The 57,671-nt window shown below is 60.0% G+C and carries 39 protein-coding genes and 2 pseudogenes (1 of these 41 running past the window's edge); 25 read left to right on the top strand and 16 right to left on the bottom strand.

Going from position 1 to position 57,671, the window contains the following annotated elements:
* On the top strand, nucleotides 1-426 hold the final stretch of the coding sequence (locus NKH22_RS21730) for an HNH endonuclease (RefSeq protein WP_352910883.1). It extends 4,380 nt beyond the left edge of the window; only the last 426 of its 4,806 coding nucleotides appear in the window; its start codon lies off the left edge, out of view; its stop codon occupies nucleotides 424-426.
* Between the two features lie 444 nt (nucleotides 427-870).
* Here the strand turns inward: NKH22_RS21730 and NKH22_RS31540 are convergent.
* The 6 genes and pseudogenes from NKH22_RS31540 to NKH22_RS21700 form a co-directional block, all read right to left on the bottom strand.
* A pseudogene (locus NKH22_RS31540) lies at nucleotides 871-1,059 on the bottom strand (ATP-binding protein); the annotation flags it as partial.
* 314 nt (nucleotides 1,060-1,373) lie between these two features.
* Nucleotides 1,374-2,003 carry a hypothetical protein gene (locus NKH22_RS21720; RefSeq protein WP_352910880.1) on the bottom strand — a complete coding sequence of 210 codons (630 nt, stop codon included), beginning with the start codon at nucleotides 2,001-2,003 and terminating at the stop codon, nucleotides 1,374-1,376.
* A 100-nt stretch (nucleotides 2,004-2,103) separates the two neighbouring features.
* Nucleotides 2,104-3,135 (bottom strand): exonuclease/endonuclease/phosphatase family protein, encoded by a 1,032-nt coding sequence (locus NKH22_RS21715; RefSeq protein WP_156936421.1) that lies wholly within the window; start codon nucleotides 3,133-3,135, stop codon nucleotides 2,104-2,106.
* Between the two features lie 181 nt (nucleotides 3,136-3,316).
* Nucleotides 3,317-4,666: a hypothetical protein gene (locus tag NKH22_RS21710; RefSeq protein ID WP_352544511.1), complete on the bottom strand. Its 1,350-nt coding sequence runs from the start codon at nucleotides 4,664-4,666 to the stop codon at nucleotides 3,317-3,319.
* Nucleotides 4,667-4,907: 241 nt separating this feature from the next.
* Nucleotides 4,908-6,230: a DegT/DnrJ/EryC1/StrS family aminotransferase gene (locus NKH22_RS21705; protein ID WP_023827285.1), complete on the bottom strand. Its 1,323-nt coding sequence runs from the start codon at nucleotides 6,228-6,230 to the stop codon at nucleotides 4,908-4,910.
* A gap of 230 nt (nucleotides 6,231-6,460) precedes the next feature.
* Nucleotides 6,461-8,089 carry an AfsR/SARP family transcriptional regulator gene (locus NKH22_RS21700; RefSeq protein ID WP_352910876.1) on the bottom strand — a complete coding sequence of 543 codons (1,629 nt, stop codon included), beginning with the start codon at nucleotides 8,087-8,089 and terminating at the stop codon, nucleotides 6,461-6,463.
* A gap of 360 nt (nucleotides 8,090-8,449) precedes the next feature.
* Between NKH22_RS21700 and NKH22_RS21695 the strand changes: the two genes are divergently transcribed.
* The 9 genes from NKH22_RS21695 to NKH22_RS21655 all read left to right on the top strand — a co-directional run bounded on the left by NKH22_RS21695 (nucleotide 8,450) and on the right by NKH22_RS21655 (nucleotide 24,903).
* Nucleotides 8,450-10,522, top strand: a complete 2,073-nt coding sequence (locus tag NKH22_RS21695) for an N-acetylmuramoyl-L-alanine amidase (protein WP_050588523.1) — start codon at nucleotides 8,450-8,452, stop codon at nucleotides 10,520-10,522.
* A gap of 36 nt (nucleotides 10,523-10,558) precedes the next feature.
* Nucleotides 10,559-11,476 carry a DUF3616 domain-containing protein gene (locus NKH22_RS21690; RefSeq protein ID WP_023669242.1) on the top strand — a complete coding sequence of 306 codons (918 nt, stop codon included), beginning with the start codon at nucleotides 10,559-10,561 and terminating at the stop codon, nucleotides 11,474-11,476.
* Nucleotides 11,477-11,655: 179 nt separating this feature from the next.
* On the top strand, nucleotides 11,656-12,591 hold the full coding sequence (locus NKH22_RS21685; protein WP_023807855.1) for a hypothetical protein: 936 nt from the start codon (nucleotides 11,656-11,658) through the stop codon (nucleotides 12,589-12,591).
* A 268-nt stretch (nucleotides 12,592-12,859) separates the two neighbouring features.
* Nucleotides 12,860-13,702 (top strand): matrixin family metalloprotease, encoded by an 843-nt coding sequence (locus NKH22_RS21680; RefSeq protein WP_031214812.1) that lies wholly within the window; start codon nucleotides 12,860-12,862, stop codon nucleotides 13,700-13,702.
* Between the two features lie 118 nt (nucleotides 13,703-13,820).
* Complete coding sequence (locus NKH22_RS21675; protein ID WP_352498588.1) at nucleotides 13,821-17,663, top strand: DNA/RNA non-specific endonuclease; 3,843 nt, start codon at nucleotides 13,821-13,823, stop codon at nucleotides 17,661-17,663.
* Nucleotides 17,660-18,838 carry a trypsin-like serine peptidase gene (locus NKH22_RS21670; protein WP_023672411.1) on the top strand — a complete coding sequence of 393 codons (1,179 nt, stop codon included), beginning with the start codon at nucleotides 17,660-17,662 and terminating at the stop codon, nucleotides 18,836-18,838. The genes NKH22_RS21675 and NKH22_RS21670 overlap by 4 nt, the downstream gene beginning before the upstream one ends.
* 31 nt (nucleotides 18,839-18,869) lie before the next feature.
* The gene (locus tag NKH22_RS21665) at nucleotides 18,870-21,029 is read left to right on the top strand and encodes a trypsin-like serine peptidase (protein ID WP_023672410.1); all 2,160 of its coding nucleotides are present in this window, start codon (nucleotides 18,870-18,872) and stop codon (nucleotides 21,027-21,029) included.
* Nucleotides 21,026-24,400: a P-loop domain-containing protein gene (locus NKH22_RS21660; protein ID WP_023672409.1), complete on the top strand. Its 3,375-nt coding sequence runs from the start codon at nucleotides 21,026-21,028 to the stop codon at nucleotides 24,398-24,400. Before NKH22_RS21665 ends, NKH22_RS21660 begins: the two co-directional genes overlap by 4 nt.
* A 311-nt stretch (nucleotides 24,401-24,711) precedes the next feature.
* Nucleotides 24,712-24,903, top strand: coding sequence for a hypothetical protein (locus NKH22_RS21655; RefSeq protein WP_023672407.1), 192 nt, complete (start codon nucleotides 24,712-24,714; stop codon nucleotides 24,901-24,903).
* Nucleotides 24,904-25,326: 423 nt separating this feature from the next.
* Here NKH22_RS21655 and NKH22_RS21650 read toward each other — a convergent pair.
* Nucleotides 25,327-25,897 (bottom strand): annotated as a pseudogene (locus tag NKH22_RS21650) (DUF6088 family protein).
* Between the two features lie 244 nt (nucleotides 25,898-26,141).
* Between NKH22_RS21650 and NKH22_RS21645 the strand changes: the two are divergent.
* The 4 genes from NKH22_RS21645 (at nucleotide 26,142) to NKH22_RS21630 (ending at nucleotide 29,093) form a co-directional block, all read left to right on the top strand.
* The gene (locus NKH22_RS21645; RefSeq protein WP_023672403.1) at nucleotides 26,142-26,438 is read left to right on the top strand and encodes a DUF2604 domain-containing protein; all 297 of its coding nucleotides are present in this window, start codon (nucleotides 26,142-26,144) and stop codon (nucleotides 26,436-26,438) included.
* Nucleotides 26,431-27,048 (top strand): putative metal-binding protein, encoded by a 618-nt coding sequence (locus NKH22_RS21640; protein WP_023746214.1) that lies wholly within the window; start codon nucleotides 26,431-26,433, stop codon nucleotides 27,046-27,048. Before NKH22_RS21645 ends, NKH22_RS21640 begins: the two co-directional genes overlap by 8 nt.
* Nucleotides 27,049-27,146: 98 nt before the next feature.
* On the top strand, nucleotides 27,147-27,533 hold the full coding sequence (locus NKH22_RS21635; RefSeq protein WP_245261414.1) for a hypothetical protein: 387 nt from the start codon (nucleotides 27,147-27,149) through the stop codon (nucleotides 27,531-27,533).
* Between the two features lie 3 nt (nucleotides 27,534-27,536).
* Complete coding sequence (locus tag NKH22_RS21630) at nucleotides 27,537-29,093, top strand: E2 ligase fold family C protein (protein ID WP_023672400.1); 1,557 nt, start codon at nucleotides 27,537-27,539, stop codon at nucleotides 29,091-29,093.
* Between the two features lie 198 nt (nucleotides 29,094-29,291).
* Here the strand turns inward: NKH22_RS21630 and NKH22_RS21625 are convergent, their stop codons facing one another.
* Together NKH22_RS21625 and NKH22_RS21620 are read right to left on the bottom strand one after the other, a co-directional pair.
* Nucleotides 29,292-30,707 carry a mannose-1-phosphate guanylyltransferase/mannose-6-phosphate isomerase gene (locus NKH22_RS21625; RefSeq protein WP_023746212.1) on the bottom strand — a complete coding sequence of 472 codons (1,416 nt, stop codon included), beginning with the start codon at nucleotides 30,705-30,707 and terminating at the stop codon, nucleotides 29,292-29,294.
* Between the two features lie 241 nt (nucleotides 30,708-30,948).
* Nucleotides 30,949-31,935 (bottom strand): nodulation protein NodZ, encoded by a 987-nt coding sequence (locus NKH22_RS21620; protein WP_023708037.1) that lies wholly within the window; start codon nucleotides 31,933-31,935, stop codon nucleotides 30,949-30,951.
* A 995-nt stretch (nucleotides 31,936-32,930) separates the two neighbouring features.
* Between NKH22_RS21620 and gmd the strand changes: the two genes are divergently transcribed.
* The 3 genes from gmd (at nucleotide 32,931) to NKH22_RS21605 (ending at nucleotide 36,705) form a co-directional block, all read left to right on the top strand.
* A complete protein-coding gene (gene gmd / locus NKH22_RS21615) occupies nucleotides 32,931-34,001 on the top strand; it encodes a GDP-mannose 4,6-dehydratase (RefSeq protein WP_023672397.1) in 1,071 nt (356 codons plus the stop codon).
* Nucleotides 34,001-34,945: a GDP-L-fucose synthase gene (fcl, locus tag NKH22_RS21610; protein WP_023672396.1), complete on the top strand. Its 945-nt coding sequence runs from the start codon at nucleotides 34,001-34,003 to the stop codon at nucleotides 34,943-34,945. The genes gmd and fcl overlap by 1 nt, the downstream gene beginning before the upstream one ends.
* Before the next feature lie 338 nt (nucleotides 34,946-35,283).
* On the top strand, nucleotides 35,284-36,705 hold the full coding sequence (locus NKH22_RS21605; RefSeq protein ID WP_023746211.1) for a phosphomannomutase: 1,422 nt from the start codon (nucleotides 35,284-35,286) through the stop codon (nucleotides 36,703-36,705).
* A gap of 187 nt (nucleotides 36,706-36,892) precedes the next feature.
* Here the strand turns inward: NKH22_RS21605 and NKH22_RS21600 are convergent, their stop codons facing one another.
* The 4 genes from NKH22_RS21600 to pdxR form a co-directional block, all read right to left on the bottom strand.
* Nucleotides 36,893-39,289, bottom strand: a complete 2,397-nt coding sequence (locus NKH22_RS21600; protein ID WP_023672394.1) for a transketolase — start codon at nucleotides 39,287-39,289, stop codon at nucleotides 36,893-36,895.
* A 51-nt stretch (nucleotides 39,290-39,340) separates the two neighbouring features.
* A complete protein-coding gene (locus NKH22_RS21595) occupies nucleotides 39,341-40,291 on the bottom strand; it encodes a PDR/VanB family oxidoreductase (RefSeq protein WP_352910869.1) in 951 nt (316 codons plus the stop codon).
* Between the two features lie 6 nt (nucleotides 40,292-40,297).
* Nucleotides 40,298-40,789, bottom strand: coding sequence for an MOSC domain-containing protein (locus NKH22_RS21590; protein WP_023711837.1), 492 nt, complete (start codon nucleotides 40,787-40,789; stop codon nucleotides 40,298-40,300).
* A 157-nt stretch (nucleotides 40,790-40,946) separates the two neighbouring features.
* Nucleotides 40,947-42,452 (bottom strand): MocR-like pyridoxine biosynthesis transcription factor PdxR, encoded by a 1,506-nt coding sequence (gene pdxR, locus NKH22_RS21585; protein WP_031215355.1) that lies wholly within the window; start codon nucleotides 42,450-42,452, stop codon nucleotides 40,947-40,949.
* 74 nt (nucleotides 42,453-42,526) lie between these two features.
* On the opposite strand from pdxR, the gene NKH22_RS21580 reads away from it, so the two are divergent.
* Nucleotides 42,527-43,759 carry a trans-sulfuration enzyme family protein gene (locus NKH22_RS21580; protein WP_023672390.1) on the top strand — a complete coding sequence of 411 codons (1,233 nt, stop codon included), beginning with the start codon at nucleotides 42,527-42,529 and terminating at the stop codon, nucleotides 43,757-43,759.
* 52 nt (nucleotides 43,760-43,811) lie between these two features.
* Nucleotides 43,812-44,711 (top strand): dihydrodipicolinate synthase family protein, encoded by a 900-nt coding sequence (locus NKH22_RS21575; protein ID WP_023672389.1) that lies wholly within the window; start codon nucleotides 43,812-43,814, stop codon nucleotides 44,709-44,711.
* 538 nt (nucleotides 44,712-45,249) lie between these two features.
* On the opposite strand, the gene NKH22_RS21570 is transcribed toward NKH22_RS21575, so the two are convergent.
* The gene (locus NKH22_RS21570; protein ID WP_023672388.1) at nucleotides 45,250-45,492 is read right to left on the bottom strand and encodes an ATP-dependent DNA ligase; all 243 of its coding nucleotides are present in this window, start codon (nucleotides 45,490-45,492) and stop codon (nucleotides 45,250-45,252) included.
* A 390-nt stretch (nucleotides 45,493-45,882) separates the two neighbouring features.
* Between NKH22_RS21570 and NKH22_RS21565 the strand changes: the two genes are divergently transcribed.
* From NKH22_RS21565 to NKH22_RS21550, 4 genes are all read left to right on the top strand, one after another.
* Nucleotides 45,883-46,341: a (2Fe-2S)-binding protein gene (locus NKH22_RS21565; RefSeq protein ID WP_023708041.1), complete on the top strand. Its 459-nt coding sequence runs from the start codon at nucleotides 45,883-45,885 to the stop codon at nucleotides 46,339-46,341.
* Between the two features lie 3 nt (nucleotides 46,342-46,344).
* Nucleotides 46,345-48,555, top strand: coding sequence for a xanthine dehydrogenase family protein molybdopterin-binding subunit (locus NKH22_RS21560; RefSeq protein WP_023672385.1), 2,211 nt, complete (start codon nucleotides 46,345-46,347; stop codon nucleotides 48,553-48,555).
* Between the two features lie 570 nt (nucleotides 48,556-49,125).
* A complete protein-coding gene (locus NKH22_RS21555) occupies nucleotides 49,126-49,557 on the top strand; it encodes a hypothetical protein (RefSeq protein WP_352910865.1) in 432 nt (143 codons plus the stop codon).
* Nucleotides 49,558-49,686: 129 nt separating this feature from the next.
* Nucleotides 49,687-51,750: a carbamoyltransferase family protein gene (locus tag NKH22_RS21550; RefSeq protein ID WP_023708043.1), complete on the top strand. Its 2,064-nt coding sequence runs from the start codon at nucleotides 49,687-49,689 to the stop codon at nucleotides 51,748-51,750.
* 643 nt (nucleotides 51,751-52,393) lie between these two features.
* Here the strand turns inward: NKH22_RS21550 and NKH22_RS21545 are convergent.
* A complete protein-coding gene (locus tag NKH22_RS21545; protein WP_023672382.1) occupies nucleotides 52,394-53,032 on the bottom strand; it encodes an FMN-binding negative transcriptional regulator in 639 nt (212 codons plus the stop codon).
* Between the two features lie 49 nt (nucleotides 53,033-53,081).
* The gene (locus NKH22_RS21540) at nucleotides 53,082-53,867 is read right to left on the bottom strand and encodes a helix-turn-helix domain-containing protein (RefSeq protein WP_245260669.1); all 786 of its coding nucleotides are present in this window, start codon (nucleotides 53,865-53,867) and stop codon (nucleotides 53,082-53,084) included.
* Nucleotides 53,868-53,880: 13 nt separating this feature from the next.
* Here NKH22_RS21540 and NKH22_RS21535 point away from each other — a divergent pair, with 13 nt between their 5' ends.
* Nucleotides 53,881-54,960, top strand: a complete 1,080-nt coding sequence (locus NKH22_RS21535; RefSeq protein WP_352910863.1) for a trans-sulfuration enzyme family protein — start codon at nucleotides 53,881-53,883, stop codon at nucleotides 54,958-54,960.
* 548 nt (nucleotides 54,961-55,508) lie between these two features.
* Nucleotides 55,509-57,155 (top strand): MFS transporter, encoded by a 1,647-nt coding sequence (locus NKH22_RS21530; protein ID WP_023704122.1) that lies wholly within the window; start codon nucleotides 55,509-55,511, stop codon nucleotides 57,153-57,155.
* Nucleotides 57,156-57,671 lie beyond the last annotated feature (516 nt).

Here is a 57,671-nt window from a genome sequence, read left to right as displayed (position 1 = left end):
CCGAGCTGGGTCGCGTTGCTCACTGCCATTGAGGCCAACCTTGAAGGCGCTCCGAAAATCAACGCGACGTTCGTCGTGGATCGCCTCCAGACACTTCTCCCCCATTGCGCTCTCCTCGTGGCGAAGATCGCCAGGAGACTGATCGAGACCTGGCGTGACGAACTCGGGGACATCCAGACAGGGATAGCGGGCTCCGCTTCCGAGCTGGTTGACCTTGCGATTACGCTTCACCGCATTGGCGACGATACCCGCGAGGTAGGGCTGGAGCTTTTCGAGCAGCTGGTCGAAATCCAGGCTTACACGGTCAAGGAAACGCTTGAGCAGATCGACAACAGGTTCAGAAACCAGGCTCCGCAACGCCAGCGGCTGCCTCGCCGCAACCGGGCCGCCCGCCGACGCGCGGCGCGACGGGCGACCTCGTCTTAGGCGGCAGTGCCGACAGCTGCGTCCCATCCCTTAGCGCGAAGATACCGCGCGGGCACCTACAGGGAGGTCCGCTCACGAAGCACGGAAGCGATTGGATGGACGCCCGATTTGATCCTCAACGAAGTCTCCGATGTCTTCATGAACGAAGTCGGCTTTCAGGAGACGACGCTACAGACCTGAACGGCCGAAATTGGGCGCAAAGCTGCCATTCACGTCGTGGAGAACGTATGAGAAGGCGACCTTGACTGCTGAGTGTACTGCATCAAAATCTCTAGTCCTTCCACTTATCAGATTTTGCTTTGGTGATAATTGCCTTGGCGCGTTCGACAAGCTGCCCCAGTCTTTCGATGGTCGGGGGCGCTTCGGTGCCTGCCTCCGTATGACTATGGTGTTGATTTTCACTGAGAACTGACCCGGCGTTTCCACCGAGATTTGACCCGCCTTTCATGTATGTTTCGGTTCGGGATTGAGGGTCAAGGTTCTGGCTTTCTCCTTCGCTTTTTTAGGCTCGTGGGCAGAGCTGTTTTTGAATCGGAAGCTGTCGTTTCCGGTTTCGCGGATGTGGCAATGATGGGTCAGCCCGTCGAGTAGCGCGGTTGTCATCTTGGCATCGCCGAAGACACTGGCCCACTCGCTGGGCTATTGGCGATCTGGCCCGATCGTCCCTGTGCCTTCTGCTGTTCCAGCGCATTGACCAGCTCGACCGTCGAGAAGAAGCGAACCCGCTTGTGATGATGCTTGGCATATCTTAGCGCTGATCCTTCTCGACGTCTCAGAGCAAACCCGACACTCCAGACCGTGCGCTCTTGCGCGTCGAGGCACTGACACTTAGGTGAGAAATGAGCCGCCTGCAGAACGACGGGCAGCAGCTGAATATCTCGGCAACACCGGGACGTCCTTCCTCGTCAGCATATTCTTGCGCAACGTCTGCGAAATCAGCACTGACATTATACCGGCACCTTCACTTGCAAGCGTTGAATGCGTGGCTCTGCGCCCGGTTTTGTGACATCGGATATGTCGACGATTTGTAAATCGCAGAGCTGATAGGTGATTTTGACATTCTGCTGGGAGCCTTCCGGGAGAGGAAGCCCGCCCTGGGAGTCAAAGCGGATGATCTTCGTGGATTGGCCGTCGACGGTCGTATTGTCTGCGGTCGTAATAAATATCTCTGGATATGATTGACCCGAGCTGTCCACTACCTGCTTGTCATCTTCGGTATAGGAATAACACGGGTACCGCTTGAAAACGATCGCCGACCTGAGCCCGTAGTTCACGAACAAGATTTCAACATACCCGGCCTCCCCCGGGCTGGACCCTCCGCCCACAAAGCTGGCAGCCACAATGGCACGATTTTCCGTCACTTGTTTGGTTAGTGCCGGAAGTCCGACGACCAGAAATGTGGCGATTGACGCCAAACCGGTGATTATAGCCAAGACCGTTGACGCGTTCCCAAGATTGCCCCACCAGCTCTTCTTTTGAGATGTGCCACAGTGAGGACACTTTTCGGCGCCGTGTTCGATTTTGAGCCGGCATGCCATGCAGCGGTCTTCTGAGAAATCTGCAGCTTGAAGTGTCACGGTTCCCTCTCCTTTAAGTTAGCAGGTGCAACACGCTGCGTTTTGGCGGGTGGCTGCGCGCCTTTTCGATGAGTGATTGCTCAGGATCCGCCAAAACCGTTTATGGGTCGTAGGTGGTCACGACTGCGAAGTGATCGGACCCGTGCAACTGACAAGCTTTCGCCGCCCAATCGGTCTGCGCCAGGTCGACGCCGGCGTTGCAACCAAGCGTCGGCGCTTTGAAATCGGCTTGATCGCCAGCCGGCACAGCCATGTGATCGATTGCAGCGTCGGCAAAAGCGGTGTCCTTGTAAGTGCGACCCAGCCCCTGTGTAAGCAACGCAAACGCGCTTGCACCGATGAGGGGTGTCGTCAGGATTGCGAAAGTATCGTCGAACCCGTCGCCGGCGACGCAGGCTGCGGCGGGAAAGGGCGCTTTCTTGCATTCAAACGGCTGGAGATTGCAGTCCGCGAAAGCGGACCCTGCTTTGCCCTGTTCAAGACTCGTATTGAAGTCGCCGGCGATGATCGTTGTGCGGCCTTCTGCGGTCGCTTTGTCGGCGACGACCTTCACCGCGGCGATCACGCGTTCTCGCTCGGCCGCGTTGCGTTTATCGGCATCTACTTGACGGGCAAAGCCTTGTGCTATCGCTGTGATGAGCTTGGCTGGAACATCGATGGCCATATTTTCCAATGCCCGGTTTGCGTCCGTCGCGTCGGAGCATGCATTGTTGATATTGCTCTTCAGATGCACAGGAAAGATCGTAAGGCCGTTCGCCAGATCCACGCGCAGGGTACCGCGGTCGTTGCCTCCTGTTGGCTGGACCTGCGAAAGACCGCTCGAAGTTAGAAGTTCTTCCGCCACTTGCAGTCCGCCGAAGCTTCCAAAGACCTCATGCGTCCGCCCGTCGAGTTTCACATCGTACTCTGTGACGCGGATCATCGGAATCTTGGAGATAACCGCGACCTCCAGGCCCTCGTGGGCTGCTGTATTTGGAACCGATAGGTCGGATACCGCCACGTGATAGTTTGACCACCCTAAGTGATTGGCAACGATTTCGGCGCCAGTTCGCCCGATCACCTCGACCATTACGACCACATCGGGTGACAATTCAGCATCCAGGCCCGCGAAGTCAGCTTGCCGGCCAAGCATGGACTCCTCCAACCCACGACCTATGTTCCAGGATACAATTGTGGTCGACTGTGCAAAGACAACAGCCCGTCCACGCACAAAGCCAAGCGAAAGTCACAATTGCACGCATCAACGTCGTTCCTCCACTAGGTGCTCACCCTGCGGTGGGAGACCTCACACCGGCAAGTTGGGTAAGCGTTCTTCATGGTTCGTCGCGGGAAAACGGCGAAGGACCCACGTGGGACCTGTCTTGTGTCGGCGGCAGTATCCTGGACAGTGCTGCTTCGGCGTTGCCGCTCTTTTCTGCTTCAAAAATGTAAGGGGCAACATCGCGCGTTTCCGCGGCCTGGGATGAAAACTTTAGATCCACCCAACGGCGAAAATTGAAAATGCCACCCGCAAGCTGGAGTGAATAGTCGAGCGACTGGGTCTCGGCGACGAATGGTTCTGTGGGTGCGCGATTCTTGAAATAATGTCTCAGCGCCTGTTCATCGTAAGGATTGATGGTGAACGGCAAAAGGCCATTCATTTCATCAAAAACAGGGCCTTCAGGCGGAATTCCCCGACCCCAATCGAGGGCACGCGCATGGCAGGCAAGGCATGCAGACTTGAAGTTGTCGACGGGTCCATTGAGGCGCCCAAACAGTCCAAGATGGTGCCGAGGCAGCGAGAAAAACCGGGCAGCTACCGTGGGATTGACCCAGCTCTCCTGCACGGTGCCTCCATCTTCCTGATACTTCTTGGCAGTCAGTTCAGGGTCGTTTCCCCACATCAGTCCCACGGGAACGAGCTTTGACCAGACATCGTCACCAGGTGCATAGGCGTCGTACATGAACGTGCCAAAAACCCAACCTGTCAGGGCGCCAGCCGCTGGATCCTTCACCGCAACATCCACCTGCAAAAGGCGCATTTCCTGCACGGAGCCGCCTTCGCCAATGGCGGCGTTCCATATTTTCGACCCGGTTAGATATGGCACCCGCGAAACCGGCGCGGTGGTGAAGAGCAGCTTGATTGCAAATGTGTTGGGCGGGAACACCATGGCCTTGGTCTTCGGTCGCGCGGGGTCCCCCCAAACCTGACCGAGCCCATAGCATCCAACCCCGTTGTAGAACCCAATTGCCCAGTTTTCGGCGCGAGAGCGTTGATGCTCCGAGAGTTCGAAGAGGCGCGATCCTCGCTCGCGGGTCATACCGTGAATGCGCTCGCGAATATCCTGAAACCACGGCGCGTGGCACCAACTTTGCGATCCTTTCTCGATCCTCCAGTCAATAGAGACATTATCCTTCAGCCCATAGGCAAGAAGAGTGCGAAGGTAACGCTCAGGCTGTACTCGAAAGTCGATCCCACGCCATGGAGTCTCCACGGCTGGGAGGGTCTTCGGAAAGGAAAAATTGGCAACGAACTCCTTCTCCCCGGCAGGCAGACCAGAAAGAGCCATAGTGCTTGAGCACTTGAAGAGGATACTCGCCGCCGTATCGAGCGAGGCGTTCTCCGCAACGTCGCAGGCGGCGTGAGCCGGCCGAGGCGCAATAGCAAAGATGCCGAGCAACATCCAAATCAGCGTTATAGCATTTGCACAGACACGCATCCGCGTCCCCCATTGGTGTAGTCACCGGTCTGCCAGATTATGTTATACCTGCAGTGATCGTTATTTTAATACCGCAAGGTCCCTCAGTGTCGTCAGGCATAAGGTCTGGCAACCCGTTGCTTCGGGCGACGGTGTTCTACCTCAGGGGATCGCTCTCGCCTTCGACGATACCCCGTCCCACTGTCCATTTTCTGGGCGATCCGTGTTAGATAGACAGTACGGTCTCAATTGCATCAGCAACGATGTCGGCGTGATGTGGTTCATGGCCGTCGTGGAACACTATCTGCAACGAGCTTTCGATCCACCTTTCAGCTTCCGGGCAGTGTGTCTGCTTATAGTCAAAGACAGTCTCGGGGATATCCGGAAAGATTTGTCGGGCAACCAGCTCGGCCGGCCAGATTGGAGTTTCGTTGTTGGGTTGTCCGAAAGTGTCGAAAAAGTTTCGGTTCCTGAACACCCCAGTCCGATAAAGGGTCTCATCGCCGTAGGATTTACCGACGCCCATGCCGACCGAAGTCGCAGCGGCGCGCATTGCCTTCAGCACATCTTCCCGGCGCGCTACAAGATCCGGCTCCAAGCGAAACATTTGAAAGAAATAGCTGGAGATCGCTTTGCCGTGGTGTTGCTGCGGCCGCACACCGGGGATCTTTGACAGCCTCTCATCAAGCCGTTGGCCAACGGCTGTAAAGCGAGCCGCTACTTTAGCCAATTTGGGAAGCTGCGCCAGGAGCATGGCGAACTCCAGGTCGCTCATCCGGTAATTCACACCTGACCCGTTGTATATGTAGTGCTCGCTATTGGGATCCGTGACGCCGGTCCGGTTGCGGTGCTTGTCGGAGAAGTTGAGGCACCGCAGGAAATCATCCTCGCTCCTTACGAGGACAAAGCCGCCCTCGCCACACGTGATGTGTTTTTGGGAGTTGAGGCTGAAGCAGCCAGCATCGCCTCGCGTTCCCGCGGGACGTCCTTTATAGCTGGCCCCCTGAGCCTGCGCAGCATCTTCGATCACTTTGATATTGTGTTGCCGACAGAAATCAAGAATCGGATCCATATCTGCAGGCGAGCCCCCCAGGTGCACGACAATGACCGCCGAAGTGCGACTGGTAGCGACGCGCGCGATCGTTTCGGCCGTCAGCAATCCGGTATTCGGATCAAGATCGGCGAACACGGGAATCGCGTTCTGAAAGATCACCGGCATGACAGTTCCCATGTCGGTGATTGGTGGAACGATAACCTCCGTTCCGGCGGGAATTTGGAGGCCGCCAAGCGCGACGTGGATGGCGGCGGTGCCAGATCCCGCCGGGACGGCGCGGAGACGCTCGCCGCTCGTGTCGCTATAGTAGTTTTCCAAAGCCTCACGGGCCTCGTTCCAGAAATTCCGCTTTGGATCGCCGCTGCTGGTATAGGGCCATAGTTCCTGCCCTGCCAACGCGGCGTCAAGCAGTTGCCGCTCGGCACTGTCAAATCTGCGTCGCTCAGGTGCGGTCACAGGCTGTCCTTTCTGGTCGCGGGTTGTCGTGCGCGACATGCGTCGATTTCTTCACGCCCGAGGCGATCGCGACGTTCGGGCAGTTTGTTTGTCCACCCAGGCAACAAGGCCTCCTAGCTGAACGCGATTGAAGCTTTCTTCGAGTAAATGCGCTTCAGGAAAAAAAGGATAGTGGGCGCTGGGGCTCTTCAGGCCGTCGGGGACGAATTCACGACGATTTCACGCAACGGCGGTAGGACGCCAGACCGCGTCGCTAGCGGATGGGCCAGCTACGCTTCCAGCCAGTCATCGGCCCGGCCCGCAGCCTTCTTTTCTATTGCTGCCATGATCGGCAGCCGCCGCAGCGTGTTGACCGGATAGGCCGGATCAAGCAGCGCCGCTGGAGCAAAGTCGGGCTCCTGCTCTCGCAGAGCCTTAACAGCTTGGCGAAGCTGGGGCACTTCAACGCGGCGCAGCTGCAAGGCCACCTCATAACGCCGTGTCGAGACAAAATCCGGGCGGAAGCGAAGCGCCGTTCTGGCGTGCAGCAGCGCCTGATCGTAGTCAGCCAGAGCGGTTGCGGCCATGCAAGCGAAATGCTCGAAATAGAACTGATAGGGACTGTGCTTTGTAAGTTCCAGAGCACGCCGGGCTGTCTGGAATCCTTCTTCCAACTTGCCGTTTGTGCTCAGGGCGTTGGAGAGCAGCGCCCATCCCAACGGGTCCGTCGGATCGCGCTCGACGCCGCGCTGCGCCATCACGAGCGGGGTCCGCAGATTGCCTTGGTGAATATATTCAATCTGCGAACTGATTGTCTGGACAACGGCATCGTCGGGCGAGTGGCGGAGCGCCTCCGCAGCGAGCTCGGTGACCGGCGCAACGTTGTCCAGGAATGACATCGTTCGATGTTGAAAGAATGCGGCATTGCGCAAGAAGCCCCGCCACACCAGGTACCGGCCGCGCGGCTCTATCTCAAAGGCGCGCTTGAACAGGCTGTCAGCAGCAACGAGGCTTTTCTTGTCAAGACGAAAAAACAGGTTCCGCGCCTGGTGCGCCAGGACAGATGCGCAAGCATCCGCTCCATCAATCGATGCCGATTCGGCAAAAGCTTCGCAAACCCGTTCGACTGTGTTGAGCGCAAGCCTGTCCAAGTCGACCGACTCGTGCATCGCGCCGATGGCGCCAGGTACGCTTGCATTGTCGGACCACAGCCGTCTTCCATTCTGAATTTCGCAGGACAGGAAAACGTCACCACCAACCGCAACGGAAAGCACCCGGATCAAGAGCATCGCCTGCGGTTGGCCTGCGGGTGCATCGAGATCATCCGCGCCGCCGTCCCCGTCCGCACTCATGATCTCCAAATCGTCCATCTGCCGCAATGCGCTCAGAATCCGATTCTGCAACAATCGTGCGCCGACATCGGCCGCTGGCGCTCCTCGTGCATCGCTACGCACCAGCACGATGCGTCTTCGGCGCGGCGCTGCCCTACGCTGCTGCATCCATCTCTCGAGGACATGGCTGCGCACGTCGCGGATAACATGTTCGAATTCATGGTCGTGCACGTCGACGTCTTCAAAGGCCTCGACCGTGCCTGCCCGCCTCATGTCGGCAGACGCTTCATACACGACCTTGAAGCTCGCTGGGTCTAGAGTCACGGCATGGCGCGAGGCCACCAGCAGTTGGCCGTGCGGCCCCAACGCGCGGCGTATCTCACTAAGGGCCGCCCGCAAACTGCCTGCCGCTTGTTCCGCGGCCCGGTCGCTCCACAGGCGCTGCTGCAGCCATGCCCGCGTGCGGGTGTGACCAGGCGCGACGGCCAAAAGAGCAATCGCGCCGCGCGCCTTGCTACCTTGTGGCGCGAAATCACGCCCCCCCTCATCGGTGAGGGTAAGCCTGCCGAGAGCATTTAGCTTTAGCATGTCCGCCCTGCAGAAGTATTCTGTGCCCATATTTACTTACTGCAATTTTCTGCGTCCCGCTATCCTTTAGAAGAAGCAAATGTTCATGCGTCCTTGCTGATCCTCGTGGGGAAAAGCAAAATCCTGCTGCTGAAGGGAGCGAAGTCCGTTCGGCAAGAGTTGCTGGGTAAGCGTGAGCTGACACACGCACAATAGCGGCTCCATTCACCCCTTAAGCTCGCATCGATGTATTTCACGGTGTTTTCACGCCCGCGATTTTTTTCCTGATCTAGGATTGCGAGCATCTCGAACGAACAATTTTGCAAAGCCGATTTGGTGAGATCGTTCGAACGATTGAATTGCCCATCGAAGGAGGATGCGTTGGATACCCAGGCACCGAAAACAAAGGTCAGATCGAATACCGGCTCGCACCGGGCAACCAGCGCGGCATCCGCCGATCCGCTGGGCATCATTGTCGACCTCTTGCCACCGGGTTTCCCGACGCGGCCTGGCACACGGATACGGCCGACCACTATTACCATTCACAACACCGACAACCCCGGTCCGGGCGCCGATGCCGACGCGCACAATCGATACATTCGCGGCAGCGACGCAGTCGCGCGCAAGGTATCGTGGCACTTCACGGTGGACGACAACGAGATCTACCAGCATCTCCCGGTCAACGAGATGGGCTGGCACGCCCATGCTGCCGCCAATGCATCCAGCATTGGCATCGAGATCTGCATGCATCGCGGCATGAATGAAGCAGCCGCATACGACCGGGCGGCACGGCTTTGCGTGTTTCTGGGCATGCAGCTCGGCATCACCGTGCCCGAGGGCCTGCGCCAGCATCATGACTGGACCGGCAAAAACTGCCCCAGCGTCCTGCGCGGGCGGCCAGATGGCTGGCAAACGTTCCTCGACCGCGTCGCCTTCTACAGCAGGGGATCGCGCAGGCGCGCAATGCCCGACGTCACCTTTGTCGCAGCGGCAAAGGCGGGAGCCGCGAGCAAGCTAGCTCCAGAGGCCATGGACGACGCGCTCAGGTCCATCGATCATCACTTTGCAGCGCATGCCGACGCCGGCACCGCTGCCGAGCAGGCCCTGCCGATCCCGACTGGGGACCCGATTGCGTTCGCCGCGTCCACAGCAAGCACAGTCTATTGGCCTGTTGTGACGCGCCATCCGCGCGCCTTGGAAGTCAACACGCGACTGGTCGGCGGAGGCGCTTCGGGTGCCAACGCCTCACGTCGCTTCCTTGCCGATCGAAGCGGCGGCGCCCGCTATCACTGCGCGATCGATCTCTATTGTTCCGAAGGAGACGCGATCGTCGCCGTTGAAGACGGCAGAATCGCAAATTTCTACCCCTTCTATGAAAACACCAACGCGCTCCTGGTGCAGCACGATGGATATGTGGTCAACTACGGCGAAGTCTCGCCCAACTCGCTCGCATCGCTCGGCCTGAGCGTCGGCGACCGGGTGAACGCCGGGCAGCGGATCGGCACTGTCGGCCGATTGAACATGCTGCATTTTGAAACTTATTCGAGCGGCACGACCAAAAACTATTCCTGGCCGAAGGCCAACCCCCGCCCGAGCCGGCTGCGCAATCCAAGCCAGCTTCTTCTTGACCTCGCTGTATCTGCCGTGCGGCTCGATGCCGATCACGCCACGACTGCCCTCAATGTTGCAAGATCGGACCGCATGCAGACTGTCAGCGCGCCCTCGATTGCTTTCGCGCCGACGGCCGTCCCGCCAATGGATGAGAAGGATTGGCATCCTTTCGGCAACGGAACAAGGGAATGGCGGTACGACGCGCGTGGCCTTGCCACCCGCGAGAACGGCACCGTCGAGCAACAGCGTTCGGAGCAAAGTCTCGATACGATAAGGAAGATCATGCAATACATGGGCTCGGAGCTGCTTGCCGCGAGCGCCAAACACGGCATACCGCCGGCGCTGCTCTTGATGACGGTGGCGACCGAGACGCACATCTACAAAGCCGACAAGTTCACAGGCCCGAAGACATTTCGCTGGGAGGCGCATGTCGAGAACGATGACGTCAATCCGCCGACGCTTGGGGACTATTCGGCGGGCCCCGTGCAATCGCTCGGCACGACGGCGCGCTGGGTCATCCGCTCGAAAGGCACGGCGTTCGGCCTCAACTACGATCCTTTTGCGGTCGCACCGGTGTATCCGGCCAAACCCCACCCCAAACCGGACAGTCATCCGCTGTATGACTTTGCGACCAATCTTGATCTTGGCGCTGCAGAAATACGGATCCGGCTCGACAAGAGCGGCATTGATCCGATCTTCGTGGCAGCCGCGTTCAACGCCGGCGGACTTTACAGCAGCGCGCATAGTCCGTGGGGTCTGCGCACTTATGGCGATCATCTCGACCGGGCGGCAAAATGGTACGGCGATGCCTGCGCGCTTTTGATTGAAATCGGGATTGTCTAGCCGGCGGGTTCGACAGACGGCAGCAAGGAGGCAGCTATGAACAGGAGCGTCGGCATCGCTATCGTTTTCTTTTGCGGAGCCGCAGCGGCCGGATCGACGGCCGACCTGCAGCGATACAGTGGGATTTGCGAGCCCTCCGGCGGAGCGTTTATCGGCCCATCAAGGTTCGCCGTCGCAAGCGACGAGTCGAATGTGATCCGGATTTATGAGCGCGGATCACCCACCATCTCTGCTTCCGTGGATCTTACGACATTCACCGGGTACGAGAAGTCTGATCTCGAGGGCGCCACTGCGAGAGGCGACACGGTCTATTGGACTGCCTCCCAGTCCAATAGCTCGGGCGGTAGCGACAAAAAGAGAAAGGTGATCTTCGCGACCCGGATTGTGCAGGGCAACGGCGGCACGACGCTCGAACCGACGGGGGTCTTGCGCGAGGATCTGAAGCCGCAGCTGGTGAAGCTTTCAGGATCATCCGACGGTCGCATCAACATCGAGGGTCTCGCCGCCGCACCCGATGGAGGCTTGCTGTTCGGGTTTCGTAATCTCGTCGACGGCAAGGCGGCGGTTGTGAAGCTGAAGAACGCCGACCTGGTGCTCGCCGCGAAAGACAGTCTGGCTGAATTCGGCGATACGGCGATGCTCGACCTGGATGGGCGCGGCATTCGCAGCCTGGAACGGGTTGGGGATCGCTATTTGATCGTTGCTGGCAAGGCCAGTGACGCGGCAGCCGTCGATTACGCGCTCTACTGGTGGGATGGGGAGCCCGAGCACAAAGCGGTGGCTTGGGAGACACAACCGAATCTCTCCGGTCTTGATCCGGAAGTTGCCATGGTGCTCCAGGACGGACGCGCGCTCCAGATTATCAGTGACGATGGAGACCGTTGTGCGGAAGTCGAGGAGGAGGATCCCCCTTCAGATCAGCGCGGCTTCTCCAGCATTGACGTTCCCCTCTGAGCGGCAGCGAGAACTACGAACTCGGATCGAGGCGATCAACTAGATGCGGCTGCGGGGCCTAGCCGCCGAGTACCGTGAGCTGACAGCAAATGAAAAGCGGCAGGTGTGTCGTCAGCGTCTCACCGCCAATCGCAGAAACACTTACGATGTAACCTGGAGCTAAGGGTATGAACTCTCCGATGACTGCATTCTTCGGCAGTGTTATCGCAGTACTTCTTCTATGCCTGTTTTCGTTTTCGACGTTTTATGTGATTTCGTTGGTCGTCGAAAATTGTCGGTCCATGCCGGTATGCGAGCCGGCATCTCCATTATTTGGAGACGGCTTCAAGTATGTCGTCACCACCGTAGGCGGCTTGGTCTCTGCATTGGTCATTGCCCACCTGACGGTTACCGAACCAGGAAATGCGCCCACCGTTGGTTCCTTCGCGCCGGAATCCAAAGCCGCCGTCTACGCGACCAATACCGTTGTTGTGCTCTACCTTCTGGCATGGATCGCAACTGGCTTGGCCGCACTCGTTGTCGGCGTCATGCTCTACCCAAAGGCCAGTTCGACCCTTTCCGATATCGGCTCCACCTGGCTTGGCCTGGCAGTATCAGCGGCGTACGCATATTTCGGCATCAGGCCTTCATCCGATAGACGGGTAGGCGGCGGTCCTGCGACATTTACCACTGGCGACCTATCGCAGGGTCAAAAGGTCCCCAACGCATCGGAAGTGGTGACCTGCGGTCCGATCACTAAAAAAATTACACGCACCGATCCCGAATTCGCCGGTCTTGTCACGAATACAAACGCCAAGATCGTATTCAAGGACGAGGAAAACACCGGCGCGGATCGCATGATGACGCCCCGCCTCAAGAGCAAACTGGATTCCCTTGCCAATGTGGTTGCGTCGGAATGGCCCGGCGCCAAGCTGCGGGTTACGGAGGCTTGGGATGAGGACAATGAACATGCCGACGCCTCGCTCCATTACGAAGGCAGGGCCGCCGACCTCACGACCAATCCGGTCGACGGTGCAAAGCTCGGCAGGCTAGCTCGCCTGGCGGTGGATGCGGGTTGCGACTGGGTTTTCTTTGAGGACTCGTCCCACATACACGTCTCGGTGAAAGCTGGATAGGCAAACAAGAAGGTCGCCTGCAGCGGCAGGTGTTTCTCGTCACCGCGACACACGTAAGTTATTTCTGGCAGCACAGATCAGCTTGATCGAACTGCCAAAGGTCTTGTGTTGAGTCGCATAGATACTGTTTTTATCATAATATACTGTTGTATCATACAAACAAGTATGACATATATTATAATTTCTAACTGCCGTAATGTGTAAGATGCGTAAAACTGACGTCAGCGCAAACAATGCGCATGCACCGAACGTATTGGAGGATAGGTCGATGGCACGTTCACACGCGAAGACTACGGCGTCCAAACAAGCTGGTAACGCCAATCCGTTCAAACTGACGAGAACGAAAAAGGCGCAAGTCAAAGACGCCCACATTATTAGAGAGGGTGTGCGTTGCGACACGGAAAAGAGGGGGCACACAACGCCACACGGACGCACGCCGCTAGAAATTGTGGTCGATGCGTCCGAGGGCTTTATTCCGCTGTGGGCCAAGGGCACCACACTGCGCTGGCGTTTCCGTGACAATTCCTTCGCAGTGTTTGAAAATCAGGCCGCGGCGAAAGCGGCTGTAGAAGAACTGCTCGGCCAAGCCATCTTAAAGTGGGGCGACTCGGCTCCCGTCAAATTTGCCAAGCGCGACGATTCCTGGGACTTCGAAGTCGTCATGAGATCGACGGACGATTGCGATGACAATGGGTGCGTCCTGGCCAGTGCGTTTTTCCCAGACGCAGGGCGTCACAAGCTAACGCTTTATCCGCGTATGTTCGAACAGCCTTCGGAAGAACAGGTCGAAACGCTTATCCATGAGATCGGCCACATATTTGGCTTGAGACATTTTTTTGCATTGATCAGCGAAACCGACTGGCCTGCCGAGATTTTCGGGGAGCATAAGAAATTCAGCATAATGAATTACGGCAACGACAGTAAGCTAACCTCCCAGGACACATTCGATCTCAAGCGCCTTTATCAGATGGTGTGGAACGGCCTGTTGACGGAGATCAATGGGACACCGATCAGAATTGTAAAGCCATTTCATGCGAGCGGCGCGGCCACCGAAAGCGCGCTCGCGCTTGCGGCAACGCGGACCGTTGTCGCGCCATTGCCCGGGGCTTGAGATTCGCGACAGCGGAGCGGGTTTCGCCAGTGCAGACCCAAACCGTCGGCAAACCACCCATATTCTGAACTCAGATAGTTCTGCACTGGAAATTGACGCAAGAGGCATCGAATCGGTCATGACTTCCTTTGCATCGCAAAATCAGCTGCGCGAATTCCTCACGAAGACGACGGCGTCCAAAACGATCGAAGAAATGATGCCCGGTGCTTCTGGGCCGGAAAGCGCGGGGGCGGCTGAAACTCTGACCCGCACCACACTTCAGAAGCTGGACCGTGGCGAAATGCTCGATCCCCGTGAACGCTACCATCTTGAAGCGGTCATCTTGCCGGCGAAGCGACCCGCCATTGACATTGTGGGCGGCGACTTCAGCACACGACACCCCGATTGGCTGCATCTGAACAAGCCGGAACTCCGCGACCGACTGAAGGCGAAGTTCCCCGGCATCGGCCGGATTGAACTGCCAAATCACCCCACGCTGCCTTATGGCGGCACCGGCTTCGTGGTCGGACCCCGACTGCTCATGACCAACCGGCATGTCGCGGAGACATTCGCGGAGGGCCTCGGGACGTCGGGTCTGAATTTCATTCAGGGGCTCGAAGCAGGCATCGATTTCCTGAAGGAGCGCGGTCTCCCAGCGACGGCCTATCTGCAGGTGTTGCGGGTTGCTATGATCCACCCCCATTGGGACATGGCCCTCCTTGAGGTCGAAGGTCTACCCGCGATCCGCCAGCATCTGCGTCTCTCAACCCTCGATCCCGGCGCGATGACGGGCAAGGAAGTCGCCGTGATCGGCTATCCGACCTTCGACATTCGCAACCCCGCCGACATCCAGAACGATGTGTTCGCGGGGGTCTACGGCATCAAGCGCCTTCAACCCGGAAAGATACGCGAGATCGCAGCCGTCGACACCTACTACAACCGCGTCGTCGACGCTGCCCTCCATGACAGTTCCACGCTCGGCGGCAATTCGGGGTCGTGCGTGCTCGATCTTGAGACCGGCGATGTGCTCGGTCTCCACTTCGGTGGGCGTTACGCCGTCGCAAACTATTGCGTTCCCGCGGGCGCGCTGGCCGCCGACGGGCGCGTCATCGACACGGGCGTGACCTTCGCAGGCCCGGTCACGCGCAGGGCGACCGCATGGGACGACGCCTGGCGCCAAGTGTCCACCGGCTCGGCTCGGCCCGAGCCCGTCGACATCACGACTGGGCCTATCGCCGCGGACGCATCCCCATCATCTGGCTCAGGAGGACGTGCAATGGCCGCGAATGGCGAAGAAACGCGCATCACCATACCGCTCGAAATCACGGTCCGCCTCGGCCAGGCGCAACTCGGTGCCGCGTCCGTGACCACGCAACAATCCAACGCTACCGCGACGGTTATCGTCGAGCGCGCCGTCGAGCCGGTGCACGAGACCGACTATTCGACACGCAAAGGCTATAATCCGACATTCCTTGGGGTCTCCGTCCCCATGCCGAAGCCGCGACGCCCGAACGAACTGGTCCGCATGGCGGATGGCAGCCACGAAATCTCCTACCATCACTTCTCAGTGGTTATGCACAAGGCGCGACGGCTGGCCCTTTTCGCGGCGGCAAATGTCAGCGCCGATCCCGCCAGGAAGAGGCCGGGCAATCGGCCACAAGCGGACTATGGCCGCAAGGGCCTCGGCGGCATGGGCAAGGACGATAGCGAGAAATGGTTCGGCGATGGGCGAATCCTCGACACCGAGCAATTGCCGGACAAGTTCTACAACAAGGACCGCAAGGCCTTCGACAAGGGTCATATCGTGCGGCGGGAGGACGTCGCCTGGGGCGACACCTACGCCGAGATGCAGAACGCCAATGGCGACACGTTTCATGTCACCAACTGCTCCCCGCAGACAGCCCGTTTCAATCGGCCCGACGAGGAGGCCGACAATTGGGGCGCGCTTGAGAACCTGGTGCTGAAGAGCGCGCGAACCGAGAACCTGGCGGTCTTCGGCGGACCTGTTCTCGCCGGGGACGATCCGATCTTTCGCGGCGTCGACACGGAGGGCGAGATCGCGATCAAGATCCCTCGAAAGTTCTGGAAGCTGATTGTCGCCAGCACCGAGGGCCGGCTGCAGAGCTACGGCTTCACACTGGAACAGGACCTGTCGGGCGTCGACACCGAGTTGGTGGTGCCCGACAAGTGGGTCAAGTACATGCGCCCGATCGCCGAAATCGAGCAACTCGCAGGGGTCGATTTCGCCCGCAAGATCCGTGATGCGGACCAGTTCACCACCGCCGAGGGCGCCGGCATCATGGCGTCGGCCGGGGTCGCCGCCGGGCTGGCGGCCGGCGAAGGTCCGGCCGCGCCGCCTCCGCCGGCCGGCGCCGACATCGCCGATATTGTGGCCTTCTGGGGCGACGTGCAGAAAAGCCAAAAGCCCTCCGCCGACGATATTCGGCTCGTCGTCACCCTGTCGACCCCGATGACCGACAGCACTATTCGCGCTGAGGTCAGCCGAGCGCTCAACCTCGATGTCGAGGTCGGGCCGCTGTTCGATGCCGATCCTCAGCTCGACCGTTTCCGTCTCATCACCATCCCAGGCGTGGTCGCCACTGATCGCTCGGACCTGTTCGACGTCGCTCGCCACCTCAACCATCTGCTCGGCAGCGAAACGGTGGAGCCGGACCTGTCGACTAACTATTTCGCCGTCGGCGCGGCGCCGCCGGCGGACGGCACCGCCGAGAGCGCGAATTTTGCCTTCTGGTGTTGGGTGGACGAGAAGGACGACGCTCCGCTGGACCCGGACTGGGCAATCAACAAGACCAATGTTCGCCAGGCCTGGGCATTCTCGCAGGCGCAGGGGCGCCCGCGCGGCGGCAAGGGCATCCTCGTGTTCCAGCCGGACACCGGTGTGGTGCCAACCCACACGGAAATGCCCACGAAAGTCGACAAGGACAAGCGCTCGGCCAATTTCATCGAGCCCGGCAAACCGCCCGTCGATCCGATGAAGGGCTCTGGCAACATTGGCCACGGCACCTCGACTGGCAGCGTGGTTGCCAGTCCCGAGGCTGGCGCGATGAGCGGCAGCGCGCCGGAGGCCACCCTGATACCGATCCGCGCCATCACCTCCGTCGTCGTTATCGACCAGAGCCGCGTGGCCCAGGCGATCAACCATGCCAGGCTGCAGGGCGCGCATGTGATCACCATGAGCCTGGGCGGGCTTTTTGGTTCGGCATTGCAAGCCGCGGTGCGTAAGGCGGTGGACGCCAACATCATCGTCCTCGCAGCAGCCGGCAACTGCGTCGGGACGGTCGTCTGGCCGGCGCGCTATGACGAGGTCGTGGCGGTTGGCGGCATCAATGAGAAGATGCTGCCCTGGAAAGGCTCGAGCCACGGCCAGGCCGTGGATATCTCCGGCCCAGCAGAACTTGTGCTGCGCGCTGACGCGCGCGATCCGACCAATGCCGGCAAGGTGGGCGGCGGCGAGGGAACATCGTACGCGGTCGCTCACCTGGCTGGCGTCGCCGCGTGCTGGCTTGCCCACCATGGGCGCAACCAGCTTGTTCAGAACCTCAGGCCCGGAACGAAGTTGCAGTCTGTGTTCAAGGCGACAGTGCAACGAAGCGCCCACGTACCACCCGGCTTCGACACGGACGAGTATGGGGCAGGGATCGTCAACGCCGAAGCGCTGCTGCGCCGCGCGCCCGACTTCGCGGGGGCACCCGAAGCGGCCGGTGCTCGCTCGACGACGGATCAGGTGCGGGATCTGCTGGCGGAGACCGGAGCCTTCAGCCAGCTCGAGGCGGTGGCCCCGCTGTTTAGCGACAATCAGGGCTTGCTGGAGCTTGCCTGCATGGGGCTCGACCGTGCCCGCATGGCGCGTGCCCGCGAGGGCAGTCTGGAAGCCATGCCACCGGCGCGGATCTCCAGGGGCTTGCGGACACAATTGGGGCCGTCTCTGACACGCACCACCGCCACGGGAGGGCGGCCATGAGCGATATCGACACGCTGCGGCTTGAGCATACAGCGAGCCGCGTACACAAGATCCTTGGGCGCGCCCCGGGCCAGCTTGAGGCAGGCGGTGTGGCGAAACCGATGGGTAGTCTCGAAAGCACTGGCGCGGAGTCGGGTGGCGCGTCCAGCGGCGGTCCCGCTGACCGCGACGTCCTAGCCATCGCCAGGCGACTGATGGCCTCGCGTGTCCAGGAAGGCCGACCTATCGGCCCCGCGGAGGCGGAAGGGATCGCCCGTACCATCGTCGCCAGCGCCAACCGGGCGCTTCTGAAACTCGACGTAGCGTCCAACGGAGCACTCAACCAAGCCGAGGCGATCGCTCTGGAGGCGGTGGTCCATGTGCGCGGCCGCCCTGCGGTCAGGGTGCTGTCGGAGGGGTTGGAGGACATTGGCGTCTACCCGGAGGCCGGTCTGTGGAAACTGCTCGCCGATGAGCACTTCAAGAACCTTTGGACGGTCACGTCGGCAACCGCTGCAGTGCGGGTCACCGACCGGCTCATTGCCAACCGGCCTCCCTGGGTCCAGGGAACGGCATTCCTGATCGGCCCTGATCTGGCACTGACCAACCGCCACGTCCTGTTCCCGCCTGACGGTGGCGTACGCATCGCGCGGCGTTTCCCTGGCACGAACAAGGCCCGCATGAAGGGTGACTACGAGGTGCTGCTCGACTTCGCCTTCGACAACGGTGCGGCAAGGCAGATCCTCTACCGGATAATGGACGTGCCGTTTGTGGCCTCCGATTCCGATCCTGTCGACGCCGCGCTGCTGCGCGTCGAATGTGTGCATGGCGCCGGCCCGTCTCCCCTTGCCGTATCACGCGCCGATGTGTTCGACATCGACCGACTATATATCGTCGGCCACCCCGGCTATCTGGAGAGCGTGCCCGACGACATCATGGCGGTATTCGGCCGCCCGGACGAGCGTAAGCGCGTGAGTTTCGGCGAGTTGATGGACCCGGTAGCCCCGGAACAGACGCACATCGTCCACGACGCCTCCACGGTCGGCGGCTATTCGGGGGCCGCCGTCGTCGGCTTTGCCGCGCCGGACGTCCGCGCGCTGCACTACTGGGGAGACTCCAAGTCCGGCAACCGCGCCATCCCGGCGGATGACATCGTGAACCACCCCGAACTGGGCAATCTGCTGCCGCGGCCATGAAAAGCCAGCGTCTTGCCCCGAGACTGCGAACATGAAGCTGACGCCAGCAGAACTGGACGTCTTTGCCACTGCGTGCGCGCGTGACGTCGCGCCGAGCCGTCTTGAACGGGAAGTGCGCGCCTTCGAGATTGTTCCCGACTACGAGGCGTTCGTGAAGGAGAAGTCCGCCGGGCAGGCTGACCCCGTGCTTGCCCTGTTTCGGGCGCTCCTTCATGAATTCAACGAAAGGGGACTTGCGTGCGATCTCGCCGAGAGGCTCTTCTTCGAAATCTCATGGTCGGGGGATCACCAGGAAAGGATAGCGGCATTGGCGCGATCGGTTCGAATGCCGGCCGCGCCGCCAAACGCCCTCCAGGCGCTGCTGAAAAAGCGCAGCCATTTCATCACCGACCGAGGACTTTCAGAGCTGTTTACCAAGGTCCGCCCACGGGTGGCCATTGTGGTGGGAACATTCCTCAACGCCCAAGGTCAAGCTGTCTCGACAAGCGGGACCGCCTTTCTCGTGGGTCCCGACCTGATCTTGACGGCTCTACACACCTTCGACCCACTGCTTTCATCAGGTCGGTCCGCCCAGGTGCCTCAATCGTTTAAGGTCGTTTTCGACTATTGGGCGGGTGATCCGATTCAGGGCACGGCCGACCTCGCCAATCTCCATGGCGTGCGCGTGGTTGGATTGCACCCAACCAACTGGTTGGTTGCACAAAGCTCGCCCGTTCCATGGGCGGGCACCGTGGCGGCGCTGAACGACGAAGAGCTCGCGCAGCTGGCAACCGATCTTGATTTCGGGCTTATCAGGCTGGACGAAGCTGTTGGAAACCTTCCCGTCAGCGGCGGCTTCAGGGCGCGACGTGGCTGGTTCGCCGTGGACATGCCTGCGCCGCCGGCCTACGCAGTCGAGAGCCAGGTCGTCATGCCGCAGCATCCGCAAGGCATGTCAATGCAGCACGCATTCGGCAGGATACTCGGCAACTGGGATCCCAACACCCGTGTGATCTACGAGTTGGAAACTGACGAGGGCTCTTCTGGCGCCCCCTGTCTCAACAGCCGGATGGAACTGATCGGCATCCACAGCGCTGCATACAGGCCTGCAGGGGTACTCAAGGGAAATCTGGCCGTCCGCATCGATGCAATCCATCCGAAAGTCCTCACACATCTTCCGATCAACTCCGTGCAGCGAGCGGCAAAATCGATCTGGCGCGTGACACGGCCCGGAAGTGCCTTGGTCCCGGTGCTGGGCAGGGATAAGCTTCAGACGTGGCTCGACAACGCGACAAGTCCATCGCCCCAGACAAGGAGCCGCAGCAACAGGGTTTATGTCGCCGATGCGCCACAGAAGGGTGCCGGAAAGTCGTTCACGGCGGACATCGTGAGGACCTTTCTGGCGGCCGATGGAACGCAGAATATTATCGTGTTGGGCGGCGACACCGAGCTCATTCCCGAAACTCTGGAGGACTTCGTGCTCGCGCTCGCAGCCGGATTCGGGATGTCGAAGGAAGACCTTGGCGCCTTCCCACCAAGGCCCAGCGTTGACTTGCCAAAAGACGCCAAGGACGGGGACAAGGTCGATCGCTGGGAATCCCAGGAGATGCCGGAGTGGTTTTCCAAGCGGCTCGCCGCGCACCGCACGACCACGGTCAACACGACCGAAGTCTTGAAACGAATTGTTCAGGACAACATCGCGCTCGGGCGTCCCAACACACAAGAGGATCTCGCCATCGCAAACGCGAATCCGCCGGTGATGGTGTCGTCCGTGAAATGGGCGAAAACTTGGATACTGTTGGACGACCTCGACCAGCGTCCGCTGTCATCTCAGGTCCGCAAGTTCACAGCCGGCCTTATCGGCGCCGACATTGATGAGGGTGCGGTGACGGACGTGCGCGCCGAGCTGCAGTGGTTATTCCTAGGAGCCGTTCCAGAGTTCCTGACCTCGCAAGACATGTCCGTCGAGACGTTTTCTCCGGCCGACGTGCAAGTCCAGCATATCTCGGCCACATTTCAGGCAGCTTTTGACGAGGCCGGCATCCTGCAGGATCCGCTCGCCCTTGCATCGGGCGTACTGCTGCTGGTGCCCGGCGTTCTGCAGGGCGAACACGCAAAGGGCAATCTTGACCACACGCCGTTGAGCGTTTGTCAGCAGATTCTGGCAAATCTCATTGCCGGCGCCTACCAGAGCAGCGGGCACAAGCTATGAAAAGCCTCTCCGCCGACTATCTGACCAATCTCCTCGCAAGGTCGGACATTCGCGACCAGTTGGAGAAAGCGGTCGGAAAGACTGCTCTGGAGACGATCGTTCGGTTCGACGCGGCGTGGACGGGCCCCAACCTACCATCGTTCGAGCCGGCACGACCAGGCTCGGACGTGTCGGAGTTCGGAGCGCAGAAAGGCGGTCCCGACTTGCCGGCGCTTGAGGCAGCGGGCCTGTCCACGCCTGCCGATGCCGCGACACCCCCGCTTGATATTTCTGGGGCGTTGCTGCGCGCGGCCATCAGCTACAATTACCACCTCGACGCACTAAACCCTGACGTCAGGACGCGAGCATGGCTGCTTCGCCAGTCGGTTCTTGTTTGTGCTTCGGGCGCCAAACACCTGCGTCTTTTGAATGCCGAGCGACAGCGATTGCTGAATTCGGTCGACGCGACACTCGCGCTGCCTAGCTTGCTTGGTGAGTACGAGGCCGACGACCGCGCCATGCTGTCGACCCCGAACGCCGAGCTCGAGAAACTCGCCGACACGTATCTGCGCGAATTCCTCCGCGGACGCAGCGTCTCGGATGCGCTCTTGGCCAATCACCGCCGTGCGATCACGGCCGCCCGCGAAGAACTCGAGGGCGTCATGAACATCTCGCCCTCCGTCCCCTCGCTGGCGGAATGCCGGCGACGTGCCGGCCTGGCGGAAATCCTGATCCCGCTCGGCATTCTGATCGGAGTAGATCCGGCCAAGGCGCCAAAGAGCGTGGGAGACCGGTTCGTCGGGCGGGCCGAGGAACTGCTCATTTTGCGCAGCGTTGTCGATGAGCTGGCTTCGCACTCCGTCCTGGAATCGGCCAGCCGCGGCTTTCATCGCGTAATCCGCAGCAAGCCGAGGCTGCTTTCTCTTGTCGCGCGCGGCGGCCTAGGCAAGACGGCGCTGGTGGCGAAGTTCCTCTACGATCATGCGACGCTTTCCCGGCAGCAATTTCCGTTCGCGTATCTCGACTTCGACCGCTCGGATGTCCAGCCTCGCGGCCCCGGCTTGATGCTGCTGGAAATCTGCCGTCAACTGTCCTTCCAGTATCCGAACGCTGAGCAGGCTCTCCATCAATTGAGCGAACAAATGCGGCAGTCGCTCATGGGCCGGGCGACCGGCGACCTCAGGCAATGGTGCAAGACGTTTCGCAGCATCATCAGAACTGCGCTCAGGTTGAATGGCGCCGCGACGTTCCTGCTGGTGCTCGACACGCTGGAGATAGTGGAGTCCGACCTGGCAGCGACGGAGGGCGTCGTCATCTTGCTGCGTACCCTGGGCGCCGATTCCGAGGATCCATTTCTCGAATTCTGCGTTGTTGCCGCGGGAAGGTCTGGTGTCGACCAGCTTTCGGTCGGCGATGCGTTTGAGGTCACCCCGCTGAAGCTACAACCGCTCTCAGTAGACGACGCGCGGGGCATGGTCGAGCAGTTGGGCAAAGACCTGCTCCCCAATGAATGGGTTGAAAGCTGGTCGCGGCGGATTGCGGGGCGCAAGAAGGACCCCGACAGCCGTCGGGAGCCGCTCAGCCTGCGAGTAGCGGTCGAGATGGTGCGCGACACGAAGCCCGACATGCGAGCGACCGTCGTCGACGACATCGTCCGGCTGGGCGAAAGCGCCGACGACAAGTTCGTCGCCGCACTCTATGAGCGGCGCATCCTGGACCATGTCCGCGACGAACGCGCCCGCAAGCTTGCATGGCCCGGGCTGGTTGCGCGCAACGTCACGCGCCACATGGCGCGGGAGGTGCTGGCGCCGGTCTGCGGACTTGATGCGTCGGAAGCTGAGGTGGCTTTTGATCTCTTGTCCCGGGAGACATGGCTCGTCGAAGGACAGCCCGGCGGTGACAGCATTCGTCACCGCAGGGAACTCAGGGCGCGCACGCTCCCGCTGATGCGCCGCCGCGATCCGGAGAGGTTCAACCGGGTAGTCGAGGCGCTGATTGTTTACTACGCCGACCGGGACCCCGTCGAGCACGTATACTATGTCCTGCTGCGGGGCGACAAAGAGGAAATCTACTCGGATCGGAGCCTTCACGGTTACCTCCCCGAGTTCGTGGTCGACATCCAGGATTTCGAAACCGGTTCTCCAGCCTGGAATCTGATTCAAGCGAAGTTTGGCAAACGATCACTCGAATTCGACCATATGAGTCAGCTCCCGGATGATCTCTTGTGGGAGCATCTCGGTCGCACCGGCAGCGGTCTGCGCGGCATAAACGACCGCAGGATCGAGCCGCGTGTACAGCTTCTGGCCGAGCGCGACAGGCCGGCCTCGTCCGACGATGTTGGACAGCAGAGTGCTTGGCAGGCAATCCAGATCAAATGCGGATTCTGGTCGCGCCTCGACCCGGCCGCTCTGGTGATCCCCTCGGCCCAGTTCGATCTCACCCAATTCGCATTCTACGTAGCCCAGCTCTCGCTTGCCGGCGAACGCCCGCCAGCGTATTGGACCCAACGCTATCCTGCGTTGATCGATTCGCTGTACAGCAGCCGCGGCAACGACAACTGGCATGCGCTGACGCAGTCGTTGATCACCGCAGGACTCTACGACCCCACGCTTTTCGCCCACATCGAATGGCGCCTCGGCGATTCGCTCGCCGGCGCTTCCGGCCAGGGCCGTATGCGGGAATGCTCGCTACGATTCCTGCTGCAGGTCGGTTTCGAAACCCAAGGCACTGCACTGACGATCTGGGCAAAGGCGGAAAAGGATCGCATACTGGGCGGAATCTCATTTGCCGAATATGCCATTCTCGTCCACTGGGCGGGCGGCAGCGGTTCGCGCGGACGCGGAGCCTCCGACAAATTCCGCGCTCTTGCAACCGAGCATAGAGACGCTATCGAGCGCGGCTCGATGGCGGAGGTTCCAAGGCAGATACTCAAGGAGCGCGACGTCATCGCTGAGGCGACAACCCTTTTGAGCGCGATCGCGACCTGGGGTGACCGCAGCCGAATTCAGCGTTTCGCGCGACAGTACTGTTCCGTCAGGCAGCCTGAGTGGATCGTGCCGTTCGCCTATTTGCTCAACGCCTGCTTGCCCCAAACTTGGCAACAGGTGGTAGGGCAGGAGGTTTCATCAGATCGATACGACCCCGGGCGCCAGGGGTTCTTCGGCCAGATCACGTCGACGCTACGGCGCTCACGGATACCTGCGGACCTGATCGAATACTTGATGCTTGCTGATCGTGCGGGCGACTTTGATACTGTAGTTCGGCGCCTGTGCGAGTTGATCGATGCCAATCGAAATGTTGACATCCAGAGTTTGGACAAGATCCGACGGCAGGCACGCACGAAAATGGTAAATGTCGAGATGGTCGTTCCCGGGCATACTCGCAACGGGTGACAATGGCCAGATGCCCGAACAAATGTGGCGTTCGCGGTCTCAAGAACCGGCTGCGCATGATCCCGCCTCCGTCCATCGGCCCGGGCCGGCTCGGGCGCTTCCTGTGCCGACCAGGCGTTCCACCGGCGTTACGCTGTCAGCCCGAGAAGCGCCTGCGTTTCAGGGATGACATCTACACTTCTACGCAAGCGCCTGGGACAGGTCGTCGTGTTCGAACGCCGACGCCATGCGGTTGACTTCGGCCTTGCCGATGCCGGCATCAGCAGCGACGCCGCGCCAGTTCTCGACGGCTTCACCTCGCCAAGCGGCTGATGAGCCAGACCTTCGCGATTTTCGAGATCTTCGCCATTGCCGGCGTGCTCTACCTCGTGATCAATCTGCTGCTGATCGCGATCATCCGCGCCATAGAGCGCTCTCTCATGCGCCACGAGACCTCCTCTGGCCGAGATCTGGCGGCGGCGCAACCAAATCGATCGACCGTGGGTTCGTGGCGCCCCTGCTAAGATAGAGCGATCCGAAGACAAACTTGTCCGCTCAAGCACACACTCGAACTGAATTTCGCTGTCGGGGACGTCCGCTTTCAGGCGGCGGCTACGAGGCCCTGGACGGCCGAGACGGGGGCGCAAAGCAGTGGTTGGCGAAGTAAAAAGATCGAGAACTGTTCCTGTCGCCATCACGCCACCGCCAGTGCCGGCCGATTGCCCCAATTGGAACGGGCCCTGTATTCGGCCGTACGCTGCTCAGACTTGAATTACTCGTCCGGCTTCTGCAGAACGGGCGACGAGGCATTGGTGGTTTCTTTAAATTTCCGGTGACGCGAAACGACTTCGTCGCACGACAGTGGCTTTTCATCGAACATACGGCGGCATGCCACGGTAGTCGGAGCGCAGGTCCGCAGTCGCATTTCGGACGGCAAGAGGGCAACCTTATCCACCAAGGGCACCACTTGCGTTGTTGGCGATGGCGACGAGCGTCGGCCGCATCCATGCAGGTGCCCGAGTGGCGCCAGCGACAAGTGCTTTCTTGTCGCTCACCGATAGCTGGCGCGCGGCCACCTGGGCAACGTCGTGCGCAAGCATTGGATCCAGGTGACGCAGAGCGTGCACGACGGTGCCAGCGGCGCTGCCCGGGGCGATCAGATGCTTCGGGGAGGCGTGACGCAGATCCACAACAACGCGACGAGAAGGCCATCGGCCAGGTAAGTGCTCCTGGCCGGAACTTGCGTCAGAGGCCAAGCACGCTCGCAGCGCGAGCGCCCGCGATCTGCACCCGCGAGCCGATCTCGCGAGCGAGGGCCTGGGCGACGTTGTCAGGAGAGGGCGAGAGCGGGCCCAACCCAGGCGCGTTATTCCAAACGAGCAGGGACAACTTGCGGGGGTATTGCCGACTTCGACGTTGGATATTGGGGCGTGGGTCCATTTTGCATGTTGCCAACTGAATCACTGAGTGCCCGAGTTGCACGCGGCCAGTGGAATGAGCAAGCGGCGGCGGGTTTATGAATAGGTGGGGGCCGGTATTTTGCCAATGCTCAAATCGATTATAGTTGTGAAGAGCAGTTTCGGCCGTTTACTTGCCGCACAAGTCCCCATAAAAGGAGACAGCATCGATTCGATGTTATCCCTTGTCTTTCGCGTACTCGCGGTCCGTGGCGCCGAGTGGACGATTGAGGACCGCCAGCCCGCTCACTAGCAGGTCTGCACTGGCGGCTTGGGGCCCGTTGGTAAGCCACAGGAGTAGGACAATGTCGAAGGATTCGGGCAAGGGCGAAAATCACGGCGGCGGCCCCGGGAAGATCGAGATCACGGTGGTGGTGAACGGCCAGCCCACACAGGTCGAAGCCAATCCCAACCAGCCGCTTCACGTCGTCCGCACCAAAGCGCTTGAAAATACGCAGAACGTCGCCCAACCGGCCGAGAATTGGGAATTCAAGGACGAGGCCGGCACCTTGCTCGACGTCGACAAAAAAGTTGGCGATTTCGGTTTCGCGACCACTGTGACCCTGTTCCTCAGCCTGAAGGCGGGCGTCGCAGGTGCCTGAACTCCAAACTGTGGACCCGGAGGTGTCCCGAGCGAAGTTCGGTCGGCAGATCGGCTGGTTCCAAACACAAGCAGGTATTTACCGGGCTCAGGGTTGTTTCCTAATCGAGGCGAGCTTCCCGACGGCCTTCTTCATCTTCGTACCGCCGAAGATAAAGCCACAGATCATCGGTGCAGCTGTCGAGATCGACTTCTCCAATTACGACCTCCGACCTCCGTCGGTGGTCTTCGTAGACCCCTTTATACGCCGGCCGATTGCCCGGAAGGATTTGCTGCTCAGGATGCTGAGACGACCGCATCTACCCGGAACCCCACCGGATATGATTTTGGTCCTCATGCAGCAGAACGCTCTGTCGCTGTCGGACTTCATCCAGGCCAACAGTGCGGAACACACGCCATTCCTGTGCATGTCAGGCGTCCGGGAATACCACGACAATCCAGCCCATTCAGGTGATTCATGGCTTCTCCACCGGGGTTCTGGCGAAGGCTGTTTGGCCTTCATCCTGGACAAGATCATCAAGTACGGGACCGGTCCCGTGGAGCAGCTTCAGTATCAGTTCCAAATCTCAGTGGGAGCCATGATAGCACCCCTACCCGCCATTCCAGAATGACCGAGCTCAAGGATGTCGGGACAGTCGCTCTTCCCCGAGACTGTCTTTCAAGTGTCCAGGCGCACCTGCGCTCAGTTGGGCGACAGGGCCATGAGGGGATGGCGCTCTGGGTCGGCGTTCAGCAGGACCAGCACTTTGGCGTAACAGAGACCGTTATACCGGCACAGCGTCACATTCGGACGGGCGACGGCGTTTGCGTGATAGTTCCGGCCGAAGAACTACACCGGCTCAATGTCTGGCTCTACAAGAGCAGCCTTAAACTCTTCGCCCAGATCCATAGCCATCCGGGCCGAGCCTACCATTCGACGACCGACGACGCCTACGCGGTCGCTACGACGGTTGGGTGTCTGTCGCTGGTGGTGCCCAATTTCGCCCGCGAGCCTTTCGATCTTGCTCGGGTCGCCGCCTATCGACTTGACGCGAAGGCGAACTGGAATGAGGTCCCATCCGCGGCACTCAGGCGGATGATCACGATAACGGGTTGAACGATGGCACTCGCTAACTTCATCGACCGCGCCGCCACGGCAGCTTCTCAGGTGCTGGCCGACTTTCATCTATGCGACTTCAAAGCAGCCCTCGAAAAGCAGGTCGTGGCTGTGGCCTTCGACAGCCAAGCCGCTTCGTGTGCCGAGGGCCAGGCGACGCTTGACCTTACGGTCAGGTTGCTTGCCAGACTTTATCCGGTTCTGGCCATACTCCCCCTGGACATGGCCGCGAGCTCTCAAGCCCAAGCGCTCGAGCGCTTGGCAAAGTCGATCAATCCAAAAATCAGCATCCGGCGTTCCGGCAAGTATGCGACGGTCTGTGTAGCTGCAGGCGCGGTGCACCCATCACTTCGGTGCCCAACGTTTTTCATGGGATCGCAGGGTTGGGCGGCAAAGCTGTCGCGTACGGACCCGGTGGGCTCTGGCTCGAGCTTGCTGCCCTATGGAGCCGGCGCCGCAAGCTGCTTTGCCGCCGCCAACGTCTTTCGAACCGTCTTTGCTTCCCAGTTGACCGGCGCCGAGCTGGACGAGAACATCGACCTCTCTTTATGCACCTACAACAAGAGCAACGCCGGCGATTCCAGCCCCTTAAATTTCCCTGTCGACCTTGGCGAAACGCACCTCGTTGGGCTCGGCGCGATAGGCCATGGCTCGCTCTGGGCGCTGGCGAGGCAATCCGGTCTGTCGGGGCGCCTGCATGTAGTTGATCACGAAGCTATCGAACTCTCAAACCTGCAGCGCTACGTGTTGGCAGGTCAGGCGGAGGTCGGCCTCTCTAAGGCGGCCCTAGCAACCCACGCCCTTCGGTCCACCGCCCTTGAAGTGGAGGCGCACCCTATGAAGTGGGCAGAATATGTTGCGCGCCGGGGCGATTGGGTATTCGACCGAGTGGGTGTGGCGCTTGACACCGCCGCCGACCGTCTAGCTGTCCAAGGTGCTCTGCCCCGATGGATCGCGAACGCCTGGACTCAGGAGCAAGATCTAGGCATCTCGCGGCATGGTTTCGATGACGGCCAGGCTTGCCTTTGCTGCATGTACATGCCGACCGGGAAATCCAAGGACGAACACCAACTGGTCGCGGAGGAACTCGGAATGCCGGAAGCACACGAGGAGGTAAAAACGCTCCTGCAGACCAATACCGGAGTCCCCAATGAGTTCGTAGCTCGGGTGGCTACGGCGATGGCTGTGCCGTTTGAGCCGCTCGCCGCGTTTGTTGGCCAGCCCCTCCGTTCCTTTTATCAGCAGGTTATCTGCGGCGGCCTGGTGTTCCAGCTTAGCGATGGAAGTCGTCTCCTTCGAACCGTGGTTCCGATGGCCTTTCAATCAGCGCTTGCCGGGATCATGCTTGCCGCAGACCTGGTCAAGCATAGTGCGGGTTTTCCGATGAGTCCGACGACCAGCACTCGCGTGAATCTACTGCGCCCCCTTGGTTCTCACCTCCATGATCCGAAAGCCAAAGATTCCAGCGGCCGCTGCATCTGCAGCGATGAGGATTTCGTTGCCGCCTACAGGCTGAAATACGGCTGTGCCGTTGAACAGCTGAGCAACTGGTCCGCCTGAGAAAGATCTGAAGTCTTCGTTACCGCGGACGGCGCGCTGTCAAGCGCTCACCGACGTTTTCGACCACGATCGAGTGCCTGGAGAGCGCGGGGCGGATACTATGACACGCTCGGCCCGCTGCTTGCCAATGTCAGGCCCAGAACCCACGACAGAGATCCTTGAGCGACGCCTCGTCGTTTAACTTTTTTGTACTGTTATCTACGTTCGACCATATTCGTCGTCGAAGCGAACGATATCATCCTCGGCGAGATAATCGCCGCTCTGCACTTCGATGATCACCAGGTCAATTCTGCCTGGGTTCTCGAGCCGATGCTTATGGCCGCAGGGGATGTAAGTAGATTCGTTTGTCCCCAGGAACAACTCCTGCTCGCCATTGACGATCTTGGCGGAGCCGCTGACCACGACCCAGTGCTCCGAACGATGATAGTGCATCTGCAGGCTCAACTGGCGACCGGGCTTCACCTCGATGCGTTTGATCTTGAAGCGCTCGCCTTCCTCCAGAACCGTATAGGAACCCCAGGGCCGGTGTACCGTGCTATGGACCAGATGAGCTTCATGTCCCGAAGCCTTGAGGCACTCGAAGAGCTTCTTAACGTCCTGAACGCGGTCGCGGGATGTGACAAGCAAAGCGTCCGGGGAATCCACGATCACCAGATCGCTTACGCCCACCGTGCCGATGACGCGCTTGTCGGAGCTCACATAGGTGCCGGTCGTGTCGACCATGTGCACATCGCCGTGTATCCTGTTCCCGCTTTCGTCGGGGGCGATCAAATCGGCCATTGCGTTCCAAGATCCGATGTCGCTCCAATCCATGTCGCAGGGAATCACGGCAAGTTTGTTAGTTTTCTCCATGACAGCGTGGTCGAGCGAGATCCGCGGCGCGGAACCGAAATGCTCAAGCGCGAGTTCGATTTTGGCAAAGCCTTGGCATTGACTGGCGCGGCCGTTCTCGTAGCTGTCGGCGACGGCCTGGAGCACCTCGGGACAATGCAAAACCATCTCGTCGAGCATGGTTTGCGCACTGAAGCAGAAGATGCCGGCGTTCCAGAAGAAGCGTTGAGACGCGACATAGGCTTTGGCTGTATCCAGATCCGGTTTTTCAACGAAACGGACGACGTTCTCACCATCTGCTTCGATGTAGCCGAATGCCGTGTCCGGTCTGGTTGGGGTGATGCCCAATGTGGCGATCCGCCCGAGCTTCGCATGTTCCATGGCCAGGCCCATGACGTCTAGAAACGCAGGCAGGTTGCTAATCAGGTGATCGGCCGGGAAAACGCACAGGATCGCGTCAGGGCCTTGCGTTACCCTCGCATGGATCGCGGCTGCAGCCACGGCGGCGGCCGTATCCCGAGCTTCGGGCTCGAGCAGAAAGGTGCGTGGCAGGACCACGGAATCCAGTTCGTCAAATTCGTCCTTGGTCAGGAAGAGGTGTTCCCCGGATGTCACAGCGACGAGTTCCACGACACCTTCTATCGAAGCGGCGCGCAGCACAGTGTGCTGAATGAGAGAATATCCATCCGCTACTTTGAGGAAAGGTTTGGGGTGCGATTGCCTTGAGGCGGGCCATAGCCGCGATCCGGCTCCGCCGCTGATGATCACGGGAATCACTTTCATAACTAACCTCGATTTCGTCTCTGGAGTGATCGCCCGCGTTCTTTCGAGCGTCAGCGTCACGATCGCCGTCGCTCTGGCTTGTCTGCGGCCCCCCGCGTAACAGCGAAGTTCTGGCGCGTTGCGGGCGGCGCCAGATGACGACCCTATCGGTAATGTACGACGCCTCCACTGGCGTCGATGAGAAATGCGCATTCAACTAAGCCTGTTGGTTGCCTCTGCCGAATTGCGCAGGTCGCGGGTCTTAACTGAGATCAGAGACTTGGCTGTCTTCTATCAAAGTCAAACGACTTGGCTCCTTCAGATCGAATTCAATTACCCGTGGTGCGAATAGACGTGCATATCGTGTAAAGGCGCTCGTCGGGGGAAACCGAATTACGGTATCGCAGCGCCCGAGAAGATACATCTCAACGAGGGCGGAAATTCCGCCGTCAATCCCGAGTGCTGCAGTGTGTAAGGGGCCACCTTGATTGGATCCGAAGTGCTTCGGGACAGTGAGCAGATCGGGAAACCTGGCCGACAGAAGATCCAGTATCCGCGCGCTGTCCGTGCATAAGAACAGCCGCACAGGCCTAGGGTGCGGTAACGCCTTAGCCTTCTCAATTGCAGCGCACACTTGCCGAACGGCGAGCTCCGGATCGGCCCAGTAGGGCGCATGCTCCATGATGTCTTCACCGTTGCCGTGCCGAACATGAATCCCGATGATGCTGTGCCCCTCAAAACATTCCTGATAAATGGCATCTATGCGGGCTTGAATTTCTGGCCGAGGCTTGACACTCTGGAACACCTGCCGCTCTGCTTCCTCATCGCACCGCCACATCAGACAAGCGTCACACACTACTGTGTTCGCTTCGACATCGTGTTCGGCCTGAAAGAGCTCGCCCAACTCATCGCGCTCTTGGAAAATCTGCTCATCTGGCCGGTAAAGGCACTCGATCGCCGGCCTGTTCCACCACTCTGGGAAGAATGGACCAGGGAAGGAAACGTCGTTGATCCGGTCGTCGGAAATAGCCGGCACCCCAGCGATGTCATTGATCGGCTGGAAGAACACCGGAAACGCATTTGTGAAGGGTTGGTCGAGGTAGCAGGCCCCCCGCCAGTCGATGGCTAGAGTTCGTCCCGACCGCTGCGCGTAGCGCCAAGCGGCCGCCAACGACCACAGACAATCACCGAACCCCGTACGCCTCCGAGAGACGACGAACCGGCGCTTTTCCAATCCACTAACATGCATTTTCGGAAATCTCGTTTCGGAGAGGAGGTTGCATCCGGTTTGGAATCCTTAGTCGACACTAGTAGACCCTGACGCCGGGCCCTTGGCAGAGGCCGGGCCACAGGGCAGAAGAGCTCACTCAGCACTGCCCACTAATCCCGTGACGCTCGCAAAGCTTGAAGCCGATGCCCTCGCTTAGGGTTGCCCTCGCTTCCGGTTCAGCCTTCTCTACTGGGCCTCCGCCGCATATGTAAAATCTATTGAGTGGATGCCGGCCATCCATGTGTTGGATGCCATGATGAAGGGGCTCGGCTGACGCGGGCCCGGTCAATAGAGCCGAAACAGCCGGAAACGCTACGACACTGCCTGCCGAAGCAAATCATTCCGTCGACGCCGTACGCCAAGGGTGCAAGGCTGCATACAGCAACCGGTACCGGGCGAGATGAGGTCGATGGCTCGACGCGCCTGGAACCAGCTGATCGACAGAATCCGCAGTCGGCTCCCAAAGTTCTGCACGACCTGTGCCGGATGCTGTGGTGACGCTCGCGGCCACGAACTTTGTCCTCGCCCCGAACGGAAGCTCGCGCTACGACTCCGGGCCGGCGATGCGCCCCCGCTGCTCGCTCAGACCATCCATTCTGTGGATGCACTTTATCCAAACAATCGATTTCACGGATCCAAACAATTCCCATTAGAAGACGCTGAAGCAAGAAAGAAAGGCGTCCTCACTCGCTGATAGAAGAGCAAATCAGCTGCAAGGTGCTGGGAGTACATGTCGCTCAGGGCGTGAGCTGAGCGGCACTCAGACCGCATGTACGAGTCCGACAGGTTAGCGGCGCGACTCTATTTTTGCTCGTGACTCTAAGCAGAGCAGGTGTGCTCGGCTGGCGGACAGTCAATGACGATCTTCGCGCCGCATCTGTCGAAGTGCTCCATGGGGCACGGGGCGGGCCGCACATTGTGTCGGCGTGGCGAGCCGGAGCCGAAACTTTAAACTTTAATTGAGCAGGAATAGAATGGGTGATAGCAGGAAAGTTGCTCTTATTACGGGCATAACTGGACAGGATGGTGCCTATCTTGCCCGTCTTCTTCTCAAAAAAGACTACATCGTTCATGGGATTAAGCGACGTTCCTCTTCCTTCAACACCGGTCGTATCGAAGACCTCTACCAAGACCCGCACGAATCCGATCCGCGCTTAATCTTGCATTACGGTGATCTCACTGATTCGACTAACCTCATCCGCGTGGTTCAGGAATCTCAGCCAGACGAAATTTACAACTTGGCTGCTCAGAGCCATGTCCAGGTGTCGTTCGAAACACCTGAGTACACAGCAAACGCGGACGGTATCGGTACATTGCGACTTCTTGAGGCGATTCGCCTCCTCGGTCTGACGGACAAGACCCGCTTCTATCAAGCCTCGACGTCAGAGCTATACGGCCTCGTGCAGTCCGTACCGCAGAACGAAACGACGCCCTTTTATCCGCGCAGCCCTTACGCCGCCGCCAAGCTCTACGCCTACTGGATGGTCGTCAATTATCGTGAGGGCTATGGTATGCACGCTTCCAACGGCATTCTTTTTAATCACGAAAGCCCCCTCCGTGGCGAAACTTTTGTGACGCGCAAGATCACCCGCGCTGCCGCTGCTATTTACCTGGGCAAGCAGGACAAGCTTTATCTCGGCAATCTCGATGCTCAACGCGATTGGGGCCATGCGCGTGAGTACGTGCGAGGTATGTGGATGATGATGCAGCAGGATCAACCGGATGATTACGTGCTGGCTACGGGCAAAACGACTCCTGTCCGCCAATTCGTCGAGTGGGCTTTCGAAGATGTCGGCGTCGAGATCGAATGGCGGGGCAAGGGTGTCGACGAAAAGGGCTATGATCTAGCGAGCGGCAGATGCCTAGTCCAAGTGGACCCACGCTACTTCCGCCCCACGGAAGTCGATCTTCTCCTGGGTGACGCTACCAAGGCGAAGGAGAAGCTCGGCTGGGTGCATGAGATATCCGTGCGCGACCTTGCTGCGGAAATGGTCCGCGAAGACCTGAAGGTCATGCAGACATCTGTAGTCATGAAGGAAGCGTAATGTATGATCTGAACGGAAAAACCGTGTGGGTCGCTGGCCACAAAGGTATGGTGGGCAGCGCTGTTGTACGCCGACTCGCGTCTGAAGACTGCAAAGTTGTGGCCGCCCCTCGCGGAGAGCTAGATCTCAAGCGACAGACCGAGGTTGAAAACTTCGTGGCAGTGATGAAACCGGACGCTATCATTATGGCGGCGGCAAAGGTAGGTGGTATTCTCGCGAACGCCACCTATCCGGTCGACTTTCTTTACGACAATCTGATGATCGAGGCCAATATCTTCGCGGCAGCCCACGAAAACAATGTCGACCGCGTCCTCTTCCTCGGCTCGTCTTGCATCTATCCGAAGATGGCACCACAGCCCATTCCTGAAAGCGCGCTTTTGACCGGGCCACTAGAGCGCACCAACGAATGCTACGCCGTCGCCAAGATCACCGGCATCAAAATGGCTCAAGCCTATCGCCAGCAATATGGCCGCGACTACATCTCCGCTATGCCGACGAATCTCTACGGGCCAGGCGACAATTATGACTTGCAGTCAAGCCACGTCATCCCAGCGCTGATCCGGAAAGCGCATGAAGCTAAGCTCATAAGTGATAAGCGAATCACCATCTGGGGCACGGGCACACCACGTCGGGAATTCATGCACGTCGACGACTGCGCCGACGCATTAGTCTTCCTTCTGAAGAACTACTCTGACCATGATCACGTCAATCTCGGCTGCGGACAGGACATCACGATCCTAGAGCTGACCAGAATGATCTGCCGTGTAGTCGGATTTACTGGGGAGATCGCGCATGATCACTCTAGACCTGACGGTACACCGCGAAAGCTGATGAGCGTCGACAAGCTGCGCACTTTGGGATGGGCAGCAAAGATCACTCTCATGGAAGGCATCGAGAGTGTCTATCATGCATTTCTGAACGGGAGCTACACCGAACGGCGATAGATAAGAGGATTTGCTGTACGCGCTTTCGGGACCCAGAGCTAATGTAGACTGAGACAATCACTCGATGGCGATAGCGCTCATGTGAGCCAGCCGCGAGGAGCCCTGCCGGGCCCGGACCCCATCCGCTCCAACTCGTCGCCGTGAAGGTCACGGTGCGCTGCCCACGCCGACGCCGACTGCGTCAATCCTCACAAGGGTAACCCTCGATAACCGAGCGCGTCTACGGTAACCGAATGTACTTCTTGTTCTCGTCCGAGGGATCTGTCGATGGGCATTCCGGACGAGCCAAAGTTTGAGCATGTTACCCTCAAAACCCGGTTAGCAACGTCGGATTTGGTATGAAATTCGGAACAAGTGGATTACGGGGCCTGGCGACAGAATTGGCAGGAGCCGCCTCTGCCCTATATGCAACGGCATTCGCGACATTCCTGCTGGAATCCGGCCTGGCCAGAATTGGCGACGAGATACTCATAGGGCGCGACTTTCGCGCCTCGAGTCCGGCCATCGCCGCCGTCTGTGCGGCGGCACTGTCTGCGCTCGGCTTCATCGTAGTCGATTGCGGCGCCGTCCCCACCCCTGCCCTGGCACTGTATGCTCAGGCGCGTAAGAGTGGTTGTTTGATGATCACAGGCTCGCACATTCCGGCCGACCGTAATGGAATAAAATTCTATCGACCCGACGGTGAGATCGACAAGGGTGATGAGCGGGAGATAACGCGCATCGCCTTGCAGTTGGAGAAGCGCGGATACGTCCTTGAAGGTGCTGTTGCACGTCGGCAGCACCGGGAGGCCGAATGCAAGGCCTTTTTCATGGCGCGCAATCGAAAGCTTATGGAGATTAATGCTCTAAAGGGCTTAACGGTGGGCGTATATCAGCACAGCACAGTCGCGCGCGATCTCTTGGTTGACATTCTCTCATATCACTGTGCGACGGTCGTAACCCTGGGACGTTCGGAAGGTTTCATTCCTGTCGACACTGAAGCGGTCTCGGACGAGACTGCTCAACAGTTCAAGCTCTGGGCCAAAGAGCATCGGCTTGATGCGGTCGTCTCGGCAGATGGCGATGGTGACCGCCCACTGGTAGCTGACGACCACGGAGACCCCCTTCGCGGTGATTTGTTAGGCCTGATTACGGCGAACTTCCTGCAAGCGAAGGCAGTCGTCACGCCGGTCACATCAAACTCTGGTATCGAGACCGCAGGTTCTTTTAAAGTCGTGCGTACCAAGGTTGGATCGCCATTTGTTATTGCTGCCATGCTCGATTTGGTTGCGTCGGGTCACGAGCGCGTGGTTGGTTTCGAAGCAAACGGTGGTTTGTTGACCGGCACGGACTTTGACCCGAACGGAACTAAACTGCCAGCGCTACCTACACGCGACAGTTTTCTCCCCATCCTTGCGGCACTTTCCCTTGTTAATACAAGTGGGCAGCCACTGTCGGAGATTGGCAGTTCCTTTCAATTGCCAGCGGCGGTTGCGGATCGCTTGGAAAATTTTTCCGTCGAAAGCAGCACTCGCCTCATGACATACCTTCGTACAGCGGAAACTAACATCGCCGCCTTCGTCGGGTCGATTGGAGTGGTAAGCAAGGTTAGCGATGTTGACGGGCTTCGTATCACTCTCGCGGATAAGCGTGTCTTGCATTTGCGTCCATCCGGAAATGCCCCGGAAATGCGGTGCTACGTCGAAGCCGAAAATCGGGAGGACGCGGAGCTTTTGCTCCGGACTGGATTGGATCGAATTCGTAATTGGACGCAAGGCTAAATAAAAGCCGCCTCCCTGCGTATTCCAGGTGACCCTGGGGGTCGCACGAGCTACTCTAGCGCGATCAGAACGTCCACAGTGTCCCTGGCAGCTGTCCGCTTTGAAGCGAACCGGAACGCCCGTGGAAATGGCCGGGCGGTGGACGTGAGCCGATCCGTACCGGCCCGAAGCGTCCGGTAGCTCATGGTCAAGGCAGCGCCTTCCGGTAGCGAACAGCCGGTCCCGCACTCACCGCCTGTGCCGCATGTACGATGGCGTTGGTGTCCAGGCCGTGGTGACGGTAGAGGTCCGCAATAGTCCCCGTCTGGCCGAAATGCTCGACCCCGAGCGCCTTCACGCGATGCCCGTTAACCCCACCGAGCCACGCGAGCGTCGCCGGGTGGCCGTCGATCACGGTGACGATGCCGCAGTCACGCGATAGCGGCGCGAGCAGCCGCTCGATATGACTCAGGGCGCCAATCGCGCCACGCTGCCGGGCTCGTTCCGCCGCCTGCCAGCCCGCATTAAGCCGGTCCGCGGAGGTGATCGCGAGCAGCCCGACATCGCGCCGGTCCTCCGCCAGAAGACCCGTCGCGGCAATCGCCTCCGGCGCGACAACGCCTTGGTAAGCAATGACGACACTCGCGTTCGGCCCGGGCGGACGCAGCCAATAGGCGCCGTTGACGATGTCCCGCGCGAGCGCCGGTTTCATGTCGCGCAGCGGCTGCTCGAGCGGCCGGGTTGACAGGCGAAGATAGACCGATCCTCCGGTCTGATCACGCAGCCACGTCATCTCATCCGGATCCCCCTCGCCATTACGTTGCATGTAATCGAAGGCAAAGCGCATGATCACGGACAGTTCGTCGACGAAGGCCGGTTCGAAGGCGCAAAGCCCATCCTGCGCCATGCCGATCAATGGGGTTCCGATCGACTGGTGTGCCCCGCCCTCGGGCGCCAGCGTCACGCCCGAGGGCGTTGCGACCAGCATGAAGCGCGCATCCTGATAGCAGGCGTAGTTTAGCTGGTCGGCCGATCGGTAGATGAAGGGATCATAGACTGTCCCGATCGGCAGTAGGCGCACGCCATTAATCGAGTGCGAGAGACCGAGCGCCCCGAGCATGATCATCAGGTTCGACTCGGCGATCCCGAGCTCAAGGTGCTGCCCCTTCGGCCCAAATTCCCAGGTAAAGGTCGACGGAATGCGTTCGGCCTTGAAGGTGTCCGCCATGGTCTCCCGGGCGAAAAGGCCGCGCCGGTTAACCCAGCCACCGAGATTGGTCGAGACCGTCACATCGGGCGAGGTGGTGACAATGCGGTCGGCAAGCAGACTGCGCTCTCGTGCGATGTCGTTCAGGATCTGGCCGAAGCCCATCTGGGTCGAGAGCGGTTTGCCGGGCTGCCCCGGTGACGGAAGGGTTTCGGGCACCGGCACCGACGGCGCAGACAGCCTCCTACGGCCCTCACTGAAGAACGGCGCCCTTGCGAAGAAGGCGTCAAGTTCCGCTTCCGGCAAGTTGGCGGCCGCCCATTTGTCCCACTCCTCACCCCGCTTTACGCCCATCTGCAGGCGGTAGTCTTCCATCTGCGTGGGCGTCATCTGCCCCGCGTGGTTGTCCTTGTGTCCGGCAAGCGGCAGACCGTAGCCCTTGATGGTGTAACAGATGAAGCAGACGGGACGGTCATGCCTGGACGCCGCCTCGAAGGCTTCGAGGAGGCTCGGCATGTCATGCCCGCCAAGGTTCGTCATCAACGCCTGCAACTCGTCGTCTGAGCGGCGTTCTATCAGAGTGGTTACCCGCCCTTGGTCTCCGATCTCGTCGAGCAGCCGCTTGCGCCAGGCAGCACCCCCTTGGAAGGTCAGCGCCGAATAGAGCTGGTTCGGACAGCGCTCTATCCACTCGAGCAGCTTCTCGCCCCCCGGCTCGGCAAAGGCAGCCTCTTGCAGAGCGCCGTGGCGCAGGACCATCACGTCCCAGCCGAAGTTGCGAAAAATCTGCTCGAACCGCTGCCAGAGGCCCTCCCGGATCACGGCGTCGAGCGACTGGCGATTGTAGTCGACCACCCACCAGCAGTTCCTGAGCCCGTGCTTCCAGCCTTCGATCAGGGCCTCGTAGATGTTGCCCTCATCCATCTCGGCGTCGCCGATCAGGCTGACCATTCGGCCCTCGGAACGCTCCTTCATCCAGCCGTGACCCGAGACGTAGTCCTGCACCAGTGACGAGAACAGCGTCTGAGCAACGCCGAGACCCACCGACCCGGTCGAGAAGTCGACATCGTCGACATCCTTCGTCCGCGAAGGATAGCTCTGCGCGCCCTTGTAGCCGCGGAAGTTCATGAGCTTTTCGTGAGTCTGGTTGCCCGCCAGATACTGAAGTGCATGGAAGATCGGCGCCGCATGGGGTTTGACCGCCACCCGATCCTGCGGGCGTAGGACCGAACCGTAGAGCGCGGTCATGATGGTGCTCAGCGACGCGGACGAGGCCTGATGCCCCCCGACCTTGATCTCATCGCCCTCGCGGACGTGGTTGGCGTGGTGGATCGTCCAGGCTGCGAGCCAGGAGACGCAGCGCTCGATCTCGTTCAGATATTCCAGTTTCCTCGTCATTCAGTTTCCCGCAAATCAGCTGCCGGTCTCACAGGACCCCCGCCCAAATGGTCAAAGATCGAGTTTCAACAAACCTGTCGCGCGCGACACGCAGGGGATGAAGCGGTGGCCGCGTGCCTCCTTGGACAGGACGGCATCCCGATGGATCGGCTGTCCCGCCAGCATTGCGCATTCGCAGGTCCCGCACACCCCATTCTCACACGAGGCCATCAACGGCACACCGGCCCCGCGCAGGGCCGCGAGCGCCGTGGTCTGCGCCGAAACCTCGACCATCCTGCCCTCACCCAGTTCTATGACGAATGGTTCCGGTGGCGCGCCATCAAACTCGGGAGGCTGGAAAGTTTCGAAATGAACAGTACCCTCGGGCCAGTGTTCGGCCGCGCGCCCCACAACCGCCATGAAGCCAGGCGGCCCGCAATAGTAAACCTGAGCCTCGGCCGAACGGTTCGCCAGCAGCGCGGCGATGTCCTGCCGGGTCTGAGGCTCGTCGTCGAAATGAATCCGCACATTGCGGCCGGGAAGATCGCGCCCGATCGCCGCCAAGAGTGGCGTGAGCGCCCGGCTGCGGGTGAAATAGTGCAACTCAAAGGGCTTGGCCTGCCGGGTGAGCGCGCGCGCCATGGCCAGAATCGGGGTGATCCCGATTCCCCCTGCCAGCAGCAAAGTCGGCCCCTCGCCTGGCTTGAGCGCAAAATGGTTGCGTGGCGCGGAGACAGGCAGTGTGGAGCCGACGGCAATGGTTTCGTGGATCCACGCCGAGCCGCCACGGCCGTCATTCTCGCGCTTCACCGCGATGGTGTAGCGGCCCAGCTCGGTCGGGTCGCCGCAAAGTGAATACTGACGCACCTTCCCTTCAGGCAGATGGACGTCGACGTGAGAACCCGCTTCGAACGCCGGCAGCACAGGTTTGCGTGGGTGTTTCAGGTCGATGACCAGCACGTCGCCCGGCTCCTTGCGGACGGCGGTCACGGTCAGCTTCATGATAATACGCGGCGAGGCCATGGCGTTTCACTCGTCGATGGGCAAGATCAGATCACCAGGGCGGATCACGCCCCCGACGTCGATTGTGCAGTTCAGGCCGGAGCGGTTCAGAAGCCCCTCGTAGAGACCCGAAAGCCCGAGCAACTCCTCGATATACTTGCACGGCACATTCATCCGGGCGGCCCTGAGAATCGTTTCCCCGACCCGGAAGCGTTTGCCGACAAGATGGCTAAGCGGAACGCCTCGTGTCGTCAGATTGCGCCGGTGATCCTCGGGTGCGAGCTTGGCCTTGAAGCCCGGAATTCTGGGTTCGCCCTGCGCGATGGCGTCCAAGACTTCAGCTTCGATCAGCGTCACTTCGCGAACGTCAGGACGCGCGGAATAGGTCCCCGTCCCCAGGTAGTAGCGGTCTCCGACAATGCCTTGGCCGGCAATAAGCTGCGCCTGCGCCAGCTCCTCCATTTCATAGGAGGCAGCGGGCGCGATATGGACGTGAAGCAGCTTTCCTCGCCAGGTCATCATCGCTCTCGGAAACCGTCTCGTGGAACCTGCTGCAAAACTGGCCTGATCAACAGCGCCAGTTGCATGGCATTTTCCCGGTCCAGTTGGCTGTTTGGAAAGAAATACGGCGGGCCCTCGGACCGTTTTCAGCGCCAGCTTTCGGCGTCGCCCCGTCTCAGTTGTTCCGCGCCGGCATCGCGTCTTGCACCTGCTTGACAACCTCTCGCAGGACCTCAACGCCCTTCCCGATCTGCCGAATGCTCAAGGCGGCATAGCCCATGACAAGTCCGACGCGATCGGTGCGGCCTTGGTCCGATGGCCGTTCGTAGAGCGGCGAGATCAGGTGTAGCCCCAGGCCAGCGTCGCGGGCGGATTCGACCAAGGCCGTTTCCCGCGATCGTGGCAGGTCATTGAACCAAACCGCGACGTGCAGTCCCGCATCTGCTCCCTGGACAGTGATGCGATCCCCGAAGCTGTGCTGCAAGGCACCCAACAACGTTTCCCGACGCTCGCCGTTCAGCCTGCGCACACGGCGCACATGGCTTTCGTAGCCGCCGCTCTCGATCAACGATGCCAGCGCTTCCTGTTCAGCGACCGGCGAATGCCGGTCTGCGAATTGTTTGGCGGTTGCGAAGACCTCCTGCAATTCGGGCGGGACGACGAGGTAGCCGATGCGCAGCATCGGCGAGAGCGTTTTGGAGATCGTGCCGAGGTAGATGACAGCCCCGTGGTCCTCGAGACTGTGCAGCGGAGGGACCGGATTGATGTCGTAGCGATATTCGCTGTCGTAGTCGTCCTCGATCACATAGGCGTTGTTGTGCCGCGCCCATTTCAGAAGCTGATGGCGGCGCGCGATCGGCATGACGCCGCCAAGCGGAAACTGATGCGATGGCGTCACATACGCCAGTCGTGCTCCGATCCCCGCCAGCAACTTGGTCCTCATCCCGTCTTCGTCCACGATGACCGGGATGGGTGAGGCACCCGTACTGGCAAAGACCTGACGCGCCATCCTGTAGCACGGATCCTCGATGACGAAACGGTCGGCGGGATCGAGAAGCAGGCGCGCGCACAGATCAAGGCCCTGCTGCGAACCGTTCACAACTATGATCTGGTCGAGGTCGCAGCTCAGGGTCCGGGCGCGCCAGAGATAGCCCTGAAGCGCCTGGCGAAGCCGGCGCGAGCCGCGAGGATCGTCATAGGCAAGACGCAGCGGGCGCTGCCCCATCGCCTCGTTCATCGCGCGTTTCCAGACCAATGAAGGGAAATCCGACGGCGCGAGGTCGCCATAGCGGAACTCGACCTTCAGCCCAGTCGGCAGATAATCTGGCCAGGGTGACGTCGCGCGCAGCCGCTCGCCATATGCGGACAGGTGGATCGGGCCGACCCGTTGCGCGTGAGTGCGCCCCGTCCCATGGCCCATCAACGAAGACGCAACGCGAGGTCGTGCGCCTTGACGGACTTCGATGAAACCCTCCGCAGCCAGTTGCTCATAGGCGACCGTCACCGTGGTTCGCGAAACGCCGAGGTCATTTGCCAGGGCCCGGGAGGATGGCAACTGACTGCCGGTTTCGTAGACGCCGCCGAGGATTTGCTCGCGAAGGGCTTCGTATATCTGGCGTGCACCCATCGCGTGCGAGCGCGCTGCAGACCCGGCACTTGAAGACTGGACCATCTCTTTCATCGCCAACTGGATATTTCACATTGGCCAGGTTGCCGTCAATCTTTCGGAACCCCAAGAGAGATCGCAGAGGCCGAATGACCAGCTCCCATCAATCCGAAACCGATGCTCCCACGGGGTCGCTCAACCGCACCAGCCCCGGATTTGCCACCCGGGCGATCCATCATGGCTACGATCCGGCCGGCTTTTCCAATGCCGTCCAGCCGCCAGTGTTCCTGACGTCAACCTATGGGTTCGAAAGCGTGGCAGCAAACGATGCCGCCGCCGCCCTTGGTGGACGGCTCTATGCGCGCGAATACAATCCCACGACCGAGATCCTCGAGCAGCGGCTCGCGAATCTGGAAGGAGCCGAGGCGGGGCTGGTTGTTGCCTCGGGGATGGCGGCCTTCGGCACTCTGATCCTGTCGCTCCTGTCCCAGGGCGATGAACTCATCGTCCACAAGACGCTTTATGCGAACACGCTTGCCATGGTCGAACAGGCGGTCCCCCGCTTCGGCATCAAGGTCGTCGCGGTCGATCTGTCAGATCCCCAAAATCTCGATGCCGCGATCACCGAGCGGACGCGGCTGGTTTTCTTCGAGACGCCGGTGAATCCGCTGAGCCGCATCGTCGATATCTCTGCCATTGCCAAGCGCGCCCACGCGCGCGGTGTGAAGGTTGCCGTGGACAGCACCTTCGCCTCGCCCGCGCTCCAGCGACCGCTTGAGCACGGGGCGGACATCGTGCTCCATTCGCTGACCAAGTACATCAATGGTCATGGCGATGCGCTTGGCGGGGCGCTTCTCGGCGACGCCCAAACGCTCCGTACGCTGCATGAAACGGGCCTGCGCTACATCACCGGCGCAGCGCTCTCGCCCATGTCAGCTTTCCTGATCCTGCGCGGTCTGAAGACGCTGACGCTGCGTATGGAACGGCACAGCGCCACGGCCCTTGCGGTGGCTCGGGCGCTGGAAGCGCACCCGGCGGTGGCATTTGTGAGTTATCCGTTCCTCGACTCGCACCCTGATCAGGTGACGGCGCGAAAACAGATGTCCAACGGATCGGGCATGTTGGCCTTTGGCCTCCACGCTGGATACGAAGGAGCGCGCCGGATGATGGACCGGCTCAACCTGATCATTCGCGCCGTCAGCCTCGGCGATGCCGACAGCCTCATCTATCATCCAGCAAGCCTCACCCGTGCTCGGCAGCCGATCCGCAAGGATGCCCATTTGGCCGATGGAGTCGGCGAGGATCTCATGCGTCTCTCGGTGGGGCTTGAAGACGCTGATGACCTGATCGCCGATCTGCGGCGGGCTTTGGACGTCTTGTAATGACCTGGCGTGCGGCCATCTCTGCGCTCACACATAGATCTGGAGCCTTGCCATGGCATTCCTGAGCGGTCTTTCCGCGTTCCCCATCACCCCGACCAATCGTGACGGCCGCGTCGATAGCGTTGCCCTGCGCAGGCTGATTGCTCGGCTTGGCATTGCTCAGGTCGATTCCATCGGTCTTCTCGGCAGCACCGGCACATACATCTATCTGTCGCGCGAGCAACGGCGGCGGGCGCTCTCCGAGACCTTGGACCAAACGGCGGGGCAAATGCCGGTCGTGGTGGGTGTGGGCGCGCTGCGCACCGATGAAGCCGTGGGGCTCGCGCAAGACGCCAAGGCCCTTGGAGCAGCTGCGGGTTTGCTTGCCGCCGCCTCCTACACCCCGCTTACTGATGACGAGGTGTTCGAACATTTCTCCACTGTGGCGCGCGAAAGTGGCCTGCCGATCGTCGTCTACGACAATCCAGGAACGACGCATTTCCATTTCAGTCCACCCCTTGTCAGCCGCCTGGCAAAGGTGGCTGGGATTGTCGCCATCAAGAATCCGACAGACAAAAGCGGCGCGATCAAGAACCACCTGACCGCCCAGAGGCGCACACTGCCGGAAGGGTTCTCGATTGGCTACAGCGGCGACTGGAACGCCGCCGAGGCCATGATCGCCGGGGCCGACACATGGTACAGCGTCCTCGCGGGCATCCTGCCCGAGGTCTGCATGACGATCGTCACAGCGGCGCAACAGGGGGATGCGGCCGAAGCGCGACGGATCAATGCCGCGCTGGTCCCGATCTGGAGCCTCTTCAAGGAGTTCTCGAGCCTTCGCGTCGTCTATGCACTCGCTGAATTGCTCGACATTTGTGCCGACCCCCCGCGTCCCATCCTGCCTCTGCCCCCAGCAGCGAAGCGCCAGATCGCCGCCGCGTTGAAAGGTTTGCCATCGGATGCCAGCCGGTGAACAGCAAACCTCGTTCGGCAAGTGAAAGGAAGTGTCATGTATTTACCCGCTCATTTCGAGAACTGATCGAAAACAACGCACTCGGCGTGCTGATAGCCATGGCTTGAGCGGTCTCGACGCCAATAACACCCCCCTTCGAACTCAACAATCGACTGCGGAGGTACAGACTGCGCAGGCACTCCGCCCATGCCGCACCGTTCCCCTTCAAACTAGGAATCGGTGGTTTATCCATTGGGATGGCATCGAGCCGGCGCTTTACTTTCCGGCCCGGTGCGCGCATTGAAGCCAGTGCCAATGCCGCCGGCGAACACCATACTTCCGTCCTCGACATTCGCCAGAGCACGCTTCCCGACCGCCGTAACTGTTGCCGGGTTCGCAGCCGATGACGATGAACTCACCACTCAGCACGCATTTTGTCTCACCCATTCTTAGCGCCGGCCGGATGGATATGGACTGACACGAAGCTTGGAGACGGTGCCCTCGAGGCCGAACTGGCAGACTTGCGCGAGAATGTCGCTGCCGCCGCTGATCTCGTCGCTCAGAACGATGCCGTTTGGCGGCGTTTCAGCAGGTTAACTAGCGCTTTGCGTCGATCAACGAGTGGCCGATCGCGAAGACCCGCGCCGTCGATCTTGAGCAGGTCGAAGCCGGCAAGCATGGTCCTGACGTCTCCCGCCGCGGCCAAGAGCCCGCTGAAGACTGGGAATGCGCGACAAGTCTTCTGGTCAACGACGAACGCCTCACCGTCTATTATAGCGTCCGAGGCGCCGAGCTCGGCCACCGCCCGGGACGATAGTCGGAAACCTGAGGGTCCAGTCGTGGAGGTTGCGGGTCGAGGTAGGCCCCCATCGATAGTCGTCCCATTTCATTTCGTGTAGCCAATCAGGGCCCTGCCGGACGCGGCCGACCAGCGGTCGATGTTCGCGACGACCCGAATGTCCAGTCTCGTGTAACCCAGCCTAAGCGGCCTGTCCGCCCAAAAAATGACATTCAGTTGCCTCCAGCCTTTCGACACGACCCACTTCACGATCTCGTAACTCGCCAAACTAGCGGCTTGTTGCTTGAGCTGCGCGTTCCTACGGTGTGGTCGCTAGGCCCAGCAACAAGAGCTCGGTTGCCAGGCGGGCGGAGGCTCAACGAGATAGCCAGCTCAGGACAAGGAGAGCAAGCAATGGTCGCTTTTACCCTCAATGGCGAGGCGCGAACACTCGACGTCGATCCAGAGATGCCGCTGCTCTGGGCGGTCCGTGACGTCATCGGACTCACGGGAACGAAATTCGGTTGCGGGCTTGCCCAGTGCGGCGCTTGCACGGTTCACGTTAACGGCATGCCGACGCGCTCGTGCCAGACCGCAGTCGGCGACATCGAAGGAGCCTCGATCACCACCATTGAGGGTGTGTCGGGCAAGATAGGCGAAACGGTCCAGGCCGTGTGGGCCGAGTTCGACGTACCTCAATGCGGCTATTGCCAGTCTGGCCAGATCATGTCGGCCGTGGCCCTGCTCACAGAAACGCCTAAGCCGTCGGACGATGATATTGATTCGGCGATGAGCGGCAATCTCTGCCGCTGCGCCACCTATCATCGCATCCGCGCGGCCATCCACGAGACCGCCAACCGGCTGGAGACTTGAGGCATGTCGCAGTTTCTTTCGAAGCATAACTCCGTGCGGCCCACGCGCCGCCGGTTCCTCGTCGGCGCGGGCGTCACCACCGCTGGCCTCGCCGTAGGCTACCGGCTAGTGCTGGCGGCGTCCGACATCGCACAAACGACTACTGCAAAGGTTCAGGCGAACCCCTTCCAGACCTATGTCGAGATCACAAAGGAGAACCGAATCATCATCTACTCCTCGCAGTTCGAGATGGGACAAGGCTCCTATTTCGGCATCGCCACCCTGGTTATGGAAGAGCTCGACGGCGACTGGGCGCAGGTGGACGTGGTCGGCGGATATGGCAATACCGCGCTCTACGGCAATCTCGCCTGGGGCGGGGCCGCACAGGCAACCGGTGGCTCCACGTCGATGAGTTCGTCGTGGGAACGCTACCGCAAGGCGGGTGCTGCCGCACGGGCCTTGCTGGTGGCGGCCGCGGCGCAGCGGTGGGATGTGCCAGCCGGCGAGATCAAAGTCGCTTCCGGGGTCGTGTCGCACGCCTCAGGGATGCAGGCGCGCTACGGTGACCTGGCTGAAGCCGCAGCGGGAATGCCGGTTCCCGACGACGTGCCGCTAAAGCCGCGCGACAAGTGGGCCCAGATCGGATCGGACAGCCTCAAGCGCTACGATTCCGCCGGCAAGACCAACGGCGCGCAGACCTACACGATCGACCTCATGATGGAGGGACTCCAGACGGCCGTTATGATCCATCCGCCGAAGTTCGGCGCCGAGATCGAGAGCTTCGACGCAACCAAGGCGAAGGCACTCGACGGCATTGTCGATGTCGTCCAGACGCCGCGAGGCATTGCCGTGGTTGGCAGGGACACCTGGACGGCGCTCAAGGGCCGCGAACTCGTGGAGGTGACCTGGAACGAGGAGAAGGCCGAAGGGCGCGGCACGGCCGAGATCATGGCCGAATACAACAAGGCAGCAGACGATCTGGGCGCGGCCACCGCGCGCGACGACGGTAACACTCCCGCAGCGTTCGCCAGTGCTGAGAAAATCATCGAGGGGCACTACGAATTCCCCTATCTTGTCCATGCTTCGATCGAGCCACTCAACGCGGCCGCCCGAATCAACGAAGACGGCACCATCGACGTCTGGGGCGGACACCAGATGCCCGACCTTTATCAGGCGGCTGCCGCTCAGGTAGGCGGCACCACGCCGGACAAGGTGAGGCTGCACGTGATGAAGACCGGCGGCAGTTTCGGCCGCCGCGCGGTCTTTGATGCAGATGTCATTATCGAAGCTGTTTCCACAGCGCGTGCACTGGGACGCGGCAAGCCAGTGAGGGTGCAGTGGACCCGCGAGAATGACATGCGGGGTGGGCGGTACCGGCCGGCCTATGTGCATGCAGTCAAGGCGGGGCTCGACAAGAAAGGCAATGTCGTCGCTCTCCATGACCACATCGTGGGCCAATCGGTCTTGGGCGGTTCGACCTCTGCGGCGATGATCAAGAACGGCATCGATCCAACCTCCGTAGAGGGCGCCACCAACCTGCCCTATGCGATCCCGAACCTGAAGGTCGAGCTGACCACCACGGACGTGAACATCCCGGTGCTGTGGTGGCGTTCGGTAGGCTCCACCCACACCGCTTACGCGGTGGAAACCCTGATCGATGAGCTCGCCGCCGCTGCGAACCGTGATCCGGTCGACTTCCGCTTGTCAATGCTCGGTCACCATCCACGGAATGCCGCCGTGCTTAAAGTGGCTGCTGAGAAGGCAGGCTGGGACAAGCCTCTGCCGGAAGGCCGTTTCCGCGGCGTGGCCCTGCATGAAAGCCTCTCGACCTATGTCGCCGATGTGGTGGAGATCACCCTCAACGATGAAAATGGTTTCAAGGTCGACCGCGTCGTCTGCGCGGTAGATTGCGGCACCGCGATAAATCCTGACCAGATTCGCGCTCAGATGGAGGGCGGTATCGGCTTCGGGCTAGGCGCGATCCTCCAGGAGGAGCTGACCCTGAATGGCGGTGTCGTAGACCAAGAGAACTACGATACCTATACACCGCTCAGGATCGAGCAGATGCCGCGAGTCGAGGTGCACATTGTGCCGTCCGAGGAGCCGCCCACGGGAGTTGGTGAGCCAGGTGTGCCGCCTATCGGCCCGGCCGTCGCCAACGCGCTACGGGCGGCGACGGGCAAGACTATCCGCAAGCTGCCGATTATAAAGAACATGTCAGGAATGACACCATGAAACAGCCGCGATGAAGATCGCGCCGTTTTCGAAACGCCTCCTGACAGGCGCTCATCTCCATGGGTCAAATTCCGGCGGCTGCCCGCTCCAATATCCGGTTTGGAGACGGCACCCCGTGTTCTGAACGACCACAGACGGGCCTTGGCGCCGGTTCCACTGAAGAACCGCTTTCGAGACGCAAATGCGTCCACTCCATGAAGAGCACAACCGTATAGCACCAGGAAGGCTAGCTACCTCCATCGCTTCGGAGACCCAGGCCCTCAGAAAACCGAACCTCCCGAGCTCAGAGGCGCTCGTGATCACAATCGCGCTGGTGCGTGGATCATTGTTCAAGGGTTTGCCGATAGGCAGGCGAGATGGCCGATCGACATGATCTTCGCCCGATGCTCTACAAACACAATGCCAGCCGCTGTCACGGAGTCGCGAAGACGAAGGCAATGTGGGTCGACGCCGATACTCATCGTTTTGGTTGACAGAGCGCTTGGAATGCCATGCGCTTCACATCGGAGTAGCCATCCGGGAAGCCTGAAGCGCTTTGAAAACGCATGTGCTGCGGCTGTTATTCATAGCGTGGATGACTTTGATCAAAACAATCGATTTCATCACCCTTCCGGAATCGTGCATGGACAAAAAAGAGCCTCACGCACCAATCACACGCTGCTCTATCGCGTGACGAAAGCTGCCTTAGGAATAATCCAAAGGAGAAAATCTTCGATGCGCCCTGACGTGCAGTGGAGGTCGTGCCGAGAAAGTGAGTTGCAACTGGCCGACAATGTCGGGCGACCATGGTCGCTTCGGAGAATGAAATCGGGCCAGTTCACGGGGGCGGTACTGTTATTCGTCGACGGCCGCCCTTCCCAAGAACAGGCGGCATCGCAAGTTGGTTCTGCCGGTGAAAACGACATCGCCGGATACATGTCAGCAGCCGCTCAGGATTGGATGATCCAGCCAAGCTCTCGGCGTGATGGCACTGTAGGCGTCACAGTCGAAGCATCTCATTGATCGTTTATGAGGCTTTCTTCGATGCCGCTGATGCCTGACGGGCGGTCGCAGCAGGCGACAACACGCCTATTTAGTTGGAAACAGTCGAGGTAAGCCAATTTGGCTTCCCGTTACTATTTGGAGAAAGAAATGCTGTGCCTAGGAATCAGCGGCGGACTTGACCAAGTCCATGAAAACCGATTCGAGCGTCCGAACGCCTTTATGCACGATGGCGCCGCGGTGCTCGTCCGAGACGGAAAGGTGATAGCCGCCGTAGAAGAGGAACGCCTCAATCGAATCAAGCACTCGAACAAGCTGCCAAGTGGTTCGATTCAATACTGTCTCTCGACGGCCGGGGTTCAGCTCAGCGACATTGATCGTGTCGCGGTCTACGCCAGCGAGCCCTATGCCAACGCCATGCTTGAAGGTATGTCCGCTTCCCAACCGGACATTCTCTCCACTCCGTTGGATGCTAAAATGTTGGTGCAGAACCTGTTAGCGCGTGAGTTCGGCACTAAGTTGGACAGTTCGCGTATTTCATTCGTAGGTCATCATCAGGCGCACGCCGTGAGCGCCTTTGCAATGTCGGGCTTCGAACAAAGTCTCATTCTAGCGATTGATGGCTGTGGTGATTTCCTGTCGGGCCTTGTGGCGGTAGGGTCTGGCACAGAAATTACGCAAATCGAGGCTTTCCCGGAGGACAATTCTCTTGGGCTGTTTTATCTCGAGACGATCCGCTGTCTCGGCTACGGCATGTTCGACGAGTATAAGGTAATGGGACTCGCGCCCTATGGCGACCCCGCTCCCTATCGCGAGCTCTTCGAGCAGTTGTACGAGCTCTCCGCCAACGGTGGCTACCGTGTTCACCTCGACCGCATCGGTCCGGCGTTGCTCCGCAACATCGAGATCAGGCGAAAGGGAATGCCTTTCACCCAGCAGCATCGAGATGTGAGTGCGTCACTGCAGGAAGCGCTTGAGCGGATCGTGTTCCACATTCTCCGGCACCACCGTGAGGCCACCGGCATGAAGCGGTTGTGTCTGGCGGGAGGGGTAGCCCACAACTGCACGATGAACGGCAAGCTGCTGTATTCAGGGCTTTTCGAAGACATCTTCGTGCAACCCGCGTCTCACGACGCTGGCTGCGCATTGGGAGCTGCGCTGATAGTCTCTAACGAGATGGGCCGCCCCGCGCCGCGTGAGCGACTGCAGGAGGTCTATTGGGGTCCTGATCTCGGGAGCGACCGCGCCGTGGAACAGGAACTGAATGCATGGTCCGGACATCTCGAGGTTGAACGCTCTTATGACGTAGCGAGCAGTGCAGCCCACTGGATCACCAACGGCGCCGTGATCGGCTGGGTGCAGGGTCGTTCGGAGTTTGGGCCACGTGCGCTGGGCAACCGCAGCATTCTTGCCGACCCTCGGCCCGCTGCAAACAAGGACCGGATCAATGCCATGGTCAAGAAGCGCGAAGGCTATAGGCCTTTCGCACCATCTGTGCTGGAAGAGGATGCGAGCGAATTTTTCGACCTCCCGGACGGTAAGCACGAATTTCCATTCATGAATTTCGTCGTTCGCGTGCGTGACTCAAAGCGCGCCTTGTTGGGTGCCATTACGCACGTCGACGGTACGGCTCGGCTGCAAACAGTATCGCGCGATGCCAACCCAGCTTACTGGGAGGTCATCAATGCCTTCAAGAAGCGGACAGGCACTCCAATTCTGCTCAATACGTCCTTTAACAACAATGCTGAACCGATCGTGGATACGGTTGCAGACGCGATTGCCACATTTTTGACGACAGAGCTGGATGGACTTGTGGTCGGGCCCTTCCTGGTAAAAAAACGGGCTGCAACGCTGCAGGATTGGACTGCGCTTGCGATTTCATTGCCTCCCTCAGTCTCCCTCCATCAAACCCGTGCTTACACAGCGCGAGATCATCAGGAGACTGTCTGCGAGATTATTCCGAACCACTCCAGCATTGACAGTGTGCGAATTTCAAACGACTTGTTTAATCTACTGATGCGGATCGAGGGCGAAGCCGTGTTGCGAGATCACCTCAATATGATTGAGCCGGATCAGGCCAGGCATGCAGCTCTAATGGAGGGCCTGCGAAGACTGTGGGAGCAGCGCCTGGTTCGGTTGCATCCCTCACAAGCTGGTCGGATGGATCATGGGTCCGATCAAACGCTGGACCAGCCCAATAAGCAATCAGCCTGATAGAGATGCACCTCAAGCTCGGCCAATCAAGGGTGTTTGTCGACCCCGCCTGCGAGCTCCCGCTGTGATTACGGGGTCGTCGCCTACGCGGCGGCGCCCACCACCATCTCCATCAGTCGCTTCGGCGACAAAGCCAATCATCTCCCGTAAGAGAAGTGCTTTCGGGCAAGGTCTGCAGGTTCAAGGAGTTCGTTGAAGGCGCCGCCATCTGGAGCTGCGTCGAGCGCATCATCGCGCATGGTCGAGCTCGGCGCCCAAGGGAAATCGCCCAATTCGACACGCGTGCGTTTGCGCCTCATTCAAAACCGCTGCGCGGGTGGTCGAGGTGAAATCGGAAGTCCGTCTGTGCCAGCCGACGACGTTCCCGCAGCGCATCCTGCACATCGCCCTCGATCGCATTCCTCAACTCGCGACATACGACGGGGCGCAGGCGCCGGAAACGAACCCGCCCACCGCAACCTGCAAACTCCCGCCTGTCCTCACGACGGAGCAATCCTGTCGCCTGACCAGGCGCGTGGAAAAGCATCACAAGGGTGACCACAGCGTCGCTTCAGGCCGTCAAACGCTATTGCCGTGCGTCAAGGCGAACTAGGTGACCCGTCGGGAAGCCGGCACCAGCGGCTTTGTCGGGACAAGACACATGCTATTGGGATTTGACCGCCGCAGCCGCGAGCATCGCTTCTCCCATCGCAATGGCCCCTTGGGCACGCAGCATTTCGCCAGGGTTCTGAATGTCGCGCAACTCTTTGTTCTGGCTGAGTTTTGATTTTCCAACCAGGCCGGTGATCTCGATCTCCAAGGCGACGATTGCCCTGACCATCGTGTCGATGAAGTCCTTCGGCGCGTCGCCCATCTTCCATGGGACCGGCTGCGAGGCTTCTTGCATGTGAGTGAGCTTCGCCACGTTGCGGCGCACATACCGCTCATCATCCCGGACAGTGATGCGTCCGTGGGCATGGACGACGAGATAGTTCCAGGTCGGCACCTGCTTGTGGAATTCATGCTTGCTCGGATACCAGTTCGGCGAGATGTAAGCGTCGGCCTCACGGAAGATTACGAGAACCTCATCGCCATTGGCGACTTCCTCCCAGACTGGGTTCTTGCGAGCGACATGGCAATTGAGAACGCCCTTGTCTCCCTTCGAGCGGTCAAGCTCGAAAGGGAGGTGGTTCGCGTCCAGCGTGCCTTTGCTTTGGGTGACGAGGATACCCAGCGGGTGTCTCTCGATAAGGTCAAACAGGGCGTTCTGATCCGGGACGGCAAAATGAGGCGGAACGTACAACGGTTTATCTCCTGTCGCGAATGTGCGGTTGTTAGTAATCGGCGGGGCCTTACGGAACGTGCCCCTGAATCTTCGCTGCCGTCGACGAGTGCCCCGGATTTCGGTGTCCACCACGCTCAAGCACCGCCATCGTGAAGTGGGCGGGCACATCAGATGCCGCCGCATATGAGTGAGGTTGGTCAGTGACAAGCCGCGCACTCTCGCCTTCGCTTAAAATTTCCACGTGGGTACCTACCACAACGCTCAGGGCACCCTGACTGACCGAGATCAGCTCGCGCGTATCCGGACTATGAGCGTCCGCGGAAAACACATCGCCCGGCATCATGACCCAACTCCACAGTTCGAACATCGTGCGTCCCGAGGTCGACGAATGCAGTTGCGCAGAGCTTCCCTTGGCGCTCGTCCAAAGCCTCCTGGTCTCTGTCCGCTCGATGGGAAGGCGCACCGTGGAAAGGTGCTCGTTCAACAAATCGGCCACCGAGAGCGAAAACGCCGCCGCCAGCCGACACAGTATGCCGATACTGGGGTTCGCCCTACCCTGCTCCAGCGCGACCACGGTTCCCTTCGATAGGCCACTTAGTTTAGCCAGGCGATCCAGGGTCAGGCTTTGGTCACGCCTCAAGTCTCGGATCCGGGCTGCTATCGCTTGCCCAAGCGCTTGCTCGGCATCAAACGCTTCCGTAACATTGGTCATTATATTGACTTGGGTCCTCGGCTCACGTATTGCGGTCAGTATAATGACCGGCACGAAATTGCAACTGCCCGTTAGGAAGGAATAACCGATGCGTTTTGAGACGAAGGCGATCCACTGCGGCCGAGGTGTCGACGCGTCCACGGGGGCCGTATCCATGCCGCTGCACACCAGCACGACGTTCGAACGAGGCGCCAACGGGTCATTTCCGTCCGGCTTCGAATACACAAGGGATGGAAATCCGACACGCAATGCGTTCGAGGCGGCCATGGCGACGCTTGAGGGAGGGGGAGACGGCATCGCCTTCGCTTCGGGCATGGCCGCAATCGCTGCAATTTTCGAGAGCCATCCGTCGGCGGGTCGGATCGTTCTGCCGGATGACATGTATTTCGGCATTCGTTCGCTGATCGAAGAGACCGACATTGGGTCTCGCTTCGACTTTGTCCCCGTCGACATGCGCGATTTGGACGCTTTGCGCGCCGCGGTGACATCGAAGCGGACTGGCCTCGTCTGGGTCGAGACGCCGTCAAACCCGATGATCCGCGTTGTCGACATTGCGGCCATCTGCGCAATCGCGCACGAGGCAGACGCCTTGGCGGTGGTGGACAATACGTGGGCCACCCCAGTGCTTCAACTGCCACTCGAAATCGGGGCAGACGCGGTGATGCACTCGGCGACAAAGTACATTGGCGGCCACTCGGATTTGATGGCCGGTGTCGTCATTGTCCCAAACGCGTCACCCCTCGGTCGCCCATTGCGGATGGTCCAGAAACACAAGGGCAGCGTCGCAGCGCCCTTCGACTGTTGGCTGGCGTTGCGGGGCCTGCAGACATTGCCGGTCCGCATGCGCGCCCATTGCGAAGGCGCCCAGAAAGTGGCCGAGGCCCTGGCGTCTCATCCGCGCGTCGAAAAAGTGCTCTTTCCTGGTTTGCAAACTGATCCGGGACACGATCTTGCTACGCGGCAAATGAGCCATTACGGAGCGATGCTATCCTTTATCGTCGAGGGCGGAGCCGATGCTGCAATGGCCGTGGCCGGCCGCCTGAAGATTGTTGTCCGGGCGACAAGCCTTGGCGGGACGCATTCTCTGATAGAGCATCGCGCATCCGTTGAAGGTGCGAAGTCCAAAGCGCCAGGCGGATTGCTGCGAATTTCTGTAGGGCTTGAACATCCTCAGGACATTATAGATGACCTGATGCAGGCCCTAGGCGAAACCTGCAAAGCGGGAGTCCAATGACGGGTGCAAGAACTCTGGCGCCGCTTTACGTGACGGCTGGCGCAGCCGACGATCGGCAGAACAATGTTCCTGCTGAGTAGAACGCACGTCCTCTGGTGAACCGCTACCGCCGTGTCGCATTGTCTCGGGCGTGGTGGTCGCCTGGGTGATGAACGTCTTCGGGTTTCCGGACGATGGCCACGCGCTCGACCGGATAGCGGAAATACCCAGATTTGCCGTTGACCTACTGCTGCTCGACCTCGTCGGAGATCGCGGTCAACAGATGGGATGGATGTGCTGGCACTACGGCAGTTTGACAAGCCGGCCATCGGGGCGCTAGCACCGTCCAAAGCCAAGAGTCGCAGGGCAGAACTGACCGCACCCAGCGGGCTGCGGGACCCATCAGCTAACGGCCAGGTTGGTACCTCAAGGCGCATCAGCACCATGGATGTCACATTATCCTTGTTGCGAGCGCGATTTCGGAACTTCGTTGTGACGCAGTCTGTGCACAGAGCGCACCGCTGTAAGCAAATGAGCGGACGAACGACACCCAGTGGAGGAGAGAAGTGATGCGGCGTCAAGATCCTCCGCGCTTTGCGGCAAACACACTGATCCCTCTTCACAACCCGGTCTTTCGTTCTATCTGGACAGCCACGCAGATATCCAGCCTTGGCTGGCTGGTGCAGAGCGTGGCTATAAGCTGGCTCATGGCGACGATTTCAGCCTCCGATCTAATGGTTGCGCTCGTACAGGCTGCATCGACACTGCCCGCGTTCTTCTTGTCGATCCTTGCTGGAGCCATTGCAGACAGCTTCAGCCGCCGCGGCGTGATGCTTGCCGGACACTGCCTTATCGCACTGGCATCCACGGCGCTGGCACTCGCTGTGGGACTGGGCTTTGTTAGTCCATGGCTGATCCTGGGACTGAGTTTCTTGGCCGGATGCGGCTTTGCCTTGAACGATCCAGCATGGCACGCGTCGGTAGGCGATATCCTGGAAAAGCGCGACATACCCGCCGCAGTGACGCTGATGTCGGTGGGCTACAACGTGGTTCGGAGCATAGGACCGGCGCTGGGCGGTGTAATCTTAGCTTTGCTAGGCCCCCTTACGGCTTTCGCCCTCGCTGCGCTGAGTGACTTGGTCCCGTTGAGCGCTGTTCTGCGCTCAAAGTGGCAAGTTCGCTTTTCGCCTCTTCCGCGCGAGCGGATGACTACGGCCATTCATGATGGCATGCGATTCACGGCAATATCCTCAGAGATCAGAGTGGCGATTGTGCGTGCAACCCTATTCGGGCTGTCAAGCATCTCGATCCTTGCTCTGCTCCCCCTCCTGGTTCGCGACCAGCTGGCGGGAGGGCCAATTGTTTACGGGGTGCTATTGGCTGGCTTCGGCACAGGCGCCTTCATAGCCGGCATTGGCAGCAGCTACTTGAGACGCATTACGTCCCAGAACCGATTGATCACGCTCGCATCCGTTGCTTGCGCAACGTGTTGCCTTTTGATGGCCCTCACATCGTCGGTGGCTGTGGCGGCGATCGCGCTTGCAATCGGTGGCGCTGGCTGGGTTGTCACCTGGACCGGAACCGACGTGTGTGTGCAGTTGGCAAGCCCCAGGTGGGTCGTTGGTCGGACCCTGTCCATCTATTACGCCCTGACCTACGGCGGCATGGCAGCGGGCAGCTGGATCTGGGGTGCTGTCGCGCAGTACTATTCGCTGACGTGGGCTTTGGAAGGTGCTGCAGCGGCACTGTTGCTGGTCGCGGCTGTGGGAAAGCTATTGCCAGTGCGGCTATGGGAGGAATCGGATCAAGCGGCCGTCGACTTCAGGCCACCAGAACTGGCCCTCCCTTTGAAACCCAGGAGCGGTCCGATCGTGATCAAGGTGGAGTACTCGATACCCGAGGAGAGTATCGATGAATTTCTGAGCTGCATGCGCGAAAGGCGGCGCGTTCAGAGCCGCGCCGGTGCGCGGGACTGGACCCTCCAACGCGACCTTCAGAAGTCGACGCTTTGGACCGAGACATTCCGCACGCCGACATGGACGGACTATCTTCGTCTAAACCATCGGCTGACGGTGAATGACAGGGAGGTAGGCGAGCGCCTTGCCGCTCTGCACATGGGTGATTCTCCGCCTCGCATCTCACTTTCAATCGAGCGGTCGACAAGCCCCGCCCCCGGCAGCCAAGTCCAGCCTGTGCCTTTTGTATCGCGCCCGTGAGATAACCAAGACTTGTCTGGGCTTGGACACGGAACGAGCTACTCCTTGATTTGTCGAGCCTGCCCGGATTGCAAATCGTTCCGGCCGGTTAGGCGAGCATGAGAATTCGCGCGGCAATTATGTCAATCACGGGTCCCATGTTCAGCCCGCCCCCCTCTGCCGCCAGATCGGCTTGAGCACGGATTCAGGTCGCCCGTCCTTTGCATAGCGGCGGGCAACGAATAGCAAGGGGGCGGAGGGTATCCCCGTCTGCGAAGCGGGCAGAGGAGGAATCCGCAAGGCGGGTTGCTGGGGAGAGGGGTCGCGCGCCTCTTTCCGCCTCACTTAGAAACGTGCGGCCAAGCACGTTCATGTCGGCCGTGGGCGGCCGCAACAATTGCCTACAAGGCGCAAGCGTCGTCACATATTAAGCGTAGCCGCGCGACAACCATCGTACGCATCCGGTGAAGACCGCAGACGTGCGCATCCGGCAGCCAGGAGAACCTGAGCACCGGAGTGCTGGGGTCAAGCTTTCTT

It is taken from the genome of Mesorhizobium sp. M1252 (genome assembly GCF_040318265.1).
Taxonomy (GTDB): domain Bacteria; phylum Pseudomonadota; class Alphaproteobacteria; order Rhizobiales; family Rhizobiaceae; genus Mesorhizobium.
This window is presented reverse-complemented; position numbering and strand designations above follow the sequence as displayed.

Excerpts from the sequence above, each read along its gene's own strand:
- NKH22_RS21715 (WP_156936421.1), bottom strand. The coding sequence starts at position 3,135 with ATGCTTGGCCGGCAAGCTGACTTCGCGGGCCTGGATGCTGAATTGTCA.
- NKH22_RS21710 (WP_352544511.1), bottom strand. The coding sequence starts at position 4,666 with ATGTTGCTCGGCATCTTTGCTATTGCGCCTCGGCCGGCTCACGCCGCC.
- NKH22_RS21705 (WP_023827285.1), bottom strand. The coding sequence starts at position 6,230 with ATGTCGCGCACGACAACCCGCGACCAGAAAGGACAGCCTGTGACCGCA.
- NKH22_RS21700 (WP_352910876.1), bottom strand. The coding sequence starts at position 8,089 with ATGCTAAAGCTAAATGCTCTCGGCAGGCTTACCCTCACCGATGAGGGG.
- NKH22_RS21690 (WP_023669242.1), top strand. The coding sequence starts at position 10,559 with ATGAACAGGAGCGTCGGCATCGCTATCGTTTTCTTTTGCGGAGCCGCA.
- NKH22_RS21685 (WP_023807855.1), top strand. The coding sequence starts at position 11,656 with ATGACTGCATTCTTCGGCAGTGTTATCGCAGTACTTCTTCTATGCCTG.
- NKH22_RS21680 (WP_031214812.1), top strand. The coding sequence starts at position 12,860 with ATGGCACGTTCACACGCGAAGACTACGGCGTCCAAACAAGCTGGTAAC.
- NKH22_RS21675 (WP_352498588.1), top strand. The coding sequence starts at position 13,821 with ATGACTTCCTTTGCATCGCAAAATCAGCTGCGCGAATTCCTCACGAAG.
- NKH22_RS21670 (WP_023672411.1), top strand. The coding sequence starts at position 17,660 with ATGAGCGATATCGACACGCTGCGGCTTGAGCATACAGCGAGCCGCGTA.
- NKH22_RS21665 (WP_023672410.1), top strand. The coding sequence starts at position 18,870 with ATGAAGCTGACGCCAGCAGAACTGGACGTCTTTGCCACTGCGTGCGCG.
- NKH22_RS21660 (WP_023672409.1), top strand. The coding sequence starts at position 21,026 with ATGAAAAGCCTCTCCGCCGACTATCTGACCAATCTCCTCGCAAGGTCG.
- NKH22_RS21655 (WP_023672407.1), top strand. The coding sequence starts at position 24,712 with ATGAGCCAGACCTTCGCGATTTTCGAGATCTTCGCCATTGCCGGCGTG.
- NKH22_RS21645 (WP_023672403.1), top strand. The coding sequence starts at position 26,142 with ATGTCGAAGGATTCGGGCAAGGGCGAAAATCACGGCGGCGGCCCCGGG.
- NKH22_RS21635 (WP_245261414.1), top strand. The coding sequence starts at position 27,147 with ATGGCGCTCTGGGTCGGCGTTCAGCAGGACCAGCACTTTGGCGTAACA.
- NKH22_RS21630 (WP_023672400.1), top strand. The coding sequence starts at position 27,537 with ATGGCACTCGCTAACTTCATCGACCGCGCCGCCACGGCAGCTTCTCAG.
- NKH22_RS21625 (WP_023746212.1), bottom strand. The coding sequence starts at position 30,707 with ATGAAAGTGATTCCCGTGATCATCAGCGGCGGAGCCGGATCGCGGCTA.
- NKH22_RS21620 (WP_023708037.1), bottom strand. The coding sequence starts at position 31,935 with ATGCATGTTAGTGGATTGGAAAAGCGCCGGTTCGTCGTCTCTCGGAGG.
- gmd (WP_023672397.1), top strand. The coding sequence starts at position 32,931 with ATGGGTGATAGCAGGAAAGTTGCTCTTATTACGGGCATAACTGGACAG.
- fcl (WP_023672396.1), top strand. The coding sequence starts at position 34,001 with ATGTATGATCTGAACGGAAAAACCGTGTGGGTCGCTGGCCACAAAGGT.
- NKH22_RS21605 (WP_023746211.1), top strand. The coding sequence starts at position 35,284 with ATGAAATTCGGAACAAGTGGATTACGGGGCCTGGCGACAGAATTGGCA.
- NKH22_RS21600 (WP_023672394.1), bottom strand. The coding sequence starts at position 39,289 with ATGACGAGGAAACTGGAATATCTGAACGAGATCGAGCGCTGCGTCTCC.
- NKH22_RS21595 (WP_352910869.1), bottom strand. The coding sequence starts at position 40,291 with ATGGCCTCGCCGCGTATTATCATGAAGCTGACCGTGACCGCCGTCCGC.
- NKH22_RS21590 (WP_023711837.1), bottom strand. The coding sequence starts at position 40,789 with ATGACCTGGCGAGGAAAGCTGCTTCACGTCCATATCGCGCCCGCTGCC.
- pdxR (WP_031215355.1), bottom strand. The coding sequence starts at position 42,452 with ATGAAAGAGATGGTCCAGTCTTCAAGTGCCGGGTCTGCAGCGCGCTCG.
- NKH22_RS21580 (WP_023672390.1), top strand. The coding sequence starts at position 42,527 with ATGACCAGCTCCCATCAATCCGAAACCGATGCTCCCACGGGGTCGCTC.
- NKH22_RS21575 (WP_023672389.1), top strand. The coding sequence starts at position 43,812 with ATGGCATTCCTGAGCGGTCTTTCCGCGTTCCCCATCACCCCGACCAAT.
- NKH22_RS21565 (WP_023708041.1), top strand. The coding sequence starts at position 45,883 with ATGGTCGCTTTTACCCTCAATGGCGAGGCGCGAACACTCGACGTCGAT.
- NKH22_RS21560 (WP_023672385.1), top strand. The coding sequence starts at position 46,345 with ATGTCGCAGTTTCTTTCGAAGCATAACTCCGTGCGGCCCACGCGCCGC.
- NKH22_RS21550 (WP_023708043.1), top strand. The coding sequence starts at position 49,687 with ATGCTGTGCCTAGGAATCAGCGGCGGACTTGACCAAGTCCATGAAAAC.
- NKH22_RS21535 (WP_352910863.1), top strand. The coding sequence starts at position 53,881 with ATGCCGCTGCACACCAGCACGACGTTCGAACGAGGCGCCAACGGGTCA.
- NKH22_RS21530 (WP_023704122.1), top strand. The coding sequence starts at position 55,509 with ATGCGGCGTCAAGATCCTCCGCGCTTTGCGGCAAACACACTGATCCCT.